This window comes from Sphingomonas metalli (assembly GCF_014641735.1).
Classification (GTDB): domain Bacteria; phylum Pseudomonadota; class Alphaproteobacteria; order Sphingomonadales; family Sphingomonadaceae; genus Sphingomonas; species Sphingomonas metalli.
Window position 1 is genome coordinate 216,222 of the sequence record NZ_BMIH01000001.1, and the last position, 52,740, is coordinate 268,961.

Consider the following 52,740-nt stretch of genomic DNA (forward strand, 5'->3'; position numbering starts at 1 on the left):
CGCCCGTCCTCGTCACGCCAACGGGCGAGCGCCTCGAACGAGGTGATCGCACCCGTCGTCAGATCGCAGATCGGCTGATAGGCGAGGCGAAGCCGCTCGTCCTCGATCGCGCGGCGCAGGGCCGTTTCCATGCCGAAGCGAGCCCGGGCGATGGTGAAGACATGGTTCTGATAGGCCTCGATGCGCCCCGTCGCCTTGGCCCGCTTGGTGGCGAACTGCGCCTGCCGCAGCAGCTCCTCGAGCTCGTCTTCCTCGTCGCCAAAGGCGATGCCGATCGCGCATTCGACGCCGATCTCGAAATCGGTCAGGCGGAACGGGCTGGCGAGCGCCCGGCGGACCCGCTCGCCCAGCATCATCGCCTCGCCGGGATCCTCGTCGATCGTCAGGAGGATGCCGAATTCGTTCCCGCCGATCCGGGCCAGCATGTCGCGGGCCCGCAATGCACCCTTGATGCGGCGTGCGACGGTGATGAGCAGTTCATCCCCGGCCAGACCGCCCAGACAGGCATTCACGCGACCGAATCGGGCCAGGTCGATCACCAGGACGGCGCAACGACCGCCCTCGGCCGCGCCCGCCTTCGGCTCGGAAAAGCCCTCGCGATTGGGCAGGCCGGTCAGGCTGTCCGTGGTCATCTCGCGGCGCAGGCTGCGCTCCGCGTTCACGCGCGCGGTCTGATCGAGCAGGCTCAGCACGCACCGGTCGCGGGTCCGGACCGAGGCGCGCGCGATCGTGACACGGTAATAGCGGCGTTCGACCCCCTCGCCCTGCGTCCAGTCGAAGTCGAGCCGCTGCTGCTGCCCGGCAAACAGGGTCGCCATGCGGGAGCCGGCCGCCGTCACCAGCGCGGCGTGCTCATCCGGATCGGCGAGACCGGCCAGGCGGAAGGCCGCATTGAATTGCTTGACCACGACCCTGCCGGCCGGCGTCCGCCGCAGCTCCGCCGACGGCACGGGAAACAGATCGAGTCCATGCTCCTCGCCCGAACGGGACAGGCCGATCGCGGCGGCAATCTGGTCGGAAGCGGTGGCCATCGCCCGGTCTATGCCGGGCGGTTCGTTAAGATGCGCTAAAGCATCGATGCAGGTCGGTCCCGGCCCGCACCGGCGCGCATGGCGGAATCAGGCGAAGCGATTGTCGCGGGGGAAGCCGGTCGGCGGCATCCGTCCCGCAGCGCCGCGGGCGGCCCGCCATGGGGAGAGGTCGGCCTCGGTCCGCGTCCGCCCGGTCTCGCCGCCCATCGCCCAGCTGATGCCCTCGGAAAAGACGAAGGTCATCGCATCCGACAGGCCACCGTCATGGTAGCGCTGGAGCTGCAGCCCCTGCCCCCGGGTCATCTCGACCAGCTCGTTGAGCGGAAACACGAGCATCTTCCGGTTGTCGCCGATCGCCGCGACATAGTCGTGAGCGGGATCGATGGGGCGGACGATCTTCAGCTTCGCGCCGGGGCGCGGCGTCATCACCGTCTTGCCCTTGCGGGTCTCCGCCAGGGTCTCCGCCGCCGGGACGACGAAGCCGCGACCGTCGCTCGCGACCAGCAAGAGCTTCGCCGAGCGCGCGGCGGGCAAGAGGCTCACCACGCCCGTAGCCCCGTCGAGATCGATCATCGCCCGGACCGGTTCGCCGAAGCCGCGGCCACCCGGCAGCTTGTCGGCCGCCAGCGTGTAGAACCGACCGTTTTCGGCCGCGAGCAGCAGCTTGTCGGTGGTCTGGGCATGGAAGGCGAAGGCCGGCCCGTCGCCTTCCTTGAACTTCAGCGTGTCCGCAGAGGCGAGGTCGCCATGCCCCTTCATCGCGCGGATCCAGCCGCGCTGGGACAGTATCACGGTGATCGGCTCGCGCTCGATCATCGCCTCGAGCGGCAGGTCGCGGGTCGGCGCAGCCTCCTCGATCGTCGTGCGGCGTGCACCCAGGGCCGTATCGAGGCCGTAGCGATCGCGGATCCGCTTGAGATCGCGCTTCATCCGCGTCTTCTGCCGGGCCGGGCTGTCGAGCAGGGCGGAAAGCTCGGCGCGCTCCTTGTCGAGGGTATCCCGCTCCTTGCGGATCTCGAACTCCTCGAGCTTGCGCAGCGAGCGCAGCCGCATGTTCAGGATCGCTTCGGCCTGCCGGTCGGTCAGTCCGAACTCGGCGATCATCACCGCCTTGGGCTCGTCCTCGGTCCGAATGATCTCGATTACCCGGTCGAGATTGAGATAGGCGATCAGATAGCCGTCGAGCAGCTCGACGCGATCGGCGATCCTGTCGAGCCGGTGCCGGGTGCGCCGCTCCAGCACGACGAACTGATGCTCGATCCAGGCGGCCAGCGCCTCTTTCAGGCTCATCACCCGGGGCGTGCGGTCCTTGTCGAGGACGTTGAGGTTGAGCGAGAACCGCGTCTCCAGCTCGGTCAGCCGAAACAGGCCGTCCATCATCACCGACACGTCCACGGTGCGGCTGCGCGGTTCCAGCACGATCCGCACCGCCTCGTCGGATTCGTCGCGGACATCGGCGAGGATCGGCAGCTTGCGGTCGTTGATCAGGGCCGCGATCTGCTCGATCAGCTTTCCCTTCTGGACACCATAGGGCACTTCGCTGATCACCGCCTGCCAGCCGCCGCCCTTCTCCTTCTCGACCGTCCAGCGGGCGCGGACGCGGAAGCTGCCGCGGCCGGTGCGATAGCTTTCGGCGATCACCGCGGCCGGATCGACGACAAGGCCGCCGGTCGGGAAGTCCGGCCCCTTCACATGCGACAGCACGTCGGCCTCCGCATCGTCGACCAGCGCGATCGCGGCATCGAGCAGTTCGGCCGCGTTGTGCGGTGGAATGCTCGTCGCCATGCCGACCGCGATGCCGCTCGCACCGTTCGCCAGCAGATTGGGGAAGAGCCCCGGGAACAGCTCCGGCTCCTGCTCCTCGCCATTATAGGTTGGGCGATAGTCGACGGCCTGCTCGTCGAGCCCGTCCATCAGGTCGATCGCGACCTGGGTCAGCCGCGCCTCGGTGTAGCGATAGGCCGCGGCGTTATCGCCGTCGATATTGCCGAAGTTGCCCTGTCCGTCGACCAGCGGGTAGCGGAGCGCGAAATCCTGCGCGAGCCGGACCATCGCGTCGTAAACCGACTGATCGCCATGCGGATGATATTTGCCGATCACGTCGCCCACCACACGGGCGCACTTCTTGTAACCCGCGTTCGGATCGAGCCGCAGCAGCCGCATCGCCCAGAGCAGGCGCCGATGGACGGGCTTCAGACCGTCGCGCACGTCGGGCAGCGATCGTGCGGTGATCGTCGACAGTGCATAGACGAGGTAGCGTTCCGACAGCGCACTGTCGAAGGGCGCGTCGAGGATGCCGATCGGCGTATCGGGTCCGGTCAGGTCGGTCGCCATATGTTCCGCCTCCTAGGCGACCCGTCGCTCGCGGGCAAGCCGATGCCGCTTTCCCGCCGTCCCGCCGCGGCCTAGGCTCGCGCGATGAACCGCCCCCGCTTGCCGCTTGCCTTCCTCGCCGCGCTCGTCCTTCCTGTGCCGGTCATGGCCGCCGATCCCGCCACCCTGCTGACCTGGCCGGACCTGAAGAACCGGCCGCGTCCCATCCCCAGCCACAGCATCGGCTATGGCACCGATCCGCTACAGGTCGCGGACCTGTGGCTGCCCCTGGAGAAGGGGCCCCATCCCGTGGCGATCATGGTGCACGGCGGCTGCTGGCAGACCGACATAGCAGATCGCACGCTGATGGACTGGGTGGCCGACGACCTTCGCCGTCACGGCGTCGCCGTGTGGAACATCGAATATCGCGGCGTCGACCGGCCGGGCGGCGGCTATCCCGGCACCTTCCGGGACGTCGCCGCGGCGGCGGATACGCTGCGGGACGTGGCCGGGCGCTATGATCTCGACCTGCGGCGCGTGGTCGCGATCGGCCATTCCGCCGGCGGCCACCTCGCGCTCTGGCTCGCCGCCAGACCCAGGATCGGCAGCGCCAGTCCGCTTTATAGCCGCACGCCGCTGCGCATCGATCGGGCGATCAGCCTGGGCGGACTGCCCGACCTCGAAGCGACGGAGGCAAGCCCCGACAATGGCTGCGGCACGGCGGTCGTCGCGCGGCTGACCGGCCGGCGCGCCGACCGGTTCTCCGATACCTCCGTACCGCGCCTGCTGCCGCTCGGCGTGCGGCAGGACCTCGTCAACGGGCGCGAGGACCGGGTCATCCCCTATCGCCTCGCGACAGACTATGCCGATCGCGCACGCAAGGCGGGCGACGACGTCACCCTCCATACTGTGCCGGCGACCGGCCATGTCGAGCTCGTCGCGCCCGAGACGGCCGCTTGGGCAAAGGCCCGTGCCCTCGTGCTCGAGGCGCTGGCAAGATGACCCGCGACGAAGCCCGCGCGCTCGACGCGGCCGACCCGATCGCGGCCGTTCGCGACCGATTCGCCCTGCCGGAGGGCGTGATCTATCTCGACGGCAACTCGCTCGGCGCCCTGCCCGCCGCCACCGTCGCGGCCGCAGGCGACCTCGTCGCGCGGCAATGGGGCGAGCGGCTGATCCGCAGCTGGAACGAGGGCTGGATCGACGCACCCCAGCGCATCGGCGCCAAGATCGCGCCGCTCATCGGCGCCGCGGCGGACGAGGTGATCGCCTGCGACTCCACGTCCGCCAACATCTTCAAGCTTCTGGTTGCCGCTCTTCGCGTCGATCCGAAGCGACGGACCGTCCTGAGCGAGGCCGGGAATTTCCCGACGGATCTTCATATCGCGGAAGGAGCCGTCGCCTGCGTGCCCGGGGCGCGTCTGGAGGTCGTGCCGCGGGACAAGCTGCTCGAGGCGCTCGGGCCGGACACCGCGGTGCTGCTCCTCACCCATGTCCACTACAAGACGGCCGAGCGCTTCGACATGCCCGCCGTCAGCCGGGCCGCCCGCGAGGCGGGGGCGCTGATGATGTGGGACCTCAGCCATTCTGCTGGTGCGGTCGCGATCGATCTCGACGACGCCGGCGCGGATCTGGCGGTCGGCTGCGGCTACAAATATCTCAACGGCGGGCCCGGCGCCCCCGCCTTTCTCTACGTCGCGCGCGCCTTGCAGGATCGTCTCGCCAGCCCCCTGTCGGGGTGGATGGGCCATGCCGAACCCTTCGCCTTCGCCGATGCCTATGCGCCCGCGCCCGGCATGAAGCGCTGGCTGACGGGCACCCCGCCGATGCTGGCCATGGCCGCGCTCGAGGCCGGGCTGGATGTCTGGTCGACGGTTGACCGTCCGGCCGTGTGGCGCAAGAGCGCGGCCCTGTGGTCCATCCTTGCCGAGGCCGGCGGGCAGGCGGGGCTGGACTGCGTCACGCCGGCCGATCCCGCCGGGCGGGGCAGCCATATCAGCTTCCGCCATCCCGAGGCCCATGCCATCGTCCAGGCGCTCATCGACCGCGGCGTGATCGGCGACTTTCGCGATCCCGATATGGTCCGGCTCGGACTGACGCCGCTGTATCTCTCGCACGAGGATGTCTGGCGGGCCGGCGAGGCGCTGAAGGCGGTGATCGCGGATCGATCCTACCGCCAGCCGCAATTCGCGGTGCGGCAGGCGGTGACATGACGTGACGTGACGGAAGACCTGCCGGCGCGCGCCCCTCGCGCGATTGCACCCCCCGCCCCCATCCGCTACAGGCGCGGGCAATATCCTCCGGCCCCGGCCCCGCGCGGCACCTGCCCTCGCGTTGCCGGCGTCACCCGTTTCCAGAAGGGAAATCGATGGCACGCCGCCGCCAGATCTACGAAGGCAAGGCCAAGATCCTCTATGAAGGCCCGGAGCCCGGCACCCTCATCCAATATTTCAAGGATGACGCAACCGCCTTCAACGCGCAGAAGAAGGGCACGATCAACGGCAAGGGGGTGCTGAACAACCGCATCTCCGAGCATGTGTTCACCCTGCTCGACCATATCGGCGTACCGACTCACTTCATCCGCCGCCTGAACATGCGCGAGCAGCTCGTGCGGCAGGTGGAAATCGTGCCGATCGAGGTGGTGGTCCGCAACGTCGCCGCCGGCTCGCTGTCGAAGCGGCTCGGGATCGAGGAGGGCACGAAGCTGCCCCGCACGATCATCGAATATTACTACAAGGACGATGCGCTCGGCGACCCGATGGTGTCCGAGGAGCATATCGCCTGTTTCGGCTGGGCCAGCCAGGACGAGATGCACGACATCGCCGACCTGGCGATCCGCGTGAACGACTTCCTGTGCGGGCTGTTCGCCGGCGTCGGCATCAGGCTCGTCGACTTCAAGCTCGAGTTCGGACGGGTGTGGGACGACGATTACGGCCGGATCATCCTGGCGGACGAGATCAGCCCCGATGGCTGTCGCCTGTGGGACATGACGAGCGGCGAGAAGCTCGACAAGGACCGCTTCCGTCGCGATCTGGGCGGCGAGGCCGAAGCCTATCAGGAGGTGGCGCGCCGCCTCGGACTGCTGCCGGAGGGAGAGGAAACGGCGATCCTCGACCTGGACAGCCATCGCAAGCGGCGGGGTAAGTGATGAAGCTCAAGGTCTATGTGACGCTGAAACCCGGTGTGCTTGACCCGCAGGGCCGCGCCATCCATCATGCGCTGGGTTCGCTCGGCTTCGGCGGCGTCGAGGACGTGCGGGTCGGCCGGCTGATCGAGCTGACCGTGGCCGACGGCACCGACGATGCCGCCGTTGAGGCGATGTGCCGCCAGCTCCTCGCGAACACGGTGATCGAGAACTTCCGGATCGAGCACGCCTGATGAAGACCGCCGTCCTCGTCTTTCCCGGATCCAATTGCGACCGCGATATTGCGGTCGCGCTGGAACTGTTGACCGGCACGGCGCCGGCGATGGTCTGGCACGCCGAGACGAGCCTACCGGACGGGCTCGGCCTGGTGGTGGTGCCCGGCGGCTTCTCCTATGGCGACTATCTCCGGTCGGGGGCGATCGCCGCGCGTTCGCCGGTGATGCGCGCGGTGGTCGAGGCGGCGGGTCGGGGCCTGCCGGTGCTGGGCGTGTGCAACGGCTTTCAGGTCCTCACCGAGGCGGGGCTGCTGCCCGGCGCGCTGATGCGCAACGCCGGCCTCTCCTTCGTCTGCCGGGACGTGCCGCTGACCGTCGGCAACGCCGAGAGCGTCTTCACCCGCCTCTATACCAAGGGCGAGACGGTAACCTTCCCGGTCGCGCATCACGACGGCAATTACTTCGCCGATGCCGATACGCTCGACCGGCTGGAGAGTAACGGCCGGGTCGCGTTCCGCTATGCCGAGCCGGTCAACGGGTCGACGCGCGATATCGCCGGCATCCTCAACGATGCGGGCAATGTGCTCGGCATGATGCCCCACCCGGAGCGTCGGATCGAAGCCGCCCATGGCGGCACCGATGGCCGCCGCCTGTTCGAGGGTTTAATGGAATTGGTCGGCGCGTGACGGTGTCGGCGGACGCGCCGGTGACGGGCGGATGCCTGTGCGGCGCGGTCCGCTACACGCTGAGTGCGGAGCCAGTCGCCGCGCGGCGATGCTGGTGCCGCCTCTGCCAGTATCTGGCGGCGGGCACGGCCACCGCCAATCTGATCGTCCCGCGCGAGGCGCTGGCGATCAACGGTCCACTCGCCAGCTATGCCTCGACCGCCGATAGCGGCGCGGCGATGCATCGCACCTTCTGCCCGACATGCGGTACGCCCGTTGGAGGCTATGCCGAGCCTCGTCCGCATCTCTACGTGTTGCGGATCGGCACGCTCGACGACCCCGATCGCTTCCCGCCCCAGATCACGATCTGGACGAGCGCCGCGCCGCATTGGGCGTTGATCGACCCGAACCAGCCCGCCATCGCCACGCAACCCGCGCCACCTGCCCCGGCAATGCCGGCGCGATAGCGGCAGCGGCGATCAGACCCGCGCCCGGAAGGGCGTGAAGTTCGTGCCCTCGTCGAAGATGTCGACGCCTTCGACGCGCTTCAGCGTGCCCACGATCCAGTAGGTGAAGGGCGTCAGCAGCACCTCCCAGCCGGTCTTCAACGCCCATTGGGTGAACAGCACGACGACCACCAGATGCCCGGTCCAGCCCGGCGCGCCATAGAAGGCCAGCGGGTAGAAGATCAGGCTGTCCACTCCCTGCCCCACCACCGTCGACCCGATCGTCCGCGACCAGAGATGCCGCCCGCCCGTCCAGACCTTCATCCGCGCCATGACATAGGCGTTGACGAACTCGCCGGCCCAGAAGGCGCAGATGCTGGCGAAGACGATCCGCGGCACCTGGCCGAACACCGCCTCATACGCCGCCTGGTTGGTCCAGCCGGGTGCCGGCGGCAGCGCCACGACGATCCAGCTCATCAGCGCCATGAACAGCACGGCGGCCGTTCCGACCCAAATGACGCGCCGGGCACGCGCATAGCCGTAGACCTCGGTCAGGACGTCGCCGATGACATAGCTGAGCGGAAAGAACAGGATACCGGCCCCAAACGGCCAGTCTCCGAGCAGGGGCAGGCGGACTGTCGCGACTTTCCCGGCACCCAGTACGTTCGACAGCAGGAGGATCGCGACGAACGCCGCCATCACCAGATCATAGTGGCGGAAGTGAAGGCCCTCCGCCCGCGCCGCGGCAACATGCCGCCCCCCGCCCGTTTCAATCGTGCCGCTCTGCATGTCCGGCTTTATGATGGCGGTTCCGTCGCGGTGCAATCCGCGCTACCGCGATCGTCGTGCGCGCCCGTAGCTCAGCTGGATAGAGCACGAGCCTTCTAAGCTTGGGGTCGCAGGTTCGAACCCTGCCGGGCGCGCCATTTCCGAACGGGCCACCGCTTTCAACAGGGTATCCAATGTCGCTCCGCCCCTTCCACCTCGCCTTTCCGGTCCATGACCTCGACGCCGCCAGGACCTTCTGGGGCGAAACGATGGGCTGCCCCGAAGGCCGCAGTTCGGACGAGTGGATCGACTTCGACTTCTACGGGCATCAGATCGTCGCGCATCGGGTTGCGGGAGCGACGCCGGACGATGCCGGCGGCAACGCGGTGGACGGCCATCACGTCCCGGTACCGCATTTCGGTATCGTGCTGACCATAAGCGACTGGCGCGCGCTTGCCGCGCGGCTCGTCGCCGCCGGCACGCAGTTCGTCATACCGCCGCACATCCGTTTCGAAGGCCAGCCGGGCGAACAGGCGACGATGTTCTTCCGCGACCCGTCGGGCAATGCGATCGAGATGAAGGCGTTCGAGGACCTGGCATCGCTCTTCGCACGGTGACGGTTCGCCGGCTTCAGTGCGGAGCCATCGACTGCGGCTGCCGGGCCTGAAGACGCTCGAGGTGGAGCGCCGCGAGTTGCTCGTGAACCCGCGCCGCCTCGGGACATCGGGAGCGTCGGGCAGCGGTCAATTCCGCCGCGGCGCGGCGCTGATGGAAGTCCTGATCGATCGTCATCGGGTCACTCCTTTCCTGGCCCGACCGACGATGCCGCTGCTGACAGCGCGACTCCATCACATGCGTTACCGCGTTGATTTCGCCGCGTAATTCAGCGGCCCAGCTAGACCCGCCCTATGCAGCCGATGGGACGGCTGTCTGACCGACCACCCGGACGGGGCTGCGACCGACCATGCGCGCCAGCGTCTCCTCCGCCCGCAGCGACACGCGTCGCCCCTTCCAGGCGAGCAGGCCTTCGCGACGCAGCAGCTGGATCATGCGATTGACGTGGACCGGCGTGAGCCCCACCGCGTCGGCCAGCACCTCCTGGGTCAGCGGCACCTCGAAGCTGCCGCCGGTGGCGATCTGAGACAGGCTGAGCCGCTCGTGCAGTTCGAGCAGGAGATCGCCGATCCGCTCCTGCGCGTTCAGCCGGCCAAGCCGCGCGATCTGGGCAAGCAGATAGGCTTCCTCCAGCGCGATGCTGACGGCGAGCGACTCCGCCAGCGCGCTGTCCGGGGCACAGTCCGGAACGCGGGCGACCGTCATGTCGGTCAACGCGACGACGGTCGATACCGCGAGCGGTTGTCCGTGGCGGCACAAGCCGACCATCTCGCCCGGCAGCAGGAAGCTCAAGAACTGGCGCCGTCCGTCGATCAGGATCCGGACACGGGCGGCCCAGCCCTCCACGATGAGCAGCGGCTCGGGGATCGCACGGCCTTCCTGAAGCAGTTCGCGCCGCGCCGGCACGACCCGCGCCTGCCCGATCGCCGCCTGCAGCGCGCTGATGTCGGGCGCCTCCAGCGGGGCGAGCGCCGTCAGCCGGCGGATTGCCGCGTCATATTGCTGACGCGGAGCAGTCGATTGACGCATCATGCCGCATCTCCCGAGTGTAGAAGGCGCTCCATCGCGCTCAAGATCATGTCGCTGCGAAAGGGTTTGGCGACCCGCGGTACCACCCGATAGGCATCGGGCAGGGCCCAGTCGTCATAGCCCGTCAGGAAGGTCCACGGCACGGCGCGTTCCGCCAGCCGATCGGCGATCGGAAAGGAGAGCACTCCGTCGAGATTGACGTCGAGGATCGCCGCATCGAGCTGCTCCGCCTCGCACAGCCGCAGGCCGTCGCGCAGGTTGCTGACGGGCCCGAGCACCTCGGCACCGCGGCTCTGCAACGCGCGGCGCAGATCGGCGGCGATGAAATACTCGTCCTCCACGATCAGGATGATCCTGCCGTCGAGGGTGTTCGTGGTGGTCATTCGTCTCTCCAACCCACGATCGCAGTCTCCTCGGCCGGCAGCACCACCGCGATGGTGCAGCGGACGCCGCCGCCCCGAAACTCCAGCGCAGTCTCTGCGCCGAGGCGATACGGAAGCGCCTCCTCGATCAATTCCGTACCGAAACCCTGTCGTGACGGCTTGACGGGGAGAGCCGGAACACCCTGTTCAACCCACTGTAGGACAAGGCGCTTTTTACCATCATATAGCAGATTAGCAGTCCAGCGTATCGTCAGTCTGGCGCCCGGGACCTTCAGCGCGCCGTACTTCACGGCATTGGTGGTCAGCTCGTGAATCGCCAGGCCGAGCGACTCGGCGGCCCGCGCCGGCAACGCCACGTCCGGCCCCTCGATCTCGACGCCAGGCCCCTCATTGACCCCGACGCTGAGCAGTTCGTCGCGGATCATGTTCTCCAGGTCGACGAGCCCGCTGACGCTGTTGGTCACGACGACCTGCGTCCGCGCCAGGGCATCGAGGCGACCCTTGAAGTGATCCGATATCTCCTCCAGCGGGCCGCCGGCCTCGATCGTCCGGCTGAAGACCGAGCGGACGATCGTCAGGATGTTGCGGACCCGGTGCTGCAGCTCGGCGACCAGCAGCTGCTGGCGTTCCTGCAGACGTCGAAGGTCGTCGATGTCGGTCGAGGTGCCGAACCACTCGACAATGGCTCCCGCATCGTCGCGCACCGGCCGGGCGCGTGTCTGGACCCAGCGGTAACGGCCCTCGCGCGCATGCCAGACCCGCCCCTCCATCTCCAGCGCACCGCGATTGCCGGCCTCCTGCCAGAAATCGCGCGCGCCGGCCCGGTCGTCGGGATGGAGCGCGTCCAGCCAGCCCAGACCCAGGCTCGCCTCCATCGAGAGACCGGTGAAGCTCATCCATTGCGGCCCCACCCAGGTCCATTCGCCGCGTTCGCCCGCGATCCAGACGAGCTGGGGAATGCCTTCGAGCACCGAGCGCAGGCGCTGGCGATTGTCGCGCAGTGCGCGATCGGCGCGACGCCGCTCGCTCACATCCTCGTAGAGCGCGACGAATCGGTCATCGCTGTGCGGATAGACGTGGACTTGCAGCCACTTGCTGCTGAGTAGCCCCTCATGTTCGAACCAGCTGTTGACGCCCTGGCGAACGATGCGGTCGTAGGTCTCGATCCAGAACTCCTCCACGTCGGGCAGCACCTCGCGGATCGGCCGCCCGATCGCCTCGTCCACCGGTATCCGCAGCAGGCGCTCGAACACGGGATTCAGCTCGAGCAGCCGGAAGTCGACCGCGCGTCCTTCCACATCGCGCAGGATCTGCCCTTCGAGATATCCCTGCCCCATCCGCTCGAACAGCGTGCGGTAGCGGACCTCGCTGGTGCGCAGGGCTTCTTCGGCGCGCTTGCTGAAGAGCGCCTGGACGATCGCCGGCGCCATCTCCTCGATCGCGTCGCGATCCCATTCGCGAAACCCGCCCGGACGATTGGCCAGCCCGATCATGCCGATCGTCCGACCGCCGCGGGTCAGGGGAACACCAAGGAAATTGTCGATCGGCGGGTGGCGATCCGGCGCGCCGCCGCGCTCGGGATGATTGGCGGGATCGTTGGCGATCAGGCTCTCGCCCTCGTTGAGAACCGCACCGAACAGCCCGCGCAGGACGAAGCCGGCGGGCATGAAGTCCGTGGTGAAGGTGGCATCATGGTCGGCGAAAATCTGCAATCCCCGCGCGCTGATCGCGAGATTGTCGAGCCGGTCGGTCGCCTGGTTGATCTCGCCCATCAGGCTGTAGCTGGCGCCGGTCACATCCTCCGCGACCGACAGGACCAGCTGGCATAGCTGTTCCTCGGTGCGGGCGGACAGCGCCTCGCTGAAGATGCGGTTGATCGCCTGGACGACGTTGCCGCCGACGCTTCCTTCCGCTTGCGTCGCCATGTCCTCGCCCTTCCCGTCCCGTCTGCGCGCCACCCAACGCACAGAACGGTCGATTGTGGATCGAATTCAGGCGCTTGGCGATATCGGGCAGCGATACTGCCGCGCCCTTGCCGCCTCAAGTCCCCCCTTGGTCCTCACTCCCACTCGATCGTGCCGGGCGGCTTCGACGTATAGTCGTAGGTGACGCGATTGACGCCCTTCACCTCGTTGATGATGCGGGTGGCGACCCGCGGCAGGAAGTCGCCGGGGAACTGGAAGGCCTGCGCCGTCATCCCGTCCACCGAGGTGACCGCCCGGAGAGCCAGCACCGAATCATAGGTGCGCGCGTCCCCCATCACGCCGACGGTCCGAACCGGCAGCAGCACCGCGAAGGCCTGCCAGATCGCGTCGTAGAGGCCCGCATTGCGGATCTCCTCCAGATAGATCGCGTCCGCCTTGCGCAGGATGTCGCAGCGCTCCTTGCTCACCTCGCCCGGAATGCGGATGGCGAGGCCCGGACCGGGGAAGGGATGCCGTCCGACGAAGATGTCGGGCAGGCCCAGCTCGCGGCCCAATGCGCGCACCTCGTCCTTGAACAATTCGCGCAGCGGCTCGACCAGCTGCATGTTCATCCGCTCGGGCAGGCCGCCGACATTGTGGTGGCTCTTGATCGTCACCGACGGGCCCCCGGTGAAGCTGACGCTCTCGATCACATCGGGGTAGAGCGTGCCCTGCGCCAGGAACTGCGCGCCTCCGATCTTGCGCGCCTCTTCCTCGAACACGTCGATGAAGGTCTTGCCGATGAACTTGCGCTTGGCCTCGGGGTCGGTGACGCCTGCAAGGCCCGACAGGAACAGCGTCTCCGCGTTCACATGAACGAGCGGGATATTGTAATGGCCGCGGAACAGGCCGACCACCTGATCGGCCTCGCCCGCCCGCATCAGGCCATGATCGACGAAGACGCAGGTGAGCTGCTCGCCGATCGCCTCATGGATCAGCACCGCGGCCACCGCCGAATCGACACCGCCCGACAGGCCGCAGATCACCCTGCCCTCGCCGACCTGCGCCCTGATCTCGGCGATCTTCGCGGCCCGGAACTCGGCCATGCTCCAGTCGCCGGCGAGCCCGCAAACATGGCGGGCGAAGTTCGCGATCAGCTTCGCGCCATCGGGCGTATGGACGACCTCCGGGTGGAACTGCATCGCATAGATCCGGCGCGCATCGTCGGCGATGATCGCGAAGGGGGCGCCCTTGCTCGAGGCGACGGGGCGGAACCCGGGCGCGAGCTGCGCGACATGGTCGCCATGGCTCATCCAGACCTGATGCCGCTCGCCGCTCGTCCAGAGGCCGTCGAACAGTGCGCAGGCCTGGTCGATCTCGACGAACGCCTCGCCGAATTCGCCGCCCACGCCCTTCTCGACGCGGCCGCCGAGCTGCTGGGTCAGCGCCTGCTGGCCGTAGCAGATGCCCAGGATGGGCAGGCCGCTGTCGAGGATCGCCTGCGGGATGCGGGGGCTACCCTCGTCGAGAACCGAGGCCGGACCGCCCGACAGCACGATGCCCTTGGGCTGCATCCGCGCGAAGGCCGCAGCGGCGGACTGGAAGGGCGCGATCTCCGAATAGACCCCCGCCTCGCGCACGCGACGTGCGATCAGCTGGGTCACCTGGCTGCCGAAATCGACGATGAGGATGCTGTCGGGGTGTTCCATCGCGGCGCGATAGCGGGATGCAGCCGATAACGAAAGAGGCCGCGCCTCCCCGGGGAAGCGCGGCCTCTTTCGGTCAGGTCGCGGCGGTCAGGCCGCGATCCGGATCAGGCGGCGGCGTCGAAATCCTCGTCGCTGATTACCGGACCCGAGTCCTGGCCCTTCGCCGACACATCGCGATCGACGAACTCGATGATCGCCATCTCGGCGGCGTCCGACTGGCGGGGGCCGGCCTTGATGATGCGGGTATAGCCGCCGTTGCGATCGGCGTAGCGCGACGCGATGACGTCGAACAGCTTCACCAGCTGCGCGTCGTCGAGCAGGCGCGCATGCGCCAGACGACGGTTGGACAGGCCGCCCTTCTTGCCGAGCGTTACCAGCTTCTCGACATAGGGACGCAGCTCCTTCGCCTTGGCGAGGGTGGTGGTGATCTGCTCGTGCTTGATGAGCGCCGCCGCCATGTTGCGGAACAGGGCGATACGGTGGGCCGAGGTACGCTGCAGCTTACGGCCGCCGACGCGATGACGCATGGTTAGTTCCTTCGTTCGTTAAGGGGCCGTGTCACGGTACCCCAGACCTGGTCGGGACGGTGAGCCAACCGAAAAACCGTCGTTCCAGCCTGAACCGGAACCTCTGAAAAGCGGCCACGACGCGGGAGCAATTCCCGCGCCGTCAGTCGGAGCCTACGGCCCCGCTGGCCGGGCCTGACCTGTCTCCGGCGCAAGCAGGCTTGCGCCGGTGCAGGCTCAGCCCATAATTTCCTGCTCGAGCTTCTTGGCCATTTCCTCGATGTTCTCGGGCGGCCAGCCCGGGATCTCCATGCCGAGGCGCAGGCCCATGGACGAGAGCACTTCCTTGATCTCGTTGAGCGACTTGCGGCCGAAGTTCGGGGTGCGCAGCATCTCGGCCTCGGTCTTGCCGACCAGATCGCCGATATAGATGATGTTGTCGTTCTTCAGGCAGTTCGCCGAACGGACCGACAGTTCCAGCTCGTCCACCTTCTTGAGAAGGTAGCGGTTGATCTGCTGGGTGTCGCCCGCCGGCTCCGCACCGGCGGCCGGGGCCGCGGCATGGCCGATCGGGGCCGAGCGCGTGATCGACGAATCGTCGAAGTGCACGAACAGCGCCAGCTGGTCCTGAAGGATGCGACCGGCATAGGCCACGGCGTCTTCCGGCGTGACGGTGCCGTCGGTCTCGATCGTCAGCGTGAGCTTGTCGTAATCGAGATCCTGGCCGACGCGGGTCGGATCGACCTTGTACGAGACCTGGCGCACCGGCGAATAGAGCGCGTCGACCGGGATCAGGCCGATCGGCGCATCCGCCGGGCGGTTTGCGGCGGCGGGGACATAGCCCTTACCGACGTCCGCCGTCAGCTCCATGTTGAAGGTCGCGCCCTCGTCGAGATGGCAGATCACGAGGTCCTTATTCATCACCTCGATGTCGCCCGAAACGGCGATATCGCCCGCCTTCACCTCGGCCGGACCGGTCGCGGAGAGCTGGAGGCGCTTCGGCCCCTCGCCCTGCATCTTGAGCGCGATCTGCTTCACGTTGAGGACGATGTCGGTCACGTCCTCGCGGACGCCCGCCAGGCTGGAGAACTCGTGCAGCACATTCTCGATCTTGATCGAGGTGACGGCAGCGCCCTGCAGCGACGAGAGCAGCACGCGGCGCAGCGCGTTGCCGAGCGTCAGGCCGAAGCCCCGCTCCAGCGGCTCGGCGACGAAGGTCGCCTTGCGCTTGCCGTCGCCGCCCTTCTTCTCCAGGCCGTTCGGCTTCTTGAGTTCCTGCCAGTTCTTTGCGTTGACAGCCACGGGGTTCCCCTGGGTTGGAGGCCGGTGGGGAGGCCGGCCTCGGATAAACGGCGCCGACTCGTCAGCCGGCGCGAAGTCTGACGTCGACGGGGCGATGCGCCCCGCCGCGATCAGACGCGGCGACGCTTGGAGGGGCGGACGCCGTTGTGCGGGATCGAGGTGACGTCGCGGATCGAGGTGATCTGGAAGCCGACCGCCTGCAGCGCGCGCAGCGCCGACTCGCGGCCCGAACCCGGACCCTTCACCTCGACCTCGAGCGTACGCACGCCGTGCTCGGCCGCCTTCTTGCCGGCATCCTCGGCCGCGACCTGCGCAGCGTACGGAGTCGACTTGCGGCTGCCCTTGAAGCCCATCATGCCGGCCGAAGACCAGCTGATCGCATTGCCTTGCGCATCGGTGATGGTGATCATGGTGTTGTTGAAGCTGGCGTTCACATGCGCGACGCCGGCGGTGATGTTCTTGCGCTCGCGACGGCGAAGGCGCTGCGGTGCTTGTGCCATTTGTTATTCCTGACCTTTATCCGTGATACGGAGGCCGGCGGGCTGTCCGCCTCGCGCCTGCCTCCGGCGGAGAAGAAGACGAAATCAGTCCCCCGGACCGATCCTTACTTCTTCTTGCCCGCGATCGGCTTCGCCTTGCCCTTGCGGGTGCGCGCATTGGTGTGCGTGCGCTGGCCGCGGACCGGAAGGCCCTTGCGATGACGCAGGCCGCGATAGCAGGCCAGATCCATCAGCCGCTTGATGTTCATCGCGGTCTCGCGACGAAGATCACCCTCGACGGTATAGTCGGCGTCGATGGTCTCGCGGATCTGGAGCACTTCCTGATCCGTCAGGTCCTGGACGCGACGCTCCGGAGCGATCGACAGCTTGTCGGTGATGGCCTTGGCATGGGCGGGGCCGATGCCGTGGATGTAGGTCAGCGCGATCACCACGCGCTTGTTGGTCGGGATGTTGACACCCGCGATACGTGCCATGTGACTGAATACTCCTAGCTCCACAGCGACCGGCATGGCAGCACGACCGCTATCTCGACGCGATGACTCCGAAAGCACGATAGCGGCGTGCGCAAACATGCGCCGCCGGAAACCGGTGTTGCGGAGTGAGGGTCAGTTAAGCGCGGGGCAAGGCGCTGTCAACAGGCAGGATCAACGACCCCGTCATCGGTCGGGTTCCGCCGGCGATCGCAGCCCGACCCAGCGGCGCAACGCGACGACGAACCAGATCAGCTCGACCGCCCCGAACGGCCACGCGCCCTGGAGGAAGCCATAGGCCGATCCCATCAGGCAGCCAAGCGCGAACAGAAAGGTCCAGAACGGCGCGCGATCCTCCAGCATGTAGCAGATCAGCATGAAGGTGACGGCGAACAGGCCGAAGGCGGTCAGGGCGTCCATGCCGCGACCTAGCGCGCTCGGTCCGTTCTGTCAGGCCGCGATCGCGTCCTGCTCCATCAACCATGCCATGGCGTCCTCCTGGCGATCGAAGATGCGGACGCGCGGATCCGACACCAGCCGCCGCGCCTGCAGGCGATGCAGCGCCCCTTTGGTCACGAAGGCGATGCGCCGTGACGGCGAGTCCGGGCGGACCATCCTGCCGAGCGCGTCCGCGACCTCGCGCGGCAACACGCCCTTGCTCGTCATGTCGATCAGCGTGATCAGCTCGCCATGCTTCACGCCGTCGACCAGCATCATGTGCCGCACTGCGTCCGCCAGCGCGGCGGCGTAGCGCTGCACCGTCTCCATCGTCCAGTTGCCCGTCTGGGTGATCCGCAGCAGCTTGCGCGCCGAGTCGGGCTCGATAAGGAAAAGCGGGTCGGCCATGGCCTCACCTTAGATCTGGGTTGATTGCTTTTGGGTTAGCGCGGGATGGCGACCGCCGGCAGCACGATCTCCGCAACCAGCCCGGGCCGGTTCTCGGACAGCTCGACCCTGCCCCCGTGCAACCGTGCGACGGTTTCGACCAGCGCCATGCCGAGGCCCGAACCCGGCGTCGTCCGCGCGGCGTCGAGGCGACCGAAGCGACGCAGTGCCGCAGGCCGATCCTCTGCCGCGATGCCAGGGCCGCGATCCTCGACGCGGATCGCCAGCGCGTCGTCGGTCCTCACCAGCCTCAGCGTCAGAGCTCCGCCGCTGGCGCCGTGCTTGAGTCCATTGTCGATGAGGTTGGTGATCGCCTGAGTCAGCAACTCGCGATGGAGCCGCAAGGGGCCGCCGGCCCCCTCGATGACGAGGTCGAAGGCCAGCCCCGCTTCCTCCGCCACCGGGCCGTACAGGTCGGCGATCTCCTCGATCAGTTCGACCGGATCGACCCGCGTGAACCGGTCGCGCGAGACCGACTCGGCCCGGCTGATCTCGATCACCATGGTCAGCATGCGCATGACGATGTCGGTCTCGCTGAGCAGACCGCCGAGCAGCGTGTCCCGGATCTGGGGATCGGGCGCCAGCACCGCCTGCTCGGCCTTGGTGCGAAGCCGGGCGAGCGGCGAGCGGAGATCATGGGCGAGACTGTCGGTCACGACCCGCAGCTCGGCCATCAGCCGCTCGATGCGGTCGAGCATGGTATTGAGCTGCATCGCCAGCCGGTCGAAACCGTCGCTGCCCCCCGCCACCATCTCGACACGCTGGCTGAGGTCGCCCCGCTCCGCGGCCTCGATCACGCCCGCGATCCGATCGAGCCGGCGCCCCACATAGCGCGCGAGCACCAGCCCCGCGACTATGCCCATCGCCAGCGACAGGGTCACGGCCAGCGCCAGCGCGCTTTCGATCGCCCGCTGCTCCGCCTCGATCACGTCGAGATTGCGGCCGGTCAGCAGCCAATAGGGGCCGACCGCGTGCAGCAGATAGCCGGTATCATGCTGGCTCCACGCGCCCTCGCTGGCCAGACGGGCGACGCGAAACCGTGTCTGGCGGATCGGCACCATGACGCGAGCGGGCGCATAGCCGACCAGACGACGGCCCTTCCCGTCGAGCAGCGCGACGACCAGCGACACGTCGCCCGGCGGCCGGACGTCCTGCACCGCTGCGGACAGATCCCGCATGCCGCCCGTCCGCCAGATCGCGAGCAGCGCATCCGATTGCTCGATCATCTCCCGCCGGGCGGCGGCGAGCGCATCGTCATGCGTCCGCTTCCACACGAAGCCGACCAGCACGAGATTCGAGATCAGCGCCAGCGCGATCGCCAGCAACGCGATCCGCGCCGTGACCGACAGGCCTCCGGTCCGGCGCGCCGGCATCACCCGTCGGCAGCCAGCCGATAGCCCGCACCGCGCACGGTATGGAGGATGGGCGACGCGAACCCGTCTTCGAGCTTGCGGCGCAGGCGCCCGATATGGACGTCGACCACGTTCGATCCGGGATCGAAGTGATAGTTCCAGATCTTCTCGAGCATCATCGTGCGGGTCACGACCTGGCCGGCATGGCGGGCGAGGAACTCGAGCAGGTTGAACTCGCGACCACCCAGCGGGATGACCCGGCCCGCCCGTGTCACGTGACGCGACAAGAGGTCGATCTCCAGGTCCCCGACCGACAGGCGCGTCTTCAGCGGCTCGGTCGCGGCGCGGTCGGCGCGACGGACGAGCGCCTCGATCCGCGCCGACAGCTCGGCGAAGGAGAAGGGCTTGCACAGATAGTCGTCGGCCCCGGCCTTCAATCCATCCACCCGGTCGTCCACCGATGCGAGCGCGGACAGGACCAGCACCGGCGTCGCGATCTTCGCGGCGCGAAGGGCCCCGACCATCGACAGCCCGTCGATCCCCGGCAGCATACGATCCGCGATCACCAGATCGAACACGCCCTCGCTGGCCAGGAACAGCCCGTCCCGGCCGTCGGCAGACGTTTCGACGGAATAGCCGGCCTCGACCAGGCCCTTTTCCAGATAGGCGGCAGTGGAGGGGTCGTCCTCGACGATCAGGATCTTGCGTGTCATGGCCCGCGTCTCTTCCTCCGCCTTCTACAGCAAAGGCCGGCGGAAAGCATCCTCTCCGCCGGCCCCTACGGCACCCCCGGGAGTTCGGGCACCGATCCCATGATCTTGCTGGTGGCGGGGATGATCCCGCCCCGATGACAAGGGGATAGCGCCGGGGAACTCGCCGGCAGGTGACGGCGACATGACAAAGTGGTCACGCGACCGGAGCGGCATGGCCGAGCGACCGTTCAGCCGCGCGGCGCGTCGAGGATCCCTGAGATCGCCTGACCTACGGCATCCATGTCCGCCATGCCGTCGACCCGGCGGACGAGCCCGCGCGCTTCGTAGAAAGGCAGGATCGGAGCCGTCTTGGCGCGATACTCGGCCATCCGGGTCGCGACGGTCTCGGCATTGTCGTCCGGGCGGCGCTTGAAGTCCGTCGATCCGCAGACGTCGCAGACACCTGCGATCGCGGGCTGCTTGAAACTGTCGTGATAGCCCGCACCGCAAGTCGCGCAGGTGTAGCGGCCGACGATACGCTCGGTCAGCGCGGCTTCGTCGACCTCCAGCTCGATCACCCAGTCGAGTTGCTGCCCACGCTCCGACAGGAGCAGGTCGAGCGCCTCCGCCTGGGCGGTGGTGCGCGGATAGCCGTCGAAGATGGCGCCGCGGTCGACGCCCTGATCCAGCCGCTCGCCGATCAGCGCCGAGACGATCGCGTCGGACACCAGCTCGCCCGCATCCATGACCGCCTTGGCCTGGAGGCCGACGGGGGTGCCGGCCTTGACCGCCGCCCGCAACATGTCGCCCGTCGAGAGCTGGACCATGCCGCGCTCGCCGACCAGCTTGGCCGCCTGCGTGCCCTTGCCCGCGCCCGGCGGACCCAACAGGATGATGTTCATCGCTCTCCCCTTTGTGCCGCCTGCCCGCGCGGATCAGCGCAGGCGGCCGCCCTTCAGCTTGGCCTTCTTGATCAGGTCGCCATATTGATGCGCCAGCAGATGAGACTGGATCTGCGTCACCGTGTCCATCGTGACGTTGACCACGATCAACAGGCTGGTCCCGCCCAGATAGAAGGGGATCGACAGGGCCGAGACGAGATATTCCGGCAACAGGCAGATGACGAGCAGATAGGCCGCGCCGATCACCGTGATGCGGGTGAGGACGTAGTCGAAATAGCTCTCGGTATTCTTGCCCGGGCGGATGCCGGGGATGAAACCGCCATAGCGCTTCAGATTGTCCGCCGTCTCCTCGGGATTAAACACCACGGCGGTGTAGAAGAACGAGAAGAAGATGATGCCGGCGCCATAGAGCGCCATGTACACCGGGCTGCCATGCTGCAGATACTGGTTGAGCGAGATGATGAAGTCGCCCCAGGCGCTCTCACCCGCAACGCGCTGGCCGGCGAACTGCGAGATCGTCAGCGGCATCAGCAGCAGCGACGAGGCGAAGATCGGAGGGATCACGCCTGCGGTGTTGAGCTTCAGCGGCAGGTGGCTGCGATCGGCCTGCATGCCGCGCTGCGTCTGACGCTTGGGATATTGGATCAGGATGCGGCGCTGCGCCCGCTCCATGAAGCAGATGAACAGGATCAGCGCGACGACCGCGACCACTATGCCGATCAGGCGCAGCGGGTCGAGGCTGCCCGAGCGGCCGCCCTCCAGCAGGTTGATCAGCGTCGTCGGCAGATGCGCGACGATGCCCGCCATGATGATCAGCGACACGCCGTTGCCGATGCCGCGGCTGGTGATCTGCTCGCCCAGCCACATCAGGAACATGGTCCCGCCGATCAGCGAGATGACGGCGGCGATGCGGAAGGTGAAGCCCGGCTCGATCACCGCCTGCACGCCGGACGACGCGCCCAGCGCCTCGAGCCCGACCGCGATGAAATAGCCCTGGATCGCGGTCAGCAGCACCGTGCCGTAGCGGGTGATCTGGTTCAGCTTCTTGCGACCGCTCTCGCCTTCCTTCTTGATCGCGGCGAGCTTGGGGCTGAGCGACGTCGCCAGCTGCACCACGATCGAGGCCGTGATGTAGGGCATCACACCCAGCGCGATCAGCGACATGCGGCTCAGCGAGCCGCCCGAGAAGGTGTTGAAGAAGTCGAGCACGCCGCCCGTCGTCCGCTGGCTCAGCAGCCCGAGGGCGGTCGGGTCGACGCCCGGGAGCGGGACATAGGACAGGAGGCGGAAGACGATCAGCGCGCCGATCGTGAACCACAGCCGCTTCTTGAGGTCGGTCGCCTGCGCGAATTTGGCCAGGTTGATGCTTTGCTGCATGCGGTCGGCTGCGGATGCCATGCGTGTCGATATCCTGGAAACGAAGAACGGCGGGATGCGTTTTGACCCGCCCCGCCGCTCATATAGGCGCGCAATGCGCCTTGTCTAATGCCGGCCGGCCCATCCTGCTGCCCGCCACGATCCGATCGCGGCGGATCGGCGCGGATCAGGCCTTCTTGGCCAGCCGTGCCTCGCGGGCCTTGCCCTTCTTGGCAGCGGCCTTCTCGGCGGCCGGCACGACGGTCGGCACCTCGATCGAACCGCCGGCCTTCTCGACCGCCTCGCGCGCGGAGGCCGACACGCCGGCCACCAGGAAGGACAGCTTCGCGCTGAACTCGCCCTTGCCGAGCAGGCGCACGCCGTCCTTGCCGCCACGGGCGAGACCGGCCGCCTTGAGCGCCGCATGATCGATCGTGCCGTCGGTGGCGAGCTTGCCCGCATCCACCGCCTTCTGGATCGCGCCCAGGTTCACCTCGGCATAGTCCTTGGCGAAGATGTTGTTGAAGCCGCGCTTCGGCAGACGCATGTGGAGCGGCATCTGGCCGCCCTCGAAGCCGGCGATCGAGACGCCCTCGCGGCTCTTCTGGCCCTTCTGGCCACGGCCGGCGGTCTTGCCCTTGCCCGAGCCGATGCCACGCCCGACGCGGATCTTGGACTTGCGGGCGCCCTGATTGTCCCGGAGTTCGTTCAGCTTCATGATATGCACTCGCTTTCGCTTTTGTCGCGCTGGTGAAAAATGGAAGGCGGCCGCTTAGCGACCCTGCCGCGAAATGTCACGCAGATTGCGACATGTCAGCCGCCCGATGCCTGCAGACTGCTCGACATGCATCGGGACGATGTCGCAGGAGACCGTTCGAGAACTCGGCCGATGCGCCGCCCCATACGCATCGCCGGCACTTCGACATGACGAAAGCTCCAGGCCGCCAACGGCATCGTCGCCATCAGGGTCGCCATCAGGACCGCCAGCGTTGCCGTCCCGGGCGAGCCCATCACGAAGCGCGGCGCCACGATTGCAACCAGCGCCGTCGCGATGCCGAGGACCGGCTGATGCAGGAGGTATAGGCTATAGGACCGGTTGCCCAGAACAATCGCTGCGGGAGCGCTCAAAGCGGGCACTGCGGCCGGACGCACATGGATGGCTGCGATCATGATCGCTGCACCGAAAGCTTCGATCAACGCGGTCAGCGGATCATTGTAGGCCAGCACATAATCGGCACCGGTCAGAATGCGGCCGAACCAGAGCAGGCCGAAGCCGGCTATGACGACGGACAGAGCAAAGCTGCGGTGGGAGAGCGCTGCGCGAAGGTGCGGTATGGCCAAAGCCACGGCAGCCCCGATACCGAAGTCGACTAGATACGTCGGTATCCAGAGCGGCCAGCCCGTCGCCCGGCACGAAAGAAGGCCAAGCGCCAGCAGCAGAATGGCGAAGACGAAAACGGAGCGTCGCATCGCCACGACCAGAAACGGCAGCAGGAGCGAACCCGCCAGCTCCACCGCCATCGTCCAGATCGGCAGGGGCAGGTTCGGTTTCAGGCCCGCGAAAGCCGCGACGAGCTTGCCTCCGGGCATTGGCCATCCCCCGAAATTCTGACGCGCCCAATCGGTACCGAGTTCGGTCCCGCCGGCGCCGAAGATCAGCAGATAGGCGACGCCCAAGCCGCAGGCCGCCCAAAGGGCCGGATAGATGCGGAAGGCGCGACGCACATAGAAGCAGAGGATGGCCCGCGCATCCAAATCGCTCTTGATGAGCGACAATGTCAGGACGAAGCCGCTGAGTACAAAGAAACTTACGACCGCCGCGTGAGCATTGAAGACGGTCGTCACCCAGAAGCGGGCCGCAGCGCCATAGTCATAGTAGAGCGCGCAATGGTAAATCACCACGATCAGCGCCGCCAAGCCCCGCCAGGACTGGAGTTCTTCTACCGGACGATGATGACGCGCATCGACGACAGCATGGTGGAACAGCGGATTGACTGCCATGACGATATCCCCCCAGATAACGGGATCGCCATGAGCCACAAAGAAGAAGCGGCGCAAGTCGTCAGACTCGCGCCGCTCCTGGTCAGCGTTTCAGCTTGGAACAGCCGGTTCAGCCGTCGACCTTCACCATGTGCTGCACCTTGCGGATCATGCCGCGCACCTCGGGGGTGTCCTGCAGCTCCGAAACCTTGTGCATCTTGTTGAGGCCAAGGCCGATCAGCGTCGCGCGCTGATCCTTGGTGCGGCGGATCGGCGAGCCGGTCTGCGTGATCTTGATCGTCGCCATGTCGCTTACTCCACGATCGCCGCGGCATCGGCCTCGGCAGCCTGCGCATTGGCGCCCTGGCCGCGACCGAGCAGGTCGGCGATCTTCTTGCCGCGACGCTGCGCGACGCTCTTGGGCGACGTCTGGTCGCCCAGCGCCTCGAAGGTCGCACGGATCATGTTGTACGGGTTCGAGGTGCCGACCGACTTGGTCACCACATCGGCCACGCCCAGGCTCTCGAAGACGGCGCGCATCGGGCCGCCCGCGATGATGCCGGTGCCCTGCGGCGCCGAGCGGACATAGACGCGCCCCGCACCGAAGTGACCGGTGGCATCGTGGTGCAGCGTCCGGCCCTCGCGCAGCGGCACGCGGACCATCTTCTTCTTGGCCGACGCGGTCGCCTTCGAGATCGCCTCCGGCACCTCGCGCGCCTTGCCGTGGCCGAAGCCGACCCGGCCCTTGCCGTCGCCGACCACGACCAGCGCCGCGAAGCCGAAGCGCTTGCCGCCCTTCACCGTCTTCGACACGCGATTGATGTGGACGAGCTTCTCGATCAGCTCCTCGCCCTGGTCCTCGGCGCCGCGACGGTCTTCGCGGCGGCCGCGGCCGTCACGGCCACCACCCCGGCGATCGCCACCGCGACCGCCGCCCTGGCCACCGCGACCGCGCGGGCCACGACCACCATCCTGGGGCTGCTGCTGCGGCGCGGCCTCGGCGGTGACCGCCTGATCCTGCGCGTTGTTGTCGTCAGCCATGATTAGAACTCCAGTCCGGCTTCACGAGCCGCCTCGGCCAGCGCCTTCACGCGGCCATGGAAGAGGAAGCCGCCGCGATCGAACACGACCTGCGTCACGCCCGCAGCCAGCGCCGCCTCGGCGACCCGCTTGCCCACTGCGGTGGCGGCAGCGATGTTCGCTCCCGACTCGTCCCGCGCCGTCAGCGTCGACGCCGACGCCACGGTGCGGCCGGCGACGTCGTCGATCACCTGCGCATAGATGTGCTTGCCAGAGCGATGCACCGACAGGCGCGGCCGCGTGCCCGCCCGCGCACGCAGCGCGGTACGGTTGCGCCGGCGGCGCTTCTCGAAAAGAGAGAGACCCTTGGTCATTACTTCTTCTTCCCTTCCTTGCGGAAGATGAACTCGCCGTCGTACTTGATGCCCTTGCCCTTGTACGGCTCGGGCTTGCGCCAGCGGCGGATCTCGGCGGCCAGCTGGCCGACCTTCTGCTTGTCCGCGCCGCTGATCTCGACGGTGGTGGCGTCCGGCGTCTTCACCTCGAGGCCTTCCGGCACGTCGATGTTGACGTCGTGGCTGTAGCCGAGCTGCAGCTTCAGGGTCTTGCCCTGTGCCGCGGCGCGATAGCCGACGCCGGTGATGACCAGCTTCTTGGAGAAGCCGGTGGTGACGCCCGTCACCAGGTTCTGCACCAGGGTGCGCTGCATGCCCCAAAAGGCGCGGGCGCGCTTGGTGTCGTTCGCCGGCTGCACCGCGATGCCGTCCGACTGGACGTCATAGCTGATCTCGTCGGCGAGCGACATCGACAGGGTGCCCTTGGGACCCTTCACGCTCAGCACCTTGTCGGCGATCGTCGCGGTCACGCCCGAAGGCACCGCGACCGCCTTCTTACCGATGCGGCTCATCAGAACACCTCCGCCAGCACTTCGCCGCCAACATTCTGCTCGCGCGCCTCCGCGTCGGACAGAACGCCGCTCGGCGTCGACACGATGGTGATGCCCAGGCCGTTCATCACGCGCGGCAGCTCCTGCGCGCCCGAATAGATACGGCGGCCGGGCTTCGACACGCGCGCGATATGCTTGATCGCGGGCTGGCCCTCGAAATATTTGAGCTCGATGCGCACGCCGGCGGCGGGGCCCATCTGCTCTTCGGAATAGCCGCGGATATAGCCCTCACGCTGCAGCACGTCGAGGACGCGCACGCGCAGCTTGGACGCCGGCGAAAGGACGCTGTCCTTGCGCGCGCGCTGGCCGTTGCGGATGCGGGTGAGCAGGTCACCCACGGGATCGGTCACTGCCATCTCAAACGGTCCTTACCAGCTCGACTTCGTGAGGCCGGGGATCATGCCCTTGTTGGCAAGATCGCGCAGCATGACGCGAGCGAGACGGAACTTGCGGTAGTACGCGCGCGGGCGGCCGGTGATCTCGCAGCGGTTGCGGATGCGGGTCGGGTTCGCGTTGCGCGGCAGCTCGGCCATCTTGAGGCGCGCGATGAGACGCTCGGTCTCGTCCAGCGACTCGTCGTTCGCCTGCGCCTTCAGCTTGGCGTACTTGGGAGCATATTGCTTCACGAGCTTCTTACGACGCTCGTTCTTGTTGATCGAACTCAGTTTCGCCATGGACTTAAGCTCTTCCTATAAACGCCCCCGGACACCATCCGGGGGCGGGAGAATTCAGGCCGCCTTCTTCTCTTCGGCGGCCTCTTCCAGCGGGAACGGGAAGCCGAACAGACGGAGCAGCTCGCGCGCCTCGTCATCGGTCTTCGCCGTGGTGGTGACGATCACGTCCATGCCACGCACCTTGTCGATGCGGTCATAGTTGATCTCGGGGAAGATGATCTGCTCCTTGATGCCGCAGGCATAGTTGCCGCGACCGTCGAAGCTCTTCGGGTTCAGACCACGGAAGTCGCGCACGCGCGGCAGCGCGATCGTGATGAAGCGGTCGAGGAACTCGTACATGCGCTCGCGGCGCAGGGTCACCTTGACGCCGATCGGCATGCCCTCGCGCAGCTTGAACTGCGCGATCGACTTCTTCGCCTTGGTGATGACCGGCTTCTGACCGGCGATCAGCTCCATCTCCGACGCGGCCTGCTCGACGCGCTTCTTGTCCTGGGTCGCCTCGCCGACGCCCATGTTCAGGACGATCTTCTCGATGCGCGGGATCTCGAGCGCGTTCTTGTAGCCGAACTTCTCCTGCATCGCCTGGACGATGCGGTCCTCGTAGATCCCCTTCATCCGGGGCTTGTAGGCATCAGCCATCGATCTTCTCCCCGGTCTTCACGGCCACGCGGACCTTCTTGCCATCCTGCGTCTCGAAACGGACGCGGGTCGGCTTGCCGTCGGCGGTCACGTGCGCGACCTTCGAGATGTGGAGCGGCGCTTCGCTGCGCTCCAGGCCACCCTGCGGGTTGGTCTGGGTCGGCTTGCGGTGGCGGGTCGCGATGTTCACGCCCTCGACCACGACCTTGCCGTCCTTCGGCATGGCGATGGTGACGGTGCCGGTCTTGCCCTTGTCCTTGCCGGACAGGACGACGACGCGGTCGCCCTTCTTGATCTTGGCGGCGGCCATTACAGCACCTCCGGAGCCAGCGAGATGATCTTCATGTGCTTCTTGCCGCGCAGCTCGCGCACCACCGGCCCGAAGATACGGGTGCCGATCGGCTCCTCGTTCTTGTTGACCAGCACGGCAGCGTTGCTGTCGAAGCGGATGGTCGAGCCGTCCGCGCGGTGAATGTCCTTCGCGGTGCGGACGATGACGGCGCGATGCACGTCACCCTTCTTCACGCGGCCGCGCGGCTGCGCTTCCTTGATGCTGACGACGATGATGTCACCGACCGACGCCGTGCGGCGCTTCGAGCCGCCCAGCACCTTGATGCACTGCACCCGCTTCGCGCCGCTGTTGTCAGCGACGTCGAGATTGGACTGCATCTGGATCATGGATCCCGCTTCCTTCTCTTCATGGGCTGGATTCCGACCCAGCCCGGCCTAAAAATAACGACCCCGGCAGCGGGCTGACCCGCGCCGGGGGAGCGGCCCCTTAACCGCTCCGTCGGGGAAGCGCAATGCCCCTCCCCCATATCCGCCGTGCCAGACCAGGCTGGCATCTCGCGAAGTCAGTCCCGACCCTCACCCGAACATCCCAGCCTGCGCCGGAATGACGGTGAGGCCCGACGTGATTACGCGTCGACGTCGACCCGCTCGGGCGCCGCGTGGGTGTTCACCCGCTCGATCACCTTCCAGGTCTTCAGCTTGGAAATCGGCGCGATCTCTTCGATGCGCACGGTTTCGCCGGCCTTGTACTCATTCGCCTCGTCATGGGCGTGATACTTCTTCGAGCGGCGGATGATCTTGCCGTAGAGCGGGTGCTTGACCTTGCGCTCCACGTTCACGACCACCGTCTTCTCGCCCTTGTCGGAGACGATCACTCCGGTCAGCACGCGCTTCGGCATGTGTCGTTCCTTACTTCTCGGCAGTCGCAGCGGTACGCTGCGCCTGCAGGGTCTTGATTCGCGCGATATCGCGACGGACCTCGCGGACGCGGCTCGGCTTTTCGAGCTGGCTGGTCGCCGCCTGGAAGCGCAGGTTGAACTGCTCGCGCTTCAGGTTGCCCAGGCTCTCGGAGAGCTGGTCGTCGCTCTGGCCGTTGAAATCGGTCTTGGCCATGTCTCTCACTCGCCCCCGAGGTGGCTGGTGTCGCCCAGGCGGGCAACGACCTTGGTCTTGATCGGCAGCTTCATCGCCGCGCGCTCGAACGCCTCCGCGGCGAGCTTGCCGTCGACGCCGTCGAGCTCGAACAGGATCCGGCCCGGCTTGACGCGGGCGGCCCAGAACTCCGGCGATCCCTTGCCCGAGCCCATGCGGACTTCGGCCGGCTTCGACGAGACCGGCACGTCCGGGAACACGCGGATCCACAAACGCCCCTGGCGCTTCATGTGACGCGTGATCGCACGACGGGCCGCCTCGATCTGGCGAGCGGTGATTCGCTCCGGCTCCAGCGCCTTCAGCCCGTACGAGCCGAAGTTGAGCGTGGTGCCGCCCTTGGCGTCGCCGTGGATTCGGCCCTTGAACGCCTTGCGGAATTTGGTGCGCTTTGGCTGCAGCACTTTCTCTTACTCCTTAGCGGCGATCATCGCGCGCCGGGCGCACGCCGGAGGTCTGGGCCTCCATCATGAGCCGGTCGGTCGCCATCGGGTCGTGACCCAGGATCTCGCCCTTGAACACCCAGACCTTGACGCCGCAGACACCATAGGAGGTGTGGGCCTCGGCCTCGGCATAGTCGATGTTCGCACGCAGCGTGTGCAGCGGCACGCGGCCCTCGCGATAGCTCTCCGAGCGCGCGATCTCCGCACCGCCCAGACGACCACCGCAATAGACCTTGATGCCATCGGCACCCAGGCGCATCGCCGACTGCACCGCACGCTTCATGGCGCGACGGAAGGCGATACGACGCTCGAGCTGATCGGCGATCCCCTGCGCGACGAGACGGGCGTCCACCTCGGGCTTGCGGATCTCGACGATGTTCAGGCTGACGTCCGAAGACGTCATGCTGCCCAGCGTCTTGCGCAGCTTCTCGATGTCGCCGCCCTTCTTGCCGATGATGACACCGGGGCGTGCGGCGAAGATCGAGATGCGGCACAGCTTGGCCGGACGCTCGATCACGACCTTGCTGATCGCGGCCTGCGGCAGGTTCTTCATGATGTACTGGCGGATCTTCAGATCCTCCAGCAGCAGGCGGCCGTAATCGGCGCCCTCCGCGAACCAGCGGCTGTCCCAGGTGCGGTTGATCTGCAACCGCATCCCGATCGGATTGCTCTTGTGACCCATTACGCTTCTTCCTGCTCGCGCACGACGATGCGCAGACGGCTGAACGGCTTCAGGATGCGGGTGGACTTGCCACGGCCGCGGGTCGCGAAGCGCTTCATCGTGATCGACTTGCCGACCGACGCCTCGGCGACGACGAGTGCGTCGACGTCGAGATTGTGGTTGTTCTCGGCATTGGCGATGGCCGAAGCCAGCACCTTGCGCGCGTCGACCGCCATGCCCTTCGACGAGAAGGCGAGGATGTTCATGGCATCCGACGCCTTCTTGCCGCGGATCAGGCCCGCTACCAGGTTCAGCTTCTGCGCCGAACCGCGGATCTGCGTGCCGACCGAGAGGGCTTCCTTCTCGCCGACCTTGCGGGGGGACTGAGGCTTGCTCATCAGCGCTTGCCCTTCTTGTCAGCCGCGTGACCCGGGAAATAGCGGGTCGGCGCGAACTCGCCGAGCTTCATGCCGACCATGTCCTCGTTGACCGAGACGGGCACGAACTTGCGGCCGTTATACACGTTGAACGTCAGGCCCACGAACGAGGGCAGGATGGTGGAGCGCCGCGACCAGGTCTTGATCGGCGCGCGGCCACCGGCATCCTGCGCCGCCTCGGCCTTCTTCAGCAGGCTCAGTTCGACGAACGGGCCCTTCCAAACAGAACGAGCCATCCTATCAGCCCTTCTTCTTCGCGTGGCGGCTGCGGATAATCATCTTGTCCGTCGCCTTGTTGTGGCGGGTGCGCGCACCCTTGGTCGGCTTGCCCCACGGGGTGACCGGATGACGGCCGCCCGAGGTCCGGCCCTCGCCACCGCCGTGCGGGTGGTCGACCGGGTTCTTGGCGACGCCGCGGGTCAGCGGACGCTTGCCCATCCAGCGGGTGCGACCGGCCTTGCCGAAGTTCTGGTTCTGGTTGTCCGGGTTCGAGACCGCACCGACCGTCGCCATGCACTCGCCATGGATGTAGCGCTGCTCGCCCGAGTTCAGGCGAACGATCACCATGCCGCGATCACGGCCGACGACCTGCACATAGGTGCCGGCCGAGCGCGCGATCTGCCCGCCCTTGCCCGGCTTCATCTCCACATTGTGGACGATGGTGCCGACCGGCATCTGGCCCAGCTCCATGGCATTGCCCGGCTTCACGTCGGTCTTGCGGCCGGCGATCACCTTGTCGCCGACGTTCAGACGCTGCGGCGCGATGATATAGGCCTGGTTGACCTTGCCATCGGCGTCGGTGCCATAGTTGACCAGCGCGATGAACGCGGTGCGGTTGGGATCGTACTCCAGCCGCTCGACCGTGCCCTCGACGTCCCAGTTGCGACGCTTGAAGTCGATGTACCGGTACTTCTGCTTGTGACCGCCCGCGATGCCGCGGCTGGTCACATGGCCCTTGTTGTTGCGGCCACCGGTCTTCAGCTTGCCCTCGGTCAGCGCCTTGACGGGCTTGCCCTTCCAGAGCTGCGACTTGTCGACGAGGATCAGGCCGCGGCGGGCCGGGCTCGTCGGGTTATATTGCTTGAGTGCCATATCAGCCCTGCGCCCCCGTCGTCACGTCGATGGACTCGCCGTCCTTCAGCGTCACGATCGCCTTCTTCACGTCCGACTTGGTGTAGGGCACGCCCTTCCACTTCTTCGTCTTGCCCTTCTGGACGATCGTGTTCACGCCCGTGACGGTGACGTTGAACAGCGCCTCGACGGCGGCCTTGATCTCGGGCTTGCTCGCGGTCTTGGCGACCTTGAACACGACGGCGTTCTGCTCGGACAGCAGAGTCGCCTTCTCGGTGATGTGCGGCGCGACGATCACGTCATAGTGACGGTTGTCGATCGCGGCCTTCTGCGGCTTAGCCATTGAAGCGCGCCTCCAGCTTTTCGACCGCCGCGCGGGTCAGCACCAGCGTGTCGGCCTTGATGATGTCATAGACGTTGGCGCCGACGGCCGGCAGCAGGTCCACGCCCGGCAGGTTGTAACCGGCGCGGAAGCCCTCGCCCGTCTCGCCGTCGATCACCAGCGTCCGCTTGCCCGTGTTGAGCGTCGCGAAATGCCCCTTCAGCTCCTTGGTCTTGGCGACCTCGAAACCGTCGAGCACGATCAGCGAGCCGGCCTTGGCGTGGCTGGACAGCGCCATCTTCAGACCCAGCGCGCGAACCTTCTTGTTCAGCGAGGGGTTGAAGTCGCGGACGCGGGCGCCGTGCGCCTTGCCGCCGCCGATGAACACCGGAGCGCGGCGATCGCCGTGACGGGCGACACCGCCGCCCTTCTGGCGACCCAGCTTCTTGCCCGAGCGGGCGACATCGGCACGCTCACGGGTGCCGCGCGCGGTGGCGCGACGCTTTTCCAGCTGCCAGGTCACGACGCGGTGCAGGATGTCGGCGCGCGGATCGAGGCCGAAGACCTCGTCGTTGAGCTCGATGTCCGCCCCGGCGGTGCCGGCAAAGGACTGAACCTTGACCTTCACTGTTTAGCCCTCCTGGCTCGCGGCGGCTTCCGGAGCGGGCTCGGCAGAAGCATTGTTGTTGGCGGCGGTCTTCAGACCGGCGGGAAGCGGCGCGTCGGCATGGCGCGAGACCTTGACGGCGTCCTTGACGAACAGCCAGCCACCCTTTGAGCCGGGGACCGAGCCCTTCACGAAGATCAGGCCGCGCTCGACATCGGTGCCGACCACTTCCAGATTCTGCTGGGTGCGGTTCTTGTCGCCCATGTGGCCGGCCATCTTCTTGTTCTTGAAGACGCGGCCCGGATCCTGGCGGTTACCGGTCGAGCCGTGCGAGCGGTGCGAGACCGACACGCCGTGCGTCGCGCGCAGACCACCGAAGTTCCAGCGCTTCATGGCGCCGGCGAAGCCCTTGCCCTGGGTACGGCCCTGGATGTCGACCAGCTGGCCGGCGACGAAGTGATCGGCCGACAGCTCGGCGCCGACGTCGAGGAGATTGTCCTCGGTCACGCGGAACTCGGCGACGATCGCCTTCGGCTCGACCTCGGCCTTGCCGAAGTGGCCGCGCTGCGGCTTGGCGACGTTCTTGGCCTTGGCGACGCCTGCGCCAAGCTGGACGGCGGTATAGCCGTCGGTATTCATCTCGCGGCGGGCAACGACCTGAAGCGCCTCGAGCTGCAGGACGGTGACCGGCACGTGGCGGCCGTCGTCCTGGAACAGGCGGGTCATCCCCATCTTCTTCGCGATCACGCCGGTGCGCATGATCCACACTCCTCACAGAGGCACGCCCGAACCATTCGGACGTGCGTGTCGACCCGGAAATGCGAAGCGTGCCCCCGTCCCGGGCCGGTTGTCCTCACAGCAATCTGCTCAAGAACGTGACGGGAGACGCTGCCCTGGCTGCCGAAGCCGCCAGCGGTATCTCAAATGCCATCGCGCCGCGGGACCGGAGTCGACCGCAGCGCGTGGGGAGCCCTTACGCGAGCTTGATCTCGACGTCAACGCCGGCGGCGAGGTCGAGCTTCATCAGCGCGTCGACCGTCTGCGGCGTCGGCTGCACGATGTCGAGCATGCGCTTGTAGGTGCGCACCTCGAACTGCTCGCGGCTCTTCTTGTCGATATGCGGACCGCGGTTGACCGTGAACTTCTCGATGCGCGTAGGCAGCGGGATCGGACCGCGGATGAGCGCGCCGGTACGACGGGCAGTGTCGGCGATGTCGCCGGTTGCCTGATCGAGCACGCGATGATCGAACGCCTTTAGGCGGATGCGGATGTTGCTGTCCATGTTCCCTACCGTGCAATGGCACGACCCCGGCCGTCTCCCCGGCGACGTCCAGGATGGACACCATTGCCGGAGGCTCGTGCCGCAGGCGTGGCGCCGGCGGGATGAGATCCCGACCAAGATGCCGGGATGACGGAGAAAGAGCCGTTACTCGAAAACCGAAGCGGCGCCCTTAACGGCGCTTCTATAAAAAGGCAACCGCCCGCCGCACGGGAATGTGCGACGGGCGGCTGTTTTGCGACGAGCCGCAGGCGGCCCATAGCTGTGGCGAGAGGCCGCGAACGCGGCCCCTCCCCCGATTACTTGTCGATGCCGCTGACGACGCCGGCGCCGACGGTCCGGCCACCCTCACGGATGGTGAAGCGCTGGCCGATGTCCATCGCGATCGGCGCGATCAGCTTGATGCCGAGCGCGACGTTGTCGCCCGGCATGACCATCTCGGTGCCCTCGGGCAGCTCGACGGTGCCGGTCACGTCCGTGGTGCGGAAGTAGAACTGCGGACGATAGTTGGCGAAGAACGGCGTGTGACGGCCACCCTCTTCCTTCGACAGCACGTACACCTCCGACGAGAAGTCGGTGTGCGGCTTGATCGAGCCGGGCTTGCAGAGCACCTGGCCACGCTCGACCTCGTCGCGGGCGACGCCGCGGATCAGCGCGCCGACATTGTCGCCGGCCTGGCCCTGGTCGAGCAGCTTGCGGAACATCTCGACGCCGGTGACGGTGGTCTTGCGGACCTCCGGGTGGATGCCGACGATCTCGACTTCCTCACCGACCTTGATGATGCCGGTCTCGACGCGGCCGGTGACGACGGTGCCGCGACCCGAGATCGAGAACACGTCCTCGATCGGCATCATGAACGGCTTGTCGAGCGGACGCTCCGGCTGCGGGATGTACTCGTCGACGGCCTTCATCAGCTCCATGACCGCATCAGGGCCGAGCTTCTGGTTCGAACCCGACAGTGCGCAGGTCGCCGAACCCTTGATGATCGGAATGTCGTCGCCCGGGAACTCGTACGAGCTCAGCAGCTCGCGGACTTCCAGCTCGACCAGCTCGAGGATTTCCTCGTCGTCGACCAGGTCGACCTTGTTCATGAACACGACCATCGCCGGCACGCCGACCTGGCGGGCGAGCAGGATGTGCTCGCGGGTCTGCGGCATCGGGCCGTCGGTGGCCGACACGACCAGGATCGCGCCGTCCATCTGGGCGGCACCGGTGATCATGTTCTTCACATAGTCGGCGTGGCCCGGGCAGTCGACGTGCGCATAGTGGCGGTTCGCCGTCTCGTACTCGACGTGCGCGGTCGAGATGGTGATGCCGCGCTCGCGCTCTTCCGGCGCCTTGTCGATGTTCGCGAAGTCGACCGCGGCGTTGCCCGCGACGTTCTCCGCCAGCACCTTGGTGATCGCTGCGGTCAGCGAGGTCTTGCCATGGTCGACGTGACCGATGGTGCCGATGTTCAGGTGCGGCTTGTTCCGCTCAAACTTAGCCTTGGCCATTGTTTCCCTACCTTCTGGATTTCACGTGCAAGCCGCACTGAGGACTCGCGTGAACGCGGCCCCATAGCGGCTGATTTTCTTCGGCGCCAGCCCCTAGCCACAGCTTGGGCCGACAGGCCGACACGGGAGCCGGTCCCGCGTCGTCCAGCTTCGGTCTTCGACAGGCCGGGGGCAGACCCGCTGCCCCCCGCATGCCTCAGGCGAGCTTCGCCTTCACCTCGTCGGCGACGTTCTGCGGCACTTCGTCATAGTGCGAGAACTGCATCGAATACTGCGCGCGACCCTGGGTGAAGGAGCGCAGGGCGTTCACGTAGCCGAACATGTTGGCCAGCGGCACCATCGCCTCGACCGTCTGCGCATTGCCGCGGCTGTCGGTGCCCTGGATCTGGCCGCGGCGGCTGTTCATGTCGCCGATGACGTCGCCTAGATAGTCCTCCGGGGTGACGACCTCGACCTTCATGACCGGCTCGAGCAGCGTGATGCCCGCCTTCTGCGCCGCTTCGCGCATCGCGCCGCGGGCACAGATCTCGAACGCCAGCGCCGACGAGTCGACGTCGTGATAGGCGCCGTCGTACAGCAGGACCTCGAAGTCGATGATCGGGAAGCCGACCAGCGAACCGGTCTCCGCGGTCTCGCGGAAGCCCTTCTCGATCGCGGGGATATATTCCTTCGGAACGTTACCGCCCTTGACCTCGTCCTTGAACACGAAGCCGCTGCCGCGCTCGCCCGGGGTCAGCTTGACCTTCACGCGACCGAACTGGCCGGTGCCGCCCGACTGCTTCTTGTGGGTATAGTCGATGTCGACCGGCTTCTTCAGATACTCGCGATATGCCACCTGCGGCGCACCGACATTCGCCTCGACCTTGAACTCGCGCTTCATGCGGTCGACCAGGATCTCGAGATGGAGCTCGCCCATGCCCTTGATGATGGTCTGGCCCGACTCGGCGTCCGAGGTTACGCGGAACGAGGGGTCTTCGCGCGCGAGACGATTGAGCGCGACGCCCATCTTCTCCTGGTCGGCCTTGGTCTTCGGCTCCACCGACAGCTCGATCACGGGCTCGGGGAATTCCATCCGCTCGAGGATGATCGGCTGGGCCTGCGCGCACAGCGTGTCGCCCGTGGTGGTGTCCTTCAGACCCGCCAGCGCGACGATGTCGCCGGCATAGGCCTCCTGGATGTCCTCGCGGCTGTTCGCATGCATCAGCAGCATGCGGCCGACCTTTTCCTTCTTGTCCTTGACCGAGTTCAGCACCTGCGACGCGGTCTCGAGCTTGCCCGAATAGATGCGGGCGAAGGTCAGCGTACCCACGAACGGATCGTTCATGATCTTGAACGCCAGCGCCGAGAAGGGCTCGGTGTCCGAGGACGGACGCTCGTCCGGCGTCTCGCCGTCGAGCTTGACGCCCTTGATCGCCGGCACGTCGAGCGGGCTCGGCAGATAGTCGACGACGGCGTCGAGCAGGGGCTGCACGCCCTTGTTCTTGAACGCCGAACCGCAGACGATCGGCACGAACGCCATGCTCAGCGTACCCTTGCGGATCAGCTTCTTCAGGTCGGCGACCGACGGCTCGTTGCCCTCGAGATACGCCTCCATCAGATCGTCGTCCTGCTCGACGGCCATCTCGATCAGGTCGCTGCGATACTTGGCGGCCTTCTCCTTCAGGTCATCGGGGATGTCCTGATATTCGAACTTCGCGCCCAGCGACTCTTCGAGCCAGATGATCGCGCGGTTGTTGACCAGGTCGACCAGACCCTTGAAGCCGCCCTCGATGCCGATCGGCAGGTACAACACCGCCGGACGCGCGCCCAGGCGCTCGATGATCGAGTTGACGCAGAAATAGAAGTCGGCGCCGGTACGGTCGAGCTTGTTGACGAAGCACATGCGCGGCACGCCGTACTTGTCGGCCTGGCGCCACACCGTCTCGGACTGCGGCTCCACACCCGCAACGCCGTCGAAGCAGGCGACCGCGCCGTCGAGCACGCGCAGCGAACGCTCCACCTCGATGGTGAAGTCGACGTGGCCCGGCGTGTCGATGATGTTGATCCGGTGCTCGGGGCCCTGGCCCTCTTCCGCCTTCCAGAAGCAGGTCGTCGCCGCCGAGGTGATCGTGATCCCGCGCTCCTGCTCCTGCTCCATCCAGTCCATCGTCGCGGTGCCCTCGTGCACTTCGCCGATCTTGTAGGACTTGCCGGTGTAGTAGAGGATGCGCTCGGTCGTCGTCGTCTTGCCGGCGTCGATATGCGCCATGATGCCGATGTTGCGATACTGTTCGAGCGGATGGCTGCGGGCCATGGTCGGGCTTCCTTAGCGATGTGGGGAGCAGGCCCTTGGCCAGCTCCCCACGATATAGGTCAGATTTAAGACGCTTCCAAGACGGAAGCCGGCCTTACCAGCGATAGTGGCTGAAGGCGCGGTTCGCTTCCGCCATGCGGTGCGTATCCTCGCGCTTCTTCACCGCATTGCCGCGATTGTTGGCCGCGTCGAGCAGTTCGCCCGACAGGCGCGCGGCCATGGTGTTCTCGCTGCGGTTGCGGGCGGCGGTGATCAGCCAGCGGATCGCCAGCGCCTGCGCACGCTCGGGACGCACCTCGACCGGAACCTGATAGGTCGCACCGCCGACGCGGCGGCTGCGGACCTCGATGCCCGGCTTGATGTTGTTCAGCGCATCATGGAACACGCCCAGCGGCTCGCGCTTCGCGCGGGTCTCGACGGTTTCGAGCGCACCGTAGACGATGAGTTCGGCGACGGACTTCTTGCCGTCCAGCATCACCGAATTCATGAACTTGGACAGGACCACATCTCCGAACTTCGGATCGGGCAGGATTTCCCGCTTCTCGGGACGACGACGACGTGCCATTTTCTCTTCCTTCAAACTTCAGCCGGATCCGGAACCTGTCCGGGGCTTACTGGGGATTACTTCGGACGCTTGGCGCCGTACTTCGAACGCGACTGGCGGCGATCCTTCACGCCCTGCGTGTCGAGCACGCCGCGCAGCACGTGATAGCGCACGCCCGGAAGGTCGCGCACACGGCCGCCGCGGAATGTAGCTGATGACTTCGCGGCTGTTGGTCAGGCGGACCTTGGCCACCTTGCGCAGCGCCGAGTTCGGCTTCTTCGGGGTCGTCGTGTAGACACGGGTGCAGACGCCGCGCTTCTGCGGGTTCTGCTCCATCGCAGGGACCTTGGACTTGGCCTTCTGCGGCTCGCGGCCCTTGCGGACCAGCTGGTTGATCGTGGGCATTGAAGCCTTCACCTTTCACATGGTTACTTTGCTGGAGCGGTTACCGAATGCAAAACGGAGCCAAGAGGGCGCACCATGTTGGTCGCCCGAGGCCCCATGACATTCCAGCAATGTTCAAGCATGCCCGAGAAGAGCGGGTCGCCCCGGACGGGTCGCGCCTTACACAGGCCGGTCCGCCGCGTCAATCGGTGGAACCGGGCATGCGACAAGCATGCTTGCGAAGCGCCGAACATGCCGCTACACGCCGCATCCGCACAGGGGTGTAGCTCAGTTGGTTAGAGCGTCGGTCTCCAAAACCGAAGGCCCTCGGTTCGAGTCCGAGCTCCCCTGCCATCTCTCCCAGCATCGGCGTGCACGGCGGAGCCTTAGGGCCGGCGGCTCGTTGCTGCGTCCGTTCCGGAGGACGAGATGATGACCGACCCAGCCGCCATGCCCGTCGAATTGCTGATCCTGGGCGCCTCGGTGCTTCTGCTGCTGGTCCATCTCGGTATCCAGGGCCAATCCGCCACGCGGGAACGCGGTGTCGCGTGGAACGCCGGGCCGCGGGACGAGGCGGTCCCGCCGCTCGGGCGCCTCGCCGGCCGTGCCGAACGCGCCCGCGACAATTTCCTGGAGACCTATCCGGCGTTCATCGCGCTGGCCCTGGCGCTGGTGCTCGCGTCACGTACCGGCGACGTAGGCACCCTCGGGGCCTGGATCTGGATCGGCGCGCGGGTCGTGTACCTGCCGCTCTACCTGCTCGGCATCCCTTATCTGCGCAGCCTCGTCTGGCTCGTTTCGATCGCGGGACTGCTGCTGATGCTCGCGCGGCTGTTCGGCTTCGTCTGACCGGTTCAGCGCGCCACGCCCTGCTCGGACACGGGGCTGATCGGCTGGGCGGGGGCGGCACTGAGCGTCCGGACCAGGGTTTCGAAGCGTCCGGCTTCGATGCGGATCTCGTTGAAGGCCGCCGGATGGTTGCGGATCCGCTTGGACAGGGTCCCGGCCCCGATCATCCGCACGGTGCGTCCCGCGCGCTCGACGGGAACGTCGAACGGATCATGGACATGCCCCGACAGCACGGCATCCGCGCCGGCCTCGGCAAGGGCGGCCAGCGCCTCCTCGCCCCGCCAGGTCTTGGCGGTCCCCTTCGTCCCGCCTTCGATCAGCGGGTGGTGCGCGGCGATGAAGATCAGATTGCCCTTCGGCGCCGATGCGATCAAGGCCAGCGCGCGCCGCAGCGAGCCGCGGCCGACATAGCCCTTCGACCAGTTCATCCGCCATTGTGCGCGCGCGATCGTCTTGAGGGGGACGATCGTGACGCCGTCGAGCGCCAGCGGGCGCTCGATCATCCGCTCGATCGCAGCATAGCGGGTATAGGGGGCGATGAAGCGGCGTACGGGATCCCAGTAATAGGGAATGTCGTGATTGCCGATCTCGACGGTCACCGGCGCCGCCAGACTCTTGAGCCACGCGCCGCCGGCGACGAACTCGCGGGTGCGGGCGCGCATGGTCAGGTCGCCGGTCATGATAACGGCGTCGGGCCTTTCCTCCTCGACCCGTTCGGCGAACCAGCGGATCGCCGCCGGATCTTCCTTGCCGAAATGAACGTCGCTGACGTGGAAGAGCTTGGTCATCCCCTCCCCTTTCCGCTCCGCTCCGTGCCCGTCAACCCGCCAGCTCGCATCGCGCTCTCCCTTGCGCAGGCTGAAGCGCGCGAGCCGGCGATCCGGTTCAATCGACCCTTTCCCCGCCCTTGATCACGGCGGCCGGATGCTCGAGCAGCCGCACGTCGCCGAGCGGATCGCCGTCCACCGCCACCAGGTCGCCCCACCGTCCGACCGCGATCATGCCGACATCCTCGCGGCCCAGCGCCGCGGCCGCATTGACCGTCGCGGTCCGGATCGCCTCGGCCGGGGTCATGCCCCACTCCACCATCTTGGCGAACTGCAACGCATTCTGGCCCGCCGGGAAGACCGCGCCATTGTCGGTGCCGAAGATCATCTTCACGCCCGCGCGATGCGCGTCGCGGAAGGTCTCGCGCTGCTTGCGTCCGATCTGCCGCTCCTTCTCCAGCGACTCGGGATGGACGCCGTTCTTCGCGCCTTCGGCAAGGATGTAGTCGTCGTCGTAGATGTCCATCGAGAACCAGGCGCCCTTGTCGCGCGCCAGCTTGAAGGCGGCGGCATCGGCGAGGCTGGCATGCTCGACTGTGTCGATCCCGGCCGCCAAAGCCGCGTTGATGCCGGCGGTGCCATGCGCGTGCGCCGCGACCTTCATGCCGAGCATATGCGCCTCGTCGGCGACGGCCTTCATCTCCTCAAAGCTCATCTGCTGCGCGCCGGGTGCGTCGCGCTTCGACAGGACGCCGCCGGTCGCGCAGATCTTGATGACCTCGGCCCCGTACTTCTTCATCGTGCGCACGAGCTTCCGGTATCCGTCCGGTCCATCGGCGACGGAAGGATTGGGCAGCGTTTCGAAGCGCGGAGGCAGGCCCTCGCTACCGTCGCAATGGCCGCCGGTGGAACCGAGCGCATAGCCTGCAGGCACGATCCGCGGACCGGGAATGTAGCCGGCCTCCACCGCCTGCTTCAGGCCGACATCGTTATAGTCGCTCGATCCGACGTTGCGGACGGTGGTGAAGCCCGCGCGCAGCATCGACCGCGCATTGGCGACGCCGACCGCCTGCCAGAAGCTGTCGGTATAGTCGAACGTCCGATAGCCGCTGATCCGCGCATCGGCATCGAGATGGACATGCATGTCGATCAGGCCCGGCAGCAGCGTCTTGCCCGGCAGGTCGATCCGCTCCGCGTCTGCGGGGATCACCGGGCGGGCACCGCCCCGACCGGTCACCGCGGCGATGCGGCCATCGGTGATGACGATCACCGGCTCCTCGACCAGTCGCCCGCGCTCGACATCGACCATGCGTGCGGCGGTCACGACCACCGTCTTGGCCGCAACCGGAACACTGAACGCCGTGGCGAGCAGCAGCGCGACGATCCGCTTAAAGCGCGTCATGATAGTCCTTCCCCCTGATTTTCGCCGTCTTCTCGCCTCACCGAGGCGGGCGCGTCAATCGCCGGTCCAGCGCATCCAGTCCGCATAGGCGGCCGGCGGCGACGGCAGGGAGAGTCGCGCCGCGGTAACGACCGCGACGACCAAAGCGAGGCTGCACACCAGCCACGACGTCGCCCGGCGAGTCCAGACACCCCGCCCTGCGATCGCAAGAGCGAGCGCTGTCGCGATCATCGCCCAGAGATGATAGCGCAGATCCGCCGCGATGCTGATCACGGCGAAGCTCGCCTCCAGACCCAGCGCGGAGACGAGCAGAGCGCGCGCGATGCCGGCAGCCTCGCCCGCGGCCTTCCACGTCGCCGCCAGCGCGACGGTCGCGAACACGATCCAGAGGATCGGCCAGCCCGCCGGTCCGCCGATCAGCCACCCCGCAATCCCCTGCCAGCCAGCGGCGAGGCGACCGGGTTGCCCCAGTCCGAGATCGTTCGGTTCCGAGCCGGCGGGCGGTGCCGCTCCCGGCCAGCCCTTCGGCACCCAGAGCCTGTCCGTGGCATTCAGATGCGCGATCCGGTGGGCCGCATAGGCGAGCGAATGGGCGATCACCGCCCGGGCAAGGGAGGCGTAAAGGTACGATGCCTTCTGGCTCAGCAGCCGCCCTGTCACCCCGGCGCAGCCGCCCTCGTCACCCAGCGGGTCCCAGAAATAGGATCTTACGCAATGCCGTCGGCGCAGGGTCGCGATCTCGGCGGCGGTGAAGCCGGTCCGCGCGTCGCCGGTGCGTACGGCGATCCCCGCCAGATCGTAGAGAGGCTGGGTCTTCTCGACCCCGCTGACGGCGGCTCCGAGCAAGAGATGGTTGATCGGTGGCGACAGCACGAGCGTGCCGGCGGTGACGATCGCCGCGACGAGCATGCGGCGGGTCCGGCGCGTGCCGGTCGGCATCATGCCCGCGATCAGCGGCGCCACCGCGAAGACGGCGTTGGCGCGAACGAGAAGCGCGAATGCGATGAGCCCGGCAACGGCAAGCCGCCCGGTCAGGGGCAGGCGCACGCCTCTCAACCGGAACCAGCCGATCGTCCCCGTCGCCGCCGCCAAGGCGCCGACCGCCTGCCCGTCCTTGAGGACGGCCGCCTGCCATCCGAGAAAGGGCGGCCATAGGGTGATCAGCCCGATTGCAAGCGCCGCCAAGCGCCGCCCGGACCGGGCAAGCGCCGCGGCGAGCAGTCCCATACCGATCCACCAGCCGGCGAGCTGGAGGAGCAGCATCGGCCCCGCGCCGGGCGTGACGCCGTGGAGCAGCGCCCATAGGCGGGCCATGACCGGGGGGTGCCAGTCGTCATAGACCCCGCCCAGCACCTGTCGGTACTGGACGACGCTGTCATAGGTGGCGAAACCGGGCCAGAAGAGCGCGACGCACGCGACGAACCCGAGCGCTGCCCCGGCAAGCACCGCGCGGGGTGTCGGACGATCCATCACCCGGCCGGACGAAGTGCGCCGGCTTCACGGGCACGGCGGGCGCCAACGCGACGTCGCTCCTGCCCGGCGCCTGACGCGTCGAGGGTCCGATCGCGGCATGCCGGACGGCGCGACCGCGGTCCCGGAACATGCCCGGAGACGGGCCACCGCCCCCGGCACGGGGCCGCGCACGAACGCGGCAATCCCGGATCAGATATGGATGGCGCGGCCATAGGCCGAGAGGACGCTCTCGTGCATCATCTCGGACAGGGTCGGATGCGCGAACACGGTCTCCATCAGCTCCGCCTCGGTCGTCTCCAGCTGGTGCGCGACGACATAGCCCTGGATCAGCTCGGTCACTTCCGCGCCCACCATGTGCGCACCGAGCAGTTCGCCGGTCTTGGCGTCGAACACCGTCTTGATGAAGCCCTCGGCCTCGCCCAGCGCGATCGCTTTGCCGTTGCCGATGAAGGGGAACTTGCCGACCTTCAGGGTATAGCCGGCTTCCTTGGCCTTCGCCTCGGTCATGCCGACGGACGCGACCTGCGGGCGGGAGTAGGTGCAGCCGGGAATGTTCGCCTTGTTCATCGGATGCGGGTGCACATCCGTGTTGCCGCGCGCCTTGGCGATCGACTCGGCGGCGATCACCCCCTCATGGCTCGCCTTGTGCGCCAGCCACGGCGCGCCGGTGACGTCGCCGATCGCCCAGAGCCCGTCGACATTGGTCTTGCCATAGCCGTCGGTGGCGATGTGCCCGCGCTCGGTCGTCACGCCCAGCGCCTCCAGTCCGATCTCCTCGGTGTTGGGGACGATGCCGATCGCGACGATGACATGGCTGTATTCGGTCGTCTCGACCTTGCCGTCCTTGCCCTTGATCGCCGCCTTCACGCTCGCCGCGCCGGACTCGATCGACTCGACGCCGGCCCCGGTCAGGATCTTGATGCCCTGCTTGGTCAGCGCCTTGTCCATGAAGGCGGAGACTTCCTCATCCTCCACCGGCAGGATGCGCGGCAGCATCTCCACGATGGTAACATCGGCACCCATGTCGTTGTAGAAGCTGGCGAACTCTACGCCGATCGCGCCCGATCCGATGACCAGCAGCTTGGTCGGCATCTCGGTCGGCACCATCGCGTGGCGGTAGGTCCAGATCCGCTTGCCGTCCGCCTTGGCGAAAGGAAGGTCGCGGGCGCGCGCGCCGGTGGCGACGATGATGTCCTTCGCCTCCAGCTCGACCGTCCTGTCGCCCTGCTTGATCGACAGCTTGCCCTTGCCGGTCAGCGTGCCGAAGCCCTCGACCACGGTGACCTTGTTCTTCTTCATCAGCCCCTTGACGCCGGCATTGAGCTGGCCCGCCACCTTGCGGCTGCGGTCGACCACCTTCTGCAGGTCGAACGAGGGCTTCTCGCACGACAGGCCATAGGCGTCGGCGTGCGTCATGTAGTGGTAGATTTCCGAAGTCCGCAGCAGCGCCTTGGTCGGGATGCAGCCCCAGTTGAGGCAGATACCGCCCAGCCGCTCGCGCTCGACGATCGCGGTCTTCAGCCCCAGCTGCGCCGCCCGGATCGCCGCGACATAGCCGCCGGGGCCCGAGCCGAGGACGATGAGGTCATAAGTGTCAGCCACGGATCGGCTCCTGTTGTTCGGATGGGGGAAGCGGCGGCACCCGCCGCGGCTGGCGGTCCTCGCCGATGGCGACGAAGGTGAACTTCGCCTCGGTCACCTTGTAGCTGCGGTCGTCGTGGCGCGCGCGCCGCCAGCTCTCCACCTCGATCGTCATCGAGGTGCGGCCGACACGGACGAGCTGCGCATAGACCGACACCTCGTCGCCGACCACGACGGGGCGGTGGAAGGTCATGCCCTCCACCGCGATCGTCACGGCGCGGCCATGGCTGTGGCGCGAGGCGACCGAGCCGGCCGCCGAGTCCATCATGCTCATCAGCCAGCCGCCGAAGATGTCGCCATAGGGATTGGTGTCCGCCGGCATGGCGATCACGCGTACCGCCGGCAGTCCCTCGGGCGGCATCTCCTCGGGATGAAGCATCGTCTCGCCGTCCGGCGCGGTCAGGCGAGCATGCCGAGCGGACGCTCGACCAGCTCCTTGAACACCTTCATCAGCTCGGCGCCGTCCGCCCCGTCGATCGCGCGATGGTCGAAGCTGCCGGTCGCGGTCATCACCGTGGCGACGCCGAGCTCGCCGCCGACGATATAGGGTCGCTTCTCGCCGGCGCCGACGGCCAGGATCATGCCCTGCGGCGGATTGATCACCGCCTCGAACTGCTTGATCCCGAACATGCCCATATTGCTGATCGACGCCGTGCCGCCCTGGAATTCCTCCGGCTTCAGCTTGTTGTCACGGGCGCGCGACGCCAGGTCCTTCATCGTCGTCGAGATCGACGACAGCGAGCGCGTGTCCGCCTCGGTCACGATCGGCGTGATCAGGCCGGCGGGCGTGGAGACGGCGACCGAAATGTCCGCGCGCTTGAACGTCACCAGCTGATCGGGGGTGAACATCACGTTGCACTTGGGCACCGCCATCAGCGCGACGCCCAGCGCCTTCACCAGCATGTCGTTGACCGACAGCTTCACGCCGCGGCTCTCGAGCGAGGCATTGAGCTCGCCGCGGAGCTTCAGCAGCGCGTCAAGCTGCACGTCGACCGTCAGGTAGATGTGCGGCACCTGCTGCTTCGATTCGGTCAGGCGACGCGCGATCGTCTTGCGCATGTTCGACAGCTTGGCCGTCTCGTGCGGAATGTCCGGGATCGCCGCGGGCCTGGGCGCAGGGGCGGTAGCCGCCGCCGGTTCCGCAGGCGCGCTCGCCGCCGCCGCAGCGGCGGGCTGGCCACCGGCCTTTGCGCTTTCGACATCGGCCTTGACGATCCGGCCGTTCGGGCCCGATCCACTGACCGCCGACAGCTCCAGGCCCTTCTCGGCCGCGATCCGCCGTGCCAGCGGGCTCGCCTTGACCCGATCCCCCGACGCGCGCGGCGCGGCGCTCCCCGACGCAGCCGCACCGGCATCGGCCGGACGGCCATGGTCCTCGGCCTGTTCGATCGTGCGCTCGACCGGCTTGGCCTCGCTACCGGTGTTGTTGGGATCGACCGGCGCCGGCGAGCCCTTGAACTGGCTGTCGGTCGGCTCCAGCGTAGAGGCCTTGGCGGCACCGCCTGCGTCGACCGAGGCGGGATCCTCACCCTCTTCCGCCAGGATTGCGATGACCGTGCCGACCTTTACATTGTCGGTGCCCTCGGCGACCAGGATCTTCGCGATCACGCCCTCGTCGACCGCCTCGAACTCCATCGTCGCCTTGTCGGTCTCGATCTCGGCCATGATGTCGCCCGACGAGACCGAATCGCCCTCCTTCACCAGCCATTTGGCAAGCGTGCCTTCCTCCATGGTCGGAGACAGCGCGGGCATCTTGATCTCGATCGACATGAAGATCCTCGAAAAGGGCGATCCGTAGGGCCCGCTCTCTTGCGCCCCCAGCCCGCCGGGTCAACCCCGCCGGCTTGCGCCCGGCCCCGCGCCCCGCCACATGGTTCGCCCTGGGGAGAAGGCTATAGGGGCCGTCATGCGCATCTATCTGACAGTCATCGACGAAAGTCCGGAGGCGGAAATCGCGCTGCGCTTCGCCGCGCGGCGCGCCGCCAAGACGGGCGGCGGCGTCGAGATCCTCACGCTGCTGCCGCCGCAGGAATTCATCGCCTTTGGCGGCGTGCAGGACACGATCGAGGAAGAGGCCTTGCACAATGCCGAGGCGCTGGTCGAGCGCGCGGCGGGGACATTGTTCGAGGAATCCGGGATCGTTCCCGCGCTGACCGTGCGCGGCGGCGACGGGCCCAAGGTGATCCGCGAGATGATCGCCGCCAACCCGGAGATCGCCGCGCTCGTCCTCGCCGCCGCGGCCAGCGGCGCGCCCGGCGCGCTCGTGACCCACTTCACCGGCGCCGATGCCGGAACGCTGACGGTCCCGATCATGATCGTGCCGGGCTCGCTGACCCCGGAACAGATCGACCGCCTGAGCTAGCGACCGGCGCACGCCGGTCGCCTCCGGCCGGCTACTTGCCCGTGCCTTCCTTGCTCAGATGGCGGATGAAGCCGATCAGCCCGGTCTGGCGCGACCGCTTCAGCCGCTCGGCCGCGAGGATCGTCTTGACGCCTCGGAAACACGCCTCGACATCGTCGTTGACGAGGACATAGTCATAACCATCCCAGTGGCTGACCTCATTGGCGGCCCGCGCCATGCGGGCGTCGATCACGCCGGGCGCATCGGTGCCGCGCCGGTCGAGCCGGGCCCGAAGCTCGGTCATGGACGGCGGAAAGATGAAGACCCGCACCACGTCGCCGCCCGCGATCTGGAACAGCTGCTGCGCGCCCTGCCAGTCGATGTCGAACAGCACGTCCTTGCCCGCGGCGAGCATCGCTTCCACTGGCGCGCGCGGCGTGCCGTAGCGATTGTCGAAGACGTGGGCCCATTCGAGGAAATCGTCCTCCGCCACCATGCGGCGGAATTCCTCGAGATCGACGAAGTGATAGTCCCGCCCGTCGACTTCGCCCGGCCGCATCGGCCGCGTCGTCGCCGACACCGACATTTCGAGGTCCGGTTCGTCCGCCAGCAGCTTGCGGGCGATGGTGGACTTGCCCGCGCCCGACGGCGAGGACAGGACGAACAGCATCCCACGCCGTTTCAGGCCATGGGGATCATTCTCGTCGGTGTGCATGTGCGCCTTTGGCCGGCGGCGACGCCGGCCGTCAAGTCATCGCACATGCAGCATGCGGATCAAATCGCCGGCGGCACCCGCCGCGTCGCGCGGTGGCGATCATAGGCCTTCTTGGCGACATAGCCGCCACCCAGCACCATTCCCAGCGGCCCCATGCGGCGCAGCGCGCCGCCAACGAGCGCGCCCATCGCGGCACCCTTGATTCCGCCCGACCCATCGCGCCGATCCAGCTCGCGGCCTACCAGCGCTCCCAGTATCTTGCCGATCATTTCACTTCTCCAAATACCTGATCCTTGAGCGCTTCGGCCCCGCGGAGCACGGCCCAGCCCACGGCGTAGGTGACGACCATCGGCACCACGAGCTTCAGCACGTTGGCCGTCACGGCGCCGATGATGGCGCCATCGCCGACCCCATCGTCCCCGCTCATCCCGTCGATCGCGGCGCCGATGACGCCGCCTATTGCCGTTGCACTCACGTCCGCTGCTCCTTCGTGTCCAGATAGCGCCGCAACAGGAATGAAGTTCCCGGTCAGGAGCCGAGCATCGCCTCGGGCCGCACCACCCGGTCGAAGGTGTCCGCATCGACCAGCCCGAGCGCCGCGCCCGCCTCCTTCAGCGTCAGGCCCTCGGCATGGGCGTGCTTGGCGATCTTCGCGGCATTGTCGTAGCCGATCTGCGGCGCCAGCGCGGTCACGAGCATCAGCGAACGGTCGAGCAGGTCGGCGATGCGGGCGCGGTTCGGCTCGAGTCCATCGACGCAGTGCGTAGCAAAGGTTTCCATGCCCGTCGCCAGCAGGTCGATCGAGCGCAGCACGGCCGCACCGATCAGCGGCTTGAAGACGTTGAGTTCCAGATGCCCCTGCGCCCCGCCGACCGTCGCGGCGACATGGTTGCCCATGACCTGCGCGGCGACCATCGTCAGCATCTCGCACTGGGTCGGGTTCACCTTGCCCGGCATGATCGAGCTGCCCGGCTCGTTGGCCGGGAGTTCCAGTTCGCCGAGCCCGCAGCGCGGCCCCGATCCGAGCAGCCGGATATCGTTGGCGATCTTGGTAAGAGCGACGGCCAAGGTGTTGAGACGGCCCGAGAAGTCGATCAGCGTATCGTGGCTGGCCAGCGCCTCGAACTTGTTGGGCGCAGGCTCGAAGGCGATGCCGGTCAGCGCAGCGAGCGCGCCTGCCACCTCGCGGTCGAAGCCCGGCGGCGCGTTGAGCCCGGTCCCCACCGCGGTGCCACCCTGCGCGAGGCGGGTCAGGCCGTGCTCGATCAGCGGCAGCGTCCGCGTTCGCGCCAGGCGGATCTGCGCGTACCAGCCCGACGCCTCCTGTCCCAGGGTCAGCGGCGTCGCGTCCTGGAGGTGGGTGCGCCCGATCTTGACGATGTCGCCCCAGGCTTGCGCCTTGGCGAGCAGCGCCGCCTCGAGCCGCTCCATTGCCGGCACCAGCCGCCGCGTCGCAGCGATGGCAGTCGCGACATGGAGCGCGGTCGGGAAGCTGTCGTTCGATGACTGGCCGCGATTGACGTCGTCATTCGGGTGGACGGGCGTCTTGCCGCCGCGCGTGCCGCTCAGCGCCTCGTTGGCGATCCCGGCGATCACCTCGTTGACGTTCATGTTGCTCTGGGTGCCGCTGCCCGTCTGCCAGATGACGAGCGGAAACTGGTCGTCGAACTCGCCGGCCGCGACCCGCGCGGCGGCGGCCTCGAGCGCGTCGGCCTTGGCGGCCTCGAGCCCGTGCGCGCGGTTCACCCGCGCGGCGGCCTGTTTGACGAGGGCGAGTGCATGGACGATCTCGATCGGCATCCGCTCGCGCGCGCCGAAGGGGAAGTTGCCGATGGAACGCTGCGTCTGCGCGCCCCAATAGGCCCCGGCAGGAACCTCGATCGCGCCGATCGAGTCGGTTTCGGTACGGGTATCGGTCATGCCGCCACAACCTTTCGTGCTGGTCAGTCGATCCGCTTGGACAGGAAGAAGCGGCTCTCGCCCGGCGGATAGTCGTCGATCTGGCCGAACGCGGCATAGCCGAGCTTTTCGTAGAAGCCCCGCGCCTGGAAGCTGAACGTGTCGAGCCAGATGCCGACGCAGCCCAGCCGCCGCGCCTCGTCCTCCGCCGCCCGCATCAGCGCGCGTCCATGGCCCTGCCCCTTCAGCTCGGGCGGTACCGCCAGATACTGGACGAACAGCCAGCGATAGCTCACGACACCCCACAGGCCACCCGCCGTCTCACCCGCGTCGTCGCGCAGTGCGAGGGCGATCATGTGGCGTTCGGTGGGACCGACCTTGCCGTCATTATGCGCGACGAGCGGCCGGAGAATGGCGTCGCGATCGGCATCCGTCGGCGATTCGATTTTCGCGACAACGGCCATCGCCTAAGCCCCGTTACAGGATGCCGCGGAAGCGGAATTTCCGGATGCCGCCCGCGCCCTATTTCTTACGCTTGAAATCCACGCTGACGACGTTCGATCCGTCCTCGACCGGCTGGGCGACGGGGCCGTCATTCTCGGCCTCCTCATGCGGCTCGGGCGCCTCGTCCAGTTCTTCCTGCGCCGGGAAGCGCAGCTCGAAATTGACTGCCGGGTCGTGGAAGCCGGTGATCGCCGAATAGGGGATGACCAGCTTCGACGGCACCTGGTTGAAACTGAGGCCGACCGAGAAGCGCCGCTCGTCCACCACCAGGTCCCAATAGCGGTTCTGGAGCACGATCGTCATCTCGTCCGGAAAGCGCTCGATCAGCCGCTGCGGGATGTCGACGCCGGGCGCGCGGGTCTTGAAGGTGATGTAGAAATGGTGGTCGCCCGGCAGGCCGCCGGCATCCGCCACCTGGCCCAGCACCCGGCCGACCACGGCGCGCAGAACTTCCGCCACGATCTCGTCGTAGGGGATCAGACTATCGGGCAGGCCGTCGCTCATGTCCCTTGGGTAGGCGTGGCCGCCCCGCAGCGTCAAGATTGCATGGCGCGTCGACAGCGCTATGGAGCGCGGCATGCGCACGGCCACGATCACGCGAAACACCAGCGAGACGCAGATCGCCGTCACCGTCGACCTCGACGGTACCGGCAGTTACGACATCGAGACGGGAGTCGGCTTTTTCGACCATATGCTCGAGCAGCTGTCGCGCCACTCGCTCATCGACCTGCACGTGCGGACCAGGGGCGATCTCCATATCGACCAGCATCACACGGTCGAGGATACCGGCATCGCGATCGGCGAGGCGGTGGCCAAGGCGCTCGGCGACAAGCGCGGCATCCGCCGCTACGGCGATGCGCTGTCGCCGATGGACGAGACGCTGACCCGCGTCGCGCTCGACATCTCGGGCCGCCCCTGGCTGGTCTGGAAGACCGACTTCTCGCAGAAGCGGCTCGGCGAGATGGATACCGAGCTGTTCAAGCACTGGTTCCACAGCTTCGCCCAGGCCGCCGGCATCACGCTGCACGTCGAGACGCTGCATGGCGAGAACAACCACCATATCGCCGAAAGCGCCTTCAAGGGGCTCGCCCGCGCCCTGCGCACCGCGGTCGAGATCGATCCGCGCAAGGGGGATGCCATCCCCTCGACCAAGGGCACGCTGGGCGGAGAGGCCGCATGATCATCATCATCCTGAACTATGTCGTCCCGGTCGAAGAGATCGACGCGCATCGCGGACCCCACCTCGCATGGCTGCACGAGGCGGCGGCGAGCGGCCGGCTGCTCTTCGCCGGCCGGCAGGTCCCGCTCACCGGCGGAATGATCGCGGTGCGCGGCACCCGGGAGGAGGCGGAGGCTTGGGCCCGGACCGACCCCTTCGCCATCCATAACCTCGCCGAATATCGCTTCATCGAGGTCGCGCCCTCGGTCCTGGGGCCGGGGCTCGAAGCGCTCGCCGGATGACGCTGGCGCTGATCGATTACGGCGCGGGCAACCTCCACTCGGTCGCCAATGCGCTGACTGCGGCGGGGTGCCGGGACCTTGCGATCACCGCCGATCCCGATCTGGTCGCCCGCGCGGACCGGATCGTCCTGCCCGGGGTCGGCGCCTTCGGCGCCTGCGCGGCCGCGCTGCGCGCGGTCCCCGGCATGGTCGAAGCGCTGGAACAGCGCGTGCGGCGCGAGGGCGCGCCCTTTCTGGGCGTGTGCGTCGGCATGCAGCTGCTGGCGGACACCGGCGAGGAGATGGGATCGCATCGCGGCCTCGGCTGGATCTCCGGAACGGTCCGGCGGCTGACGCCGCAGGACCCCGCGGCGAAGGTCCCGCACATGGGGTGGAACGACGTCGTCCCTGCCCGTCCCCATCCGTTGCTGGTCGCCGGCGAGGCCTATTTCCTCCACAGCTACGCCTTTGCGGGAACGGACGTGCTCGCCACCACCGACCATGCCGGCCCGGTCACCGCTGCGATCGGGCGCGACACGATCATCGGCGTCCAGTTCCATCCGGAAAAGAGCCAGCATTACGGGCTCGCACTGCTCGAAAGGTTCCTCGCATGGCGGCCCTGATCGTCTTCCCCGCCATCGATCTGAAGGGCGGGCAGGTCGTCCGGCTGGCCGAGGGCGACATGGATCGCGCCACCGTCTATGGCGACGACCCTGCGCATCAGGCGACGCTCTTCGCCGAGGCCGGCGCGGGCCATGTCCACGTCGTTGACCTTGACGGTGCCTTCGCCGGAGAGAGTCGCAACGGAGACGCGGTACGCAGCATCGTCCGTACCTTTCCGGGCCACGTCCAGCTCGGCGGCGGCATCCGCACGCCCGACGCGGTGGAGGCGTGGTTCGACCTCGGCGTCGCCCGCGTCGTGATCGGCACGGCGGCGCTCGAACAGCCGCAATTCGTCCGCGACATGGCGCACGCCTTCCCCGGCGGCATCGTCGTCGCGGTCGACGCGCGCGACGGCATGGTCGCGACCAAGGGCTGGGCCGACGTCTCGACCACCAGCGCGGTCGACCTCGCCCGCCGCTTCGAGGATGCGGGCGTCGCGGCCCTGCTCTTCACCGATGTCGGCCGCGACGGCCTGCTCAAGGGATGCAATGTCGAGGCGACCGTGGACCTTGCGCGCGCCGTGTCGATCCCGGTGATCGCATCGGGCGGCGTGGCGGGGATCGCCGACATCCACCTCCTCGCGCTCCATGCGAAGGACGGGATCGAGGGGGTCATCACCGGC

Annotated in this window: 68 protein-coding genes, 2 tRNA genes and 1 pseudogene (2 of these 71 running past the window's edge); 15 read left to right on the plus strand and 56 right to left on the minus strand. The window is 67.3% G+C overall.

Translation table 11 applies throughout. From position 1 onward, the window contains the following. Positions 1-1,031: the 5' portion of a putative bifunctional diguanylate cyclase/phosphodiesterase gene (locus tag IEX18_RS01270; RefSeq protein WP_188656807.1), read on the minus strand. It extends 628 nt beyond the left edge of the window; the window shows 1,031 of its 1,659 coding nt (coding positions 1-1,031); its start codon is at positions 1,029-1,031; its stop codon lies off the left edge, out of view. 87 nt (positions 1,032-1,118) lie between these two features. Then, a complete protein-coding gene (gene parC / locus IEX18_RS01275; protein WP_188656808.1) occupies positions 1,119-3,365 on the minus strand; it encodes a DNA topoisomerase IV subunit A in 2,247 nt (748 codons plus the stop codon). An 84-nt stretch (positions 3,366-3,449) separates the two neighbouring features. On the opposite strand from parC, the gene IEX18_RS01280 reads away from it, so the two are divergent. From IEX18_RS01280 to IEX18_RS01305, 6 genes are all read left to right on the plus strand, one after another. Next, positions 3,450-4,346, plus strand: coding sequence for an alpha/beta hydrolase (locus IEX18_RS01280; RefSeq protein ID WP_229664293.1), 897 nt, complete (start codon positions 3,450-3,452; stop codon positions 4,344-4,346). After that, on the plus strand, positions 4,343-5,557 hold the full coding sequence (gene kynU, locus IEX18_RS01285) for a kynureninase (protein ID WP_188656809.1): 1,215 nt from the start codon (positions 4,343-4,345) through the stop codon (positions 5,555-5,557). The genes IEX18_RS01280 and kynU overlap by 4 nt, the downstream gene beginning before the upstream one ends. 155 nt (positions 5,558-5,712) lie before the next feature. Further along, a complete protein-coding gene (gene purC / locus IEX18_RS01290) occupies positions 5,713-6,492 on the plus strand; it encodes a phosphoribosylaminoimidazolesuccinocarboxamide synthase (protein WP_188656810.1) in 780 nt (259 codons plus the stop codon). Then, positions 6,492-6,722, plus strand: coding sequence for a phosphoribosylformylglycinamidine synthase subunit PurS (gene purS, locus IEX18_RS01295; protein ID WP_188657772.1), 231 nt, complete (start codon positions 6,492-6,494; stop codon positions 6,720-6,722). Before purC ends, purS begins: the two co-directional genes overlap by 1 nt. Further along, positions 6,722-7,390: a phosphoribosylformylglycinamidine synthase subunit PurQ gene (gene purQ / locus IEX18_RS01300; RefSeq protein ID WP_188656811.1), complete on the plus strand. Its 669-nt coding sequence runs from the start codon at positions 6,722-6,724 to the stop codon at positions 7,388-7,390. The genes purS and purQ overlap by 1 nt, the downstream gene beginning before the upstream one ends. Next, complete coding sequence (locus tag IEX18_RS01305; RefSeq protein WP_229664294.1) at positions 7,387-7,836, plus strand: GFA family protein; 450 nt, start codon at positions 7,387-7,389, stop codon at positions 7,834-7,836. Before purQ ends, IEX18_RS01305 begins: the two co-directional genes overlap by 4 nt. A 12-nt stretch (positions 7,837-7,848) precedes the next feature. On the opposite strand, the gene IEX18_RS01310 is transcribed toward IEX18_RS01305, so the two are convergent. Then, a complete protein-coding gene (locus tag IEX18_RS01310) occupies positions 7,849-8,604 on the minus strand; it encodes a queuosine precursor transporter (RefSeq protein ID WP_188656812.1) in 756 nt (251 codons plus the stop codon). A gap of 60 nt (positions 8,605-8,664) precedes the next feature. Here IEX18_RS01310 and IEX18_RS01315 point away from each other — a divergent pair. Together IEX18_RS01315 and IEX18_RS01320 are read left to right on the plus strand one after the other, a co-directional pair. Next, positions 8,665-8,741, plus strand: a tRNA-Arg gene (locus IEX18_RS01315). Positions 8,742-8,777: 36 nt separating this feature from the next. After that, complete coding sequence (locus tag IEX18_RS01320; RefSeq protein ID WP_188656813.1) at positions 8,778-9,200, plus strand: VOC family protein; 423 nt, start codon at positions 8,778-8,780, stop codon at positions 9,198-9,200. Between the two features lie 13 nt (positions 9,201-9,213). Here IEX18_RS01320 and IEX18_RS01325 read toward each other — a convergent pair whose 3' ends face one another. The 41 genes and pseudogenes from IEX18_RS01325 to rpsL form a co-directional block, all read right to left on the minus strand. Next, a complete protein-coding gene (locus tag IEX18_RS01325) occupies positions 9,214-9,375 on the minus strand; it encodes a hypothetical protein (protein WP_188656814.1) in 162 nt (53 codons plus the stop codon). A 114-nt stretch (positions 9,376-9,489) separates the two neighbouring features. After that, complete coding sequence (locus IEX18_RS01330) at positions 9,490-10,230, minus strand: Crp/Fnr family transcriptional regulator (RefSeq protein WP_188656815.1); 741 nt, start codon at positions 10,228-10,230, stop codon at positions 9,490-9,492. Then, positions 10,227-10,610: a response regulator gene (locus tag IEX18_RS01335; protein WP_188656816.1), complete on the minus strand. Its 384-nt coding sequence runs from the start codon at positions 10,608-10,610 to the stop codon at positions 10,227-10,229. The genes IEX18_RS01330 and IEX18_RS01335 overlap by 4 nt, the downstream gene beginning before the upstream one ends. Further along, a complete protein-coding gene (locus tag IEX18_RS01340) occupies positions 10,607-12,535 on the minus strand; it encodes a GAF domain-containing protein (RefSeq protein ID WP_188656817.1) in 1,929 nt (642 codons plus the stop codon). Before IEX18_RS01340 ends, IEX18_RS01335 begins: the two co-directional genes overlap by 4 nt. Positions 12,536-12,669: 134 nt before the next feature. After that, entirely contained in the window at positions 12,670-14,223 is a 1,554-nt protein-coding gene (gene guaA, locus IEX18_RS01345; protein ID WP_188656818.1) for a glutamine-hydrolyzing GMP synthase, read from the minus strand. 104 nt (positions 14,224-14,327) lie between these two features. Next, the gene (gene rplQ / locus IEX18_RS01350) at positions 14,328-14,750 is read right to left on the minus strand and encodes a 50S ribosomal protein L17 (protein ID WP_188656819.1); all 423 of its coding nucleotides are present in this window, start codon (positions 14,748-14,750) and stop codon (positions 14,328-14,330) included. Positions 14,751-14,966: 216 nt separating this feature from the next. After that, positions 14,967-16,031, minus strand: a complete 1,065-nt coding sequence (locus IEX18_RS01355) for a DNA-directed RNA polymerase subunit alpha (protein ID WP_188656820.1) — start codon at positions 16,029-16,031, stop codon at positions 14,967-14,969. A 110-nt stretch (positions 16,032-16,141) separates the two neighbouring features. Further along, positions 16,142-16,531 (minus strand): 30S ribosomal protein S11, encoded by a 390-nt coding sequence (rpsK, locus tag IEX18_RS01360; protein ID WP_066486290.1) that lies wholly within the window; start codon positions 16,529-16,531, stop codon positions 16,142-16,144. Between the two features lie 104 nt (positions 16,532-16,635). Beyond that, on the minus strand, positions 16,636-17,004 hold the full coding sequence (gene rpsM / locus IEX18_RS01365; protein ID WP_188656821.1) for a 30S ribosomal protein S13: 369 nt from the start codon (positions 17,002-17,004) through the stop codon (positions 16,636-16,638). Between the two features lie 183 nt (positions 17,005-17,187). Next, positions 17,188-17,421 carry a hypothetical protein gene (locus tag IEX18_RS01370; protein WP_188656822.1) on the minus strand — a complete coding sequence of 78 codons (234 nt, stop codon included), beginning with the start codon at positions 17,419-17,421 and terminating at the stop codon, positions 17,188-17,190. Positions 17,422-17,451: 30 nt separating this feature from the next. Beyond that, positions 17,452-17,847, minus strand: a complete 396-nt coding sequence (locus tag IEX18_RS01375) for an STAS/SEC14 domain-containing protein (RefSeq protein ID WP_188656823.1) — start codon at positions 17,845-17,847, stop codon at positions 17,452-17,454. A 35-nt stretch (positions 17,848-17,882) separates the two neighbouring features. After that, positions 17,883-19,259 carry a sensor histidine kinase gene (locus IEX18_RS01380; protein WP_188656824.1) on the minus strand — a complete coding sequence of 459 codons (1,377 nt, stop codon included), beginning with the start codon at positions 19,257-19,259 and terminating at the stop codon, positions 17,883-17,885. Further along, complete coding sequence (locus IEX18_RS01385) at positions 19,259-19,951, minus strand: winged helix-turn-helix domain-containing protein (protein ID WP_188656825.1); 693 nt, start codon at positions 19,949-19,951, stop codon at positions 19,259-19,261. The genes IEX18_RS01380 and IEX18_RS01385 overlap by 1 nt, the downstream gene beginning before the upstream one ends. 227 nt (positions 19,952-20,178) lie before the next feature. Beyond that, positions 20,179-20,832, minus strand: coding sequence for an adenylate kinase (locus tag IEX18_RS01390; RefSeq protein ID WP_188656826.1), 654 nt, complete (start codon positions 20,830-20,832; stop codon positions 20,179-20,181). A gap of 33 nt (positions 20,833-20,865) precedes the next feature. Further along, positions 20,866-22,230, minus strand: a complete 1,365-nt coding sequence (secY, locus tag IEX18_RS01395; RefSeq protein ID WP_188656827.1) for a preprotein translocase subunit SecY — start codon at positions 22,228-22,230, stop codon at positions 20,866-20,868. Between the two features lie 145 nt (positions 22,231-22,375). Continuing rightward, on the minus strand, positions 22,376-22,906 hold the full coding sequence (gene rplO / locus IEX18_RS01400; protein WP_188656828.1) for a 50S ribosomal protein L15: 531 nt from the start codon (positions 22,904-22,906) through the stop codon (positions 22,376-22,378). Between the two features lie 95 nt (positions 22,907-23,001). Further along, the gene (locus IEX18_RS01405) at positions 23,002-24,246 is read right to left on the minus strand and encodes an acyltransferase family protein (protein WP_188656829.1); all 1,245 of its coding nucleotides are present in this window, start codon (positions 24,244-24,246) and stop codon (positions 23,002-23,004) included. Between the two features lie 52 nt (positions 24,247-24,298). Further along, positions 24,299-24,475 (minus strand): 50S ribosomal protein L30, encoded by a 177-nt coding sequence (rpmD, locus tag IEX18_RS01410; protein ID WP_188656830.1) that lies wholly within the window; start codon positions 24,473-24,475, stop codon positions 24,299-24,301. Positions 24,476-24,480: 5 nt separating this feature from the next. After that, on the minus strand, positions 24,481-25,209 hold the full coding sequence (rpsE, locus tag IEX18_RS01415) for a 30S ribosomal protein S5 (protein ID WP_229664295.1): 729 nt from the start codon (positions 25,207-25,209) through the stop codon (positions 24,481-24,483). Positions 25,210-25,211: 2 nt separating this feature from the next. After that, entirely contained in the window at positions 25,212-25,562 is a 351-nt protein-coding gene (gene rplR / locus IEX18_RS01420; RefSeq protein WP_188656831.1) for a 50S ribosomal protein L18, read from the minus strand. Continuing rightward, positions 25,562-26,095: a 50S ribosomal protein L6 gene (gene rplF / locus IEX18_RS01425; protein WP_188656832.1), complete on the minus strand. Its 534-nt coding sequence runs from the start codon at positions 26,093-26,095 to the stop codon at positions 25,562-25,564. The genes rplR and rplF overlap by 1 nt, the downstream gene beginning before the upstream one ends. Beyond that, positions 26,095-26,490 carry a 30S ribosomal protein S8 gene (rpsH, locus tag IEX18_RS01430; protein ID WP_188656833.1) on the minus strand — a complete coding sequence of 132 codons (396 nt, stop codon included), beginning with the start codon at positions 26,488-26,490 and terminating at the stop codon, positions 26,095-26,097. The genes rplF and rpsH overlap by 1 nt, the downstream gene beginning before the upstream one ends. A 12-nt stretch (positions 26,491-26,502) precedes the next feature. Further along, positions 26,503-26,808, minus strand: coding sequence for a 30S ribosomal protein S14 (gene rpsN, locus IEX18_RS01435; protein ID WP_188656834.1), 306 nt, complete (start codon positions 26,806-26,808; stop codon positions 26,503-26,505). Positions 26,809-26,862: 54 nt separating this feature from the next. Continuing rightward, complete coding sequence (rplE, locus tag IEX18_RS01440) at positions 26,863-27,447, minus strand: 50S ribosomal protein L5 (protein WP_188656835.1); 585 nt, start codon at positions 27,445-27,447, stop codon at positions 26,863-26,865. After that, positions 27,440-27,757, minus strand: coding sequence for a 50S ribosomal protein L24 (rplX, locus tag IEX18_RS01445; protein WP_188656836.1), 318 nt, complete (start codon positions 27,755-27,757; stop codon positions 27,440-27,442). The genes rplE and rplX overlap by 8 nt, the downstream gene beginning before the upstream one ends. Further along, positions 27,757-28,125, minus strand: coding sequence for a 50S ribosomal protein L14 (rplN, locus tag IEX18_RS01450; protein ID WP_184059266.1), 369 nt, complete (start codon positions 28,123-28,125; stop codon positions 27,757-27,759). The genes rplX and rplN overlap by 1 nt, the downstream gene beginning before the upstream one ends. Positions 28,126-28,364: 239 nt before the next feature. Then, positions 28,365-28,637 carry a 30S ribosomal protein S17 gene (rpsQ, locus tag IEX18_RS01455; RefSeq protein WP_188656837.1) on the minus strand — a complete coding sequence of 91 codons (273 nt, stop codon included), beginning with the start codon at positions 28,635-28,637 and terminating at the stop codon, positions 28,365-28,367. A 10-nt stretch (positions 28,638-28,647) separates the two neighbouring features. Further along, complete coding sequence (gene rpmC, locus IEX18_RS01460; RefSeq protein WP_188656838.1) at positions 28,648-28,851, minus strand: 50S ribosomal protein L29; 204 nt, start codon at positions 28,849-28,851, stop codon at positions 28,648-28,650. A gap of 5 nt (positions 28,852-28,856) precedes the next feature. Next, positions 28,857-29,291 carry a 50S ribosomal protein L16 gene (rplP, locus tag IEX18_RS01465; protein WP_188656839.1) on the minus strand — a complete coding sequence of 145 codons (435 nt, stop codon included), beginning with the start codon at positions 29,289-29,291 and terminating at the stop codon, positions 28,857-28,859. A 13-nt stretch (positions 29,292-29,304) separates the two neighbouring features. Further along, positions 29,305-30,012 carry a 30S ribosomal protein S3 gene (gene rpsC / locus IEX18_RS01470; protein ID WP_188656840.1) on the minus strand — a complete coding sequence of 236 codons (708 nt, stop codon included), beginning with the start codon at positions 30,010-30,012 and terminating at the stop codon, positions 29,305-29,307. After that, positions 30,012-30,389, minus strand: a complete 378-nt coding sequence (gene rplV, locus IEX18_RS01475; protein ID WP_188656841.1) for a 50S ribosomal protein L22 — start codon at positions 30,387-30,389, stop codon at positions 30,012-30,014. The genes rpsC and rplV overlap by 1 nt, the downstream gene beginning before the upstream one ends. Beyond that, positions 30,389-30,664, minus strand: coding sequence for a 30S ribosomal protein S19 (rpsS, locus tag IEX18_RS01480; RefSeq protein WP_056530739.1), 276 nt, complete (start codon positions 30,662-30,664; stop codon positions 30,389-30,391). Before rpsS ends, rplV begins: the two co-directional genes overlap by 1 nt. A gap of 4 nt (positions 30,665-30,668) precedes the next feature. Next, a complete protein-coding gene (gene rplB / locus IEX18_RS01485; protein WP_188656842.1) occupies positions 30,669-31,520 on the minus strand; it encodes a 50S ribosomal protein L2 in 852 nt (283 codons plus the stop codon). Position 31,521: 1 nt separating this feature from the next. Further along, positions 31,522-31,842 (minus strand): 50S ribosomal protein L23, encoded by a 321-nt coding sequence (locus tag IEX18_RS01490; protein WP_188656843.1) that lies wholly within the window; start codon positions 31,840-31,842, stop codon positions 31,522-31,524. Beyond that, positions 31,835-32,449: a 50S ribosomal protein L4 gene (rplD, locus tag IEX18_RS01495; protein WP_188656844.1), complete on the minus strand. Its 615-nt coding sequence runs from the start codon at positions 32,447-32,449 to the stop codon at positions 31,835-31,837. Before rplD ends, IEX18_RS01490 begins: the two co-directional genes overlap by 8 nt. 3 nt (positions 32,450-32,452) lie before the next feature. Continuing rightward, on the minus strand, positions 32,453-33,187 hold the full coding sequence (rplC, locus tag IEX18_RS01500; RefSeq protein WP_188656845.1) for a 50S ribosomal protein L3: 735 nt from the start codon (positions 33,185-33,187) through the stop codon (positions 32,453-32,455). Between the two features lie 214 nt (positions 33,188-33,401). After that, positions 33,402-33,710, minus strand: a complete 309-nt coding sequence (rpsJ, locus tag IEX18_RS01505) for a 30S ribosomal protein S10 (RefSeq protein ID WP_007406109.1) — start codon at positions 33,708-33,710, stop codon at positions 33,402-33,404. 296 nt (positions 33,711-34,006) lie between these two features. After that, positions 34,007-35,203 carry an elongation factor Tu gene (tuf, locus tag IEX18_RS01510; RefSeq protein WP_188656846.1) on the minus strand — a complete coding sequence of 399 codons (1,197 nt, stop codon included), beginning with the start codon at positions 35,201-35,203 and terminating at the stop codon, positions 34,007-34,009. Between the two features lie 196 nt (positions 35,204-35,399). Then, entirely contained in the window at positions 35,400-37,496 is a 2,097-nt protein-coding gene (gene fusA / locus IEX18_RS01515) for an elongation factor G (protein WP_188656847.1), read from the minus strand. A gap of 94 nt (positions 37,497-37,590) precedes the next feature. After that, the gene (gene rpsG / locus IEX18_RS01520) at positions 37,591-38,061 is read right to left on the minus strand and encodes a 30S ribosomal protein S7 (RefSeq protein ID WP_188656848.1); all 471 of its coding nucleotides are present in this window, start codon (positions 38,059-38,061) and stop codon (positions 37,591-37,593) included. Positions 38,062-38,117: 56 nt separating this feature from the next. Beyond that, positions 38,118-38,445, minus strand: a pseudogene (gene rpsL / locus IEX18_RS01525) (30S ribosomal protein S12). Positions 38,446-38,701: 256 nt separating this feature from the next. Between rpsL and IEX18_RS01530 the strand changes: the two are divergent. Then, positions 38,702-38,778: transfer RNA gene (locus tag IEX18_RS01530), tRNA-Trp, on the plus strand. 75 nt (positions 38,779-38,853) lie between these two features. Further along, complete coding sequence (locus IEX18_RS01535; RefSeq protein ID WP_229664296.1) at positions 38,854-39,273, plus strand: MAPEG family protein; 420 nt, start codon at positions 38,854-38,856, stop codon at positions 39,271-39,273. 5 nt (positions 39,274-39,278) lie between these two features. Here IEX18_RS01535 and IEX18_RS01540 read toward each other — a convergent pair whose 3' ends face one another. The 6 genes from IEX18_RS01540 to IEX18_RS01565 form a co-directional block, all read right to left on the minus strand. Next, the gene (locus IEX18_RS01540) at positions 39,279-40,061 is read right to left on the minus strand and encodes a metallophosphoesterase family protein (RefSeq protein WP_188656850.1); all 783 of its coding nucleotides are present in this window, start codon (positions 40,059-40,061) and stop codon (positions 39,279-39,281) included. A 97-nt stretch (positions 40,062-40,158) separates the two neighbouring features. Further along, on the minus strand, positions 40,159-41,442 hold the full coding sequence (locus IEX18_RS01545) for a Xaa-Pro dipeptidase (RefSeq protein ID WP_188656857.1): 1,284 nt from the start codon (positions 41,440-41,442) through the stop codon (positions 40,159-40,161). A 54-nt stretch (positions 41,443-41,496) separates the two neighbouring features. Further along, a complete protein-coding gene (locus tag IEX18_RS01550) occupies positions 41,497-42,912 on the minus strand; it encodes a hypothetical protein (protein ID WP_188656859.1) in 1,416 nt (471 codons plus the stop codon). A 192-nt stretch (positions 42,913-43,104) separates the two neighbouring features. Further along, on the minus strand, positions 43,105-44,517 hold the full coding sequence (gene lpdA / locus IEX18_RS01555; protein ID WP_188656861.1) for a dihydrolipoyl dehydrogenase: 1,413 nt from the start codon (positions 44,515-44,517) through the stop codon (positions 43,105-43,107). After that, positions 44,510-44,935, minus strand: coding sequence for an acyl-CoA thioesterase (locus IEX18_RS01560; RefSeq protein ID WP_188656862.1), 426 nt, complete (start codon positions 44,933-44,935; stop codon positions 44,510-44,512). The genes lpdA and IEX18_RS01560 overlap by 8 nt, the downstream gene beginning before the upstream one ends. A 20-nt stretch (positions 44,936-44,955) precedes the next feature. Further along, complete coding sequence (locus IEX18_RS01565) at positions 44,956-46,326, minus strand: pyruvate dehydrogenase complex dihydrolipoamide acetyltransferase (RefSeq protein WP_188656865.1); 1,371 nt, start codon at positions 46,324-46,326, stop codon at positions 44,956-44,958. Between the two features lie 136 nt (positions 46,327-46,462). On the opposite strand from IEX18_RS01565, the gene IEX18_RS01570 reads away from it, so the two are divergent. Continuing rightward, the gene (locus IEX18_RS01570; protein WP_188656867.1) at positions 46,463-46,918 is read left to right on the plus strand and encodes a universal stress protein; all 456 of its coding nucleotides are present in this window, start codon (positions 46,463-46,465) and stop codon (positions 46,916-46,918) included. A 31-nt stretch (positions 46,919-46,949) separates the two neighbouring features. On the opposite strand, the gene gmk is transcribed toward IEX18_RS01570, so the two are convergent. Genes gmk through IEX18_RS01600 form a run of 6 tightly spaced genes read right to left on the minus strand, consistent with a single transcriptional unit; the run spans position 46,950 to position 50,519 of the window. Next, entirely contained in the window at positions 46,950-47,612 is a 663-nt protein-coding gene (gene gmk / locus IEX18_RS01575) for a guanylate kinase (RefSeq protein ID WP_229664297.1), read from the minus strand. Between the two features lie 59 nt (positions 47,613-47,671). Next, complete coding sequence (locus tag IEX18_RS01580) at positions 47,672-47,881, minus strand: hypothetical protein (protein ID WP_188656868.1); 210 nt, start codon at positions 47,879-47,881, stop codon at positions 47,672-47,674. After that, a complete protein-coding gene (locus IEX18_RS01585; protein WP_188656869.1) occupies positions 47,878-48,087 on the minus strand; it encodes a hypothetical protein in 210 nt (69 codons plus the stop codon). The genes IEX18_RS01580 and IEX18_RS01585 overlap by 4 nt, the downstream gene beginning before the upstream one ends. 53 nt (positions 48,088-48,140) lie before the next feature. Beyond that, positions 48,141-49,532 (minus strand): class II fumarate hydratase, encoded by a 1,392-nt coding sequence (gene fumC, locus IEX18_RS01590; RefSeq protein ID WP_188656870.1) that lies wholly within the window; start codon positions 49,530-49,532, stop codon positions 48,141-48,143. A 23-nt stretch (positions 49,533-49,555) separates the two neighbouring features. Further along, on the minus strand, positions 49,556-49,975 hold the full coding sequence (locus tag IEX18_RS01595; protein WP_188656871.1) for a GNAT family N-acetyltransferase: 420 nt from the start codon (positions 49,973-49,975) through the stop codon (positions 49,556-49,558). Positions 49,976-50,033: 58 nt separating this feature from the next. Next, positions 50,034-50,519, minus strand: coding sequence for an SspB family protein (locus IEX18_RS01600; protein ID WP_188656872.1), 486 nt, complete (start codon positions 50,517-50,519; stop codon positions 50,034-50,036). A gap of 73 nt (positions 50,520-50,592) precedes the next feature. On the opposite strand from IEX18_RS01600, the gene hisB reads away from it, so the two are divergent. The 4 genes in view from hisB to hisA are tightly spaced (each overlapping or abutting the next) and all read left to right on the plus strand, a layout consistent with a single transcriptional unit that may run on beyond the window. Then, positions 50,593-51,195, plus strand: a complete 603-nt coding sequence (gene hisB, locus IEX18_RS01605; protein WP_188656873.1) for an imidazoleglycerol-phosphate dehydratase HisB — start codon at positions 50,593-50,595, stop codon at positions 51,193-51,195. After that, complete coding sequence (locus IEX18_RS01610; protein ID WP_188656874.1) at positions 51,192-51,476, plus strand: YciI family protein; 285 nt, start codon at positions 51,192-51,194, stop codon at positions 51,474-51,476. Before hisB ends, IEX18_RS01610 begins: the two co-directional genes overlap by 4 nt. Then, positions 51,473-52,078 (plus strand): imidazole glycerol phosphate synthase subunit HisH, encoded by a 606-nt coding sequence (gene hisH, locus IEX18_RS01615; RefSeq protein WP_188656875.1) that lies wholly within the window; start codon positions 51,473-51,475, stop codon positions 52,076-52,078. Before IEX18_RS01610 ends, hisH begins: the two co-directional genes overlap by 4 nt. Beyond that, positions 52,066-52,740, plus strand: partial view of a 1-(5-phosphoribosyl)-5-[(5-phosphoribosylamino)methylideneamino]imidazole-4-carboxamide isomerase gene (gene hisA / locus IEX18_RS01620; RefSeq protein WP_188656877.1) — the 5' portion only. It continues 63 nt past the right edge of the window; 675 of the gene's 738 nt are visible here — the first part of the coding sequence; its start codon is at positions 52,066-52,068; its stop codon lies beyond the right edge, outside the window. The genes hisH and hisA overlap by 13 nt, the downstream gene beginning before the upstream one ends.

Coding starts and splice junctions, on each gene's coding strand:
- parC (WP_188656808.1), bottom strand. CDS start 3,365: ATGGCGACCGACCTGACCGGACCCGATACGCCGATCGGCATCCTCGAC.
- IEX18_RS01280 (WP_229664293.1), top strand. CDS start 3,450: ATGAACCGCCCCCGCTTGCCGCTTGCCTTCCTCGCCGCGCTCGTCCTT.
- kynU (WP_188656809.1), top strand. CDS start 4,343: ATGACCCGCGACGAAGCCCGCGCGCTCGACGCGGCCGACCCGATCGCG.
- purC (WP_188656810.1), top strand. CDS start 5,713: ATGGCACGCCGCCGCCAGATCTACGAAGGCAAGGCCAAGATCCTCTAT.
- purS (WP_188657772.1), top strand. CDS start 6,492: ATGAAGCTCAAGGTCTATGTGACGCTGAAACCCGGTGTGCTTGACCCG.
- purQ (WP_188656811.1), top strand. CDS start 6,722: ATGAAGACCGCCGTCCTCGTCTTTCCCGGATCCAATTGCGACCGCGAT.
- IEX18_RS01310 (WP_188656812.1), bottom strand. CDS start 8,604: ATGCAGAGCGGCACGATTGAAACGGGCGGGGGGCGGCATGTTGCCGCG.
- IEX18_RS01320 (WP_188656813.1), top strand. CDS start 8,778: ATGTCGCTCCGCCCCTTCCACCTCGCCTTTCCGGTCCATGACCTCGAC.
- IEX18_RS01325 (WP_188656814.1), bottom strand. CDS start 9,375: ATGACGATCGATCAGGACTTCCATCAGCGCCGCGCCGCGGCGGAATTG.
- IEX18_RS01330 (WP_188656815.1), bottom strand. CDS start 10,230: ATGATGCGTCAATCGACTGCTCCGCGTCAGCAATATGACGCGGCAATC.
- IEX18_RS01335 (WP_188656816.1), bottom strand. CDS start 10,610: ATGACCACCACGAACACCCTCGACGGCAGGATCATCCTGATCGTGGAG.
- IEX18_RS01340 (WP_188656817.1), bottom strand. CDS start 12,535: ATGGCGACGCAAGCGGAAGGAAGCGTCGGCGGCAACGTCGTCCAGGCG.
- guaA (WP_188656818.1), bottom strand. CDS start 14,223: ATGGAACACCCCGACAGCATCCTCATCGTCGATTTCGGCAGCCAGGTG.
- rplQ (WP_188656819.1), bottom strand. CDS start 14,750: ATGCGTCATCGCGTCGGCGGCCGTAAGCTGCAGCGTACCTCGGCCCAC.
- rpsK (WP_066486290.1), bottom strand. CDS start 16,531: ATGGCACAAGCACCGCAGCGCCTTCGCCGTCGCGAGCGCAAGAACATC.
- rpsM (WP_188656821.1), bottom strand. CDS start 17,004: ATGGCACGTATCGCGGGTGTCAACATCCCGACCAACAAGCGCGTGGTG.
- IEX18_RS01370 (WP_188656822.1), bottom strand. CDS start 17,421: ATGGACGCCCTGACCGCCTTCGGCCTGTTCGCCGTCACCTTCATGCTG.
- IEX18_RS01375 (WP_188656823.1), bottom strand. CDS start 17,847: ATGGCCGACCCGCTTTTCCTTATCGAGCCCGACTCGGCGCGCAAGCTG.
- IEX18_RS01380 (WP_188656824.1), bottom strand. CDS start 19,259: ATGCCGGCGCGCCGGACCGGAGGCCTGTCGGTCACGGCGCGGATCGCG.
- IEX18_RS01385 (WP_188656825.1), bottom strand. CDS start 19,951: ATGACACGCAAGATCCTGATCGTCGAGGACGACCCCTCCACTGCCGCC.
- IEX18_RS01390 (WP_188656826.1), bottom strand. CDS start 20,832: ATGAACATCATCCTGTTGGGTCCGCCGGGCGCGGGCAAGGGCACGCAG.
- secY (WP_188656827.1), bottom strand. CDS start 22,230: ATGGCATCCGCAGCCGACCGCATGCAGCAAAGCATCAACCTGGCCAAA.
- rplO (WP_188656828.1), bottom strand. CDS start 22,906: ATGAAGCTGAACGAACTCCGGGACAATCAGGGCGCCCGCAAGTCCAAG.
- rpmD (WP_188656830.1), bottom strand. CDS start 24,475: ATGGCGACGATCAAGATCACGCAGACCGGCTCGCCGATCCGCCGCACC.
- rpsE (WP_229664295.1), bottom strand. CDS start 25,209: ATGGCTGACGACAACAACGCGCAGGATCAGGCGGTCACCGCCGAGGCC.
- rplR (WP_188656831.1), bottom strand. CDS start 25,562: ATGACCAAGGGTCTCTCTCTTTTCGAGAAGCGCCGCCGGCGCAACCGT.
- rplF (WP_188656832.1), bottom strand. CDS start 26,095: ATGAGCCGCATCGGTAAGAAGGCGGTCGCGGTGCCTTCGGGCGTGACC.
- rpsH (WP_188656833.1), bottom strand. CDS start 26,490: ATGGCAGTGACCGATCCCGTGGGTGACCTGCTCACCCGCATCCGCAAC.
- rpsN (WP_188656834.1), bottom strand. CDS start 26,808: ATGGCGAAACTGAGTTCGATCAACAAGAACGAGCGTCGTAAGAAGCTC.
- rplE (WP_188656835.1), bottom strand. CDS start 27,447: ATGGCTGATGCCTACAAGCCCCGGATGAAGGGGATCTACGAGGACCGC.
- rplX (WP_188656836.1), bottom strand. CDS start 27,757: ATGGCCGCCGCCAAGATCAAGAAGGGCGACCGCGTCGTCGTCCTGTCC.
- rplN (WP_184059266.1), bottom strand. CDS start 28,125: ATGATCCAGATGCAGTCCAATCTCGACGTCGCTGACAACAGCGGCGCG.
- rpsQ (WP_188656837.1), bottom strand. CDS start 28,637: ATGCCGAAGCGCGTGCTGACCGGAGTGATCGTCTCCGACAAGGGCGAG.
- rpmC (WP_188656838.1), bottom strand. CDS start 28,851: ATGGCCAAGACCGATTTCAACGGCCAGAGCGACGACCAGCTCTCCGAG.
- rpsC (WP_188656840.1), bottom strand. CDS start 30,012: ATGGGTCACAAGAGCAATCCGATCGGGATGCGGTTGCAGATCAACCGC.
- rplV (WP_188656841.1), bottom strand. CDS start 30,389: ATGAGCAAGCCTCAGTCCCCCCGCAAGGTCGGCGAGAAGGAAGCCCTC.
- rpsS (WP_056530739.1), bottom strand. CDS start 30,664: ATGGCTCGTTCTGTTTGGAAGGGCCCGTTCGTCGAACTGAGCCTGCTG.
- rplB (WP_188656842.1), bottom strand. CDS start 31,520: ATGGCACTCAAGCAATATAACCCGACGAGCCCGGCCCGCCGCGGCCTG.
- IEX18_RS01490 (WP_188656843.1), bottom strand. CDS start 31,842: ATGGCTAAGCCGCAGAAGGCCGCGATCGACAACCGTCACTATGACGTG.
- rplC (WP_188656845.1), bottom strand. CDS start 33,187: ATGCGCACCGGCGTGATCGCGAAGAAGATGGGGATGACCCGCCTGTTC.
- rpsJ (WP_007406109.1), bottom strand. CDS start 33,710: ATGGACAGCAACATCCGCATCCGCCTAAAGGCGTTCGATCATCGCGTG.
- tuf (WP_188656846.1), bottom strand. CDS start 35,203: ATGGCCAAGGCTAAGTTTGAGCGGAACAAGCCGCACCTGAACATCGGC.
- fusA (WP_188656847.1), bottom strand. CDS start 37,496: ATGGCCCGCAGCCATCCGCTCGAACAGTATCGCAACATCGGCATCATG.
- rpsG (WP_188656848.1), bottom strand. CDS start 38,061: ATGGCACGTCGTCGTCGTCCCGAGAAGCGGGAAATCCTGCCCGATCCG.
- IEX18_RS01535 (WP_229664296.1), top strand. CDS start 38,854: ATGATGACCGACCCAGCCGCCATGCCCGTCGAATTGCTGATCCTGGGC.
- IEX18_RS01540 (WP_188656850.1), bottom strand. CDS start 40,061: ATGACCAAGCTCTTCCACGTCAGCGACGTTCATTTCGGCAAGGAAGAT.
- IEX18_RS01545 (WP_188656857.1), bottom strand. CDS start 41,442: ATGACGCGCTTTAAGCGGATCGTCGCGCTGCTGCTCGCCACGGCGTTC.
- IEX18_RS01550 (WP_188656859.1), bottom strand. CDS start 42,912: ATGGATCGTCCGACACCCCGCGCGGTGCTTGCCGGGGCAGCGCTCGGG.
- IEX18_RS01560 (WP_188656862.1), bottom strand. CDS start 44,935: ATGCTTCATCCCGAGGAGATGCCGCCCGAGGGACTGCCGGCGGTACGC.
- IEX18_RS01565 (WP_188656865.1), bottom strand. CDS start 46,326: ATGTCGATCGAGATCAAGATGCCCGCGCTGTCTCCGACCATGGAGGAA.
- IEX18_RS01570 (WP_188656867.1), top strand. CDS start 46,463: ATGCGCATCTATCTGACAGTCATCGACGAAAGTCCGGAGGCGGAAATC.
- gmk (WP_229664297.1), bottom strand. CDS start 47,612: ATGCACACCGACGAGAATGATCCCCATGGCCTGAAACGGCGTGGGATG.
- IEX18_RS01580 (WP_188656868.1), bottom strand. CDS start 47,881: ATGATCGGCAAGATACTGGGAGCGCTGGTAGGCCGCGAGCTGGATCGG.
- fumC (WP_188656870.1), bottom strand. CDS start 49,532: ATGACCGATACCCGTACCGAAACCGACTCGATCGGCGCGATCGAGGTT.
- IEX18_RS01595 (WP_188656871.1), bottom strand. CDS start 49,975: ATGGCCGTTGTCGCGAAAATCGAATCGCCGACGGATGCCGATCGCGAC.
- IEX18_RS01600 (WP_188656872.1), bottom strand. CDS start 50,519: ATGAGCGACGGCCTGCCCGATAGTCTGATCCCCTACGACGAGATCGTG.
- hisB (WP_188656873.1), top strand. CDS start 50,593: ATGCGCACGGCCACGATCACGCGAAACACCAGCGAGACGCAGATCGCC.
- IEX18_RS01610 (WP_188656874.1), top strand. CDS start 51,192: ATGATCATCATCATCCTGAACTATGTCGTCCCGGTCGAAGAGATCGAC.
- hisH (WP_188656875.1), top strand. CDS start 51,473: ATGACGCTGGCGCTGATCGATTACGGCGCGGGCAACCTCCACTCGGTC.